At 70.3% G+C, this 54,429-nt stretch carries 33 protein-coding genes, 6 pseudogenes and 1 riboswitch (1 of these 40 running past the window's edge); of the genes and pseudogenes, 27 read left to right on the top strand and 12 right to left on the bottom strand.

Annotated features, from left to right (window positions below; translation table 11 throughout):
* Positions 1-891: UvrD-helicase domain-containing protein (locus KYY02_RS21485; protein WP_371240262.1), on the top strand; the 891-nt coding region annotated here is incomplete at its 5' end.
* Between the two features lie 93 nt (positions 892-984).
* Here KYY02_RS21485 and KYY02_RS21480 read toward each other — a convergent pair.
* The 5 genes and pseudogenes from KYY02_RS21480 to KYY02_RS21460 all read right to left on the bottom strand — a co-directional run.
* Positions 985-1,077: pseudogene (locus KYY02_RS21480) on the bottom strand (DNA-binding response regulator); the annotation flags it as partial.
* Between the two features lie 397 nt (positions 1,078-1,474).
* Positions 1,475-1,993 carry a hypothetical protein gene (locus KYY02_RS21475; protein ID WP_371240260.1) on the bottom strand — a complete coding sequence of 173 codons (519 nt, stop codon included), beginning with the start codon at positions 1,991-1,993 and terminating at the stop codon, positions 1,475-1,477.
* Positions 1,994-2,288: 295 nt separating this feature from the next.
* Positions 2,289-2,756 (bottom strand): hypothetical protein, encoded by a 468-nt coding sequence (locus KYY02_RS21470; protein ID WP_371240258.1) that lies wholly within the window; start codon positions 2,754-2,756, stop codon positions 2,289-2,291.
* 21 nt (positions 2,757-2,777) lie between these two features.
* On the bottom strand, positions 2,778-3,074 hold the full coding sequence (locus KYY02_RS21465; protein WP_371240256.1) for a hypothetical protein: 297 nt from the start codon (positions 3,072-3,074) through the stop codon (positions 2,778-2,780).
* Between the two features lie 41 nt (positions 3,075-3,115).
* Entirely contained in the window at positions 3,116-3,826 is a 711-nt protein-coding gene (locus tag KYY02_RS21460) for a hypothetical protein (RefSeq protein ID WP_371240254.1), read from the bottom strand.
* Between the two features lie 70 nt (positions 3,827-3,896).
* On the opposite strand from KYY02_RS21460, the pseudogene KYY02_RS21455 reads away from it, so the two are divergent.
* The 8 genes and pseudogenes from KYY02_RS21455 to KYY02_RS21420 all read left to right on the top strand — a co-directional run.
* Positions 3,897-4,004 (top strand): annotated as a pseudogene (locus KYY02_RS21455) (transposase); the annotation flags it as partial.
* A gap of 423 nt (positions 4,005-4,427) precedes the next feature.
* The gene (gene pglW / locus KYY02_RS21450; protein ID WP_371240252.1) at positions 4,428-9,134 is read left to right on the top strand and encodes a BREX system serine/threonine kinase PglW; all 4,707 of its coding nucleotides are present in this window, start codon (positions 4,428-4,430) and stop codon (positions 9,132-9,134) included.
* Positions 9,131-12,823 carry a BREX-2 system adenine-specific DNA-methyltransferase PglX gene (pglX, locus tag KYY02_RS21445; RefSeq protein WP_371240250.1) on the top strand — a complete coding sequence of 1,231 codons (3,693 nt, stop codon included), beginning with the start codon at positions 9,131-9,133 and terminating at the stop codon, positions 12,821-12,823. Before pglW ends, pglX (KYY02_RS21445) begins: the two co-directional genes overlap by 4 nt.
* A gap of 5 nt (positions 12,824-12,828) precedes the next feature.
* Positions 12,829-16,734, top strand: coding sequence for a BREX-2 system ATPase PglY (gene pglY / locus KYY02_RS21440; protein WP_371240248.1), 3,906 nt, complete (start codon positions 12,829-12,831; stop codon positions 16,732-16,734).
* Complete coding sequence (gene pglZ / locus KYY02_RS21435) at positions 16,731-19,595, top strand: BREX-2 system phosphatase PglZ (RefSeq protein ID WP_371240246.1); 2,865 nt, start codon at positions 16,731-16,733, stop codon at positions 19,593-19,595. Before pglY ends, pglZ begins: the two co-directional genes overlap by 4 nt.
* Positions 19,596-19,665: 70 nt before the next feature.
* Entirely contained in the window at positions 19,666-21,027 is a 1,362-nt protein-coding gene (gene brxD, locus KYY02_RS21430; protein ID WP_371240244.1) for a BREX system ATP-binding protein BrxD, read from the top strand.
* A gap of 2 nt (positions 21,028-21,029) precedes the next feature.
* Positions 21,030-23,186, top strand: coding sequence for a DEAD/DEAH box helicase (locus tag KYY02_RS21425; RefSeq protein WP_371240242.1), 2,157 nt, complete (start codon positions 21,030-21,032; stop codon positions 23,184-23,186).
* A gap of 118 nt (positions 23,187-23,304) precedes the next feature.
* Positions 23,305-24,308: pseudogene (locus tag KYY02_RS21420) on the top strand (beta family protein).
* Between the two features lie 61 nt (positions 24,309-24,369).
* On the opposite strand, the gene KYY02_RS21415 reads toward KYY02_RS21420, so the two are convergent.
* Positions 24,370-25,005 (bottom strand): hypothetical protein, encoded by a 636-nt coding sequence (locus KYY02_RS21415; RefSeq protein WP_371240240.1) that lies wholly within the window; start codon positions 25,003-25,005, stop codon positions 24,370-24,372.
* The gene (locus KYY02_RS21410) at positions 25,002-26,408 is read right to left on the bottom strand and encodes an AAA family ATPase (protein ID WP_371240238.1); all 1,407 of its coding nucleotides are present in this window, start codon (positions 26,406-26,408) and stop codon (positions 25,002-25,004) included. Before KYY02_RS21410 ends, KYY02_RS21415 begins: the two co-directional genes overlap by 4 nt.
* 166 nt (positions 26,409-26,574) lie before the next feature.
* Between KYY02_RS21410 and pglX (KYY02_RS21405) the strand changes: the two genes are divergently transcribed.
* Positions 26,575-30,198 carry a BREX-2 system adenine-specific DNA-methyltransferase PglX gene (gene pglX / locus KYY02_RS21405; RefSeq protein ID WP_371240236.1) on the top strand — a complete coding sequence of 1,208 codons (3,624 nt, stop codon included), beginning with the start codon at positions 26,575-26,577 and terminating at the stop codon, positions 30,196-30,198.
* Positions 30,199-30,590: 392 nt separating this feature from the next.
* Positions 30,591-31,529: a DUF4365 domain-containing protein gene (locus tag KYY02_RS21400; protein WP_371240234.1), complete on the top strand. Its 939-nt coding sequence runs from the start codon at positions 30,591-30,593 to the stop codon at positions 31,527-31,529.
* Between the two features lie 17 nt (positions 31,530-31,546).
* On the opposite strand, the pseudogene KYY02_RS21395 reads toward KYY02_RS21400, so the two are convergent.
* Positions 31,547-31,928: pseudogene (locus KYY02_RS21395) on the bottom strand (transposase); the annotation flags it as partial.
* Between KYY02_RS21395 and KYY02_RS21390 the strand changes: the two are divergent.
* Positions 31,918-32,187 carry a phosphotransferase-like protein gene (locus KYY02_RS21390; protein ID WP_371240272.1) on the top strand — a complete coding sequence of 90 codons (270 nt, stop codon included), beginning with the start codon at positions 31,918-31,920 and terminating at the stop codon, positions 32,185-32,187. The pseudogene KYY02_RS21395 and the gene KYY02_RS21390 overlap by 11 nt on opposite strands.
* A 212-nt stretch (positions 32,188-32,399) precedes the next feature.
* Here KYY02_RS21390 and KYY02_RS21385 read toward each other — a convergent pair.
* A pseudogene (locus KYY02_RS21385) lies at positions 32,400-32,717 on the bottom strand (MMPL family transporter); the annotation flags it as partial.
* A gap of 293 nt (positions 32,718-33,010) precedes the next feature.
* On the opposite strand from KYY02_RS21385, the gene rpe reads away from it, so the two are divergent.
* The 8 genes from rpe to KYY02_RS21345 all read left to right on the top strand — a co-directional run bounded on the left by rpe (position 33,011) and on the right by KYY02_RS21345 (position 44,271).
* Complete coding sequence (gene rpe / locus KYY02_RS21380) at positions 33,011-33,697, top strand: ribulose-phosphate 3-epimerase (RefSeq protein ID WP_371240232.1); 687 nt, start codon at positions 33,011-33,013, stop codon at positions 33,695-33,697.
* 78 nt (positions 33,698-33,775) lie between these two features.
* Complete coding sequence (locus KYY02_RS21375; RefSeq protein WP_371240230.1) at positions 33,776-34,819, top strand: sugar-binding transcriptional regulator; 1,044 nt, start codon at positions 33,776-33,778, stop codon at positions 34,817-34,819.
* A gap of 540 nt (positions 34,820-35,359) precedes the next feature.
* The gene (locus KYY02_RS21370) at positions 35,360-36,802 is read left to right on the top strand and encodes a GuaB1 family IMP dehydrogenase-related protein (RefSeq protein ID WP_371240270.1); all 1,443 of its coding nucleotides are present in this window, start codon (positions 35,360-35,362) and stop codon (positions 36,800-36,802) included.
* A gap of 285 nt (positions 36,803-37,087) precedes the next feature.
* Positions 37,088-38,566 (top strand): amino acid permease, encoded by a 1,479-nt coding sequence (locus tag KYY02_RS21365; RefSeq protein ID WP_371240228.1) that lies wholly within the window; start codon positions 37,088-37,090, stop codon positions 38,564-38,566.
* A 10-nt stretch (positions 38,567-38,576) separates the two neighbouring features.
* Positions 38,577-39,029, top strand: coding sequence for an Lrp/AsnC family transcriptional regulator (locus KYY02_RS21360; protein ID WP_030867804.1), 453 nt, complete (start codon positions 38,577-38,579; stop codon positions 39,027-39,029).
* Between the two features lie 1,045 nt (positions 39,030-40,074).
* Positions 40,075-41,265, top strand: coding sequence for an MFS transporter (locus KYY02_RS21355; RefSeq protein WP_371240226.1), 1,191 nt, complete (start codon positions 40,075-40,077; stop codon positions 41,263-41,265).
* Positions 41,266-41,735: 470 nt separating this feature from the next.
* Complete coding sequence (locus tag KYY02_RS21350) at positions 41,736-42,524, top strand: carbon-nitrogen hydrolase family protein (RefSeq protein ID WP_371240224.1); 789 nt, start codon at positions 41,736-41,738, stop codon at positions 42,522-42,524.
* Between the two features lie 49 nt (positions 42,525-42,573).
* Positions 42,574-44,271, top strand: coding sequence for a flavin monoamine oxidase family protein (locus KYY02_RS21345; protein ID WP_371240222.1), 1,698 nt, complete (start codon positions 42,574-42,576; stop codon positions 44,269-44,271).
* Positions 44,272-44,316: 45 nt separating this feature from the next.
* On the opposite strand, the gene KYY02_RS21340 is transcribed toward KYY02_RS21345, so the two are convergent.
* On the bottom strand, positions 44,317-45,003 hold the full coding sequence (locus tag KYY02_RS21340; RefSeq protein ID WP_371240220.1) for a DUF5995 family protein: 687 nt from the start codon (positions 45,001-45,003) through the stop codon (positions 44,317-44,319).
* Between the two features lie 173 nt (positions 45,004-45,176).
* Between KYY02_RS21340 and KYY02_RS21335 the strand changes: the two genes are divergently transcribed.
* On the top strand, positions 45,177-46,313 hold the full coding sequence (locus KYY02_RS21335) for a glycoside hydrolase family 6 protein (protein ID WP_371240268.1): 1,137 nt from the start codon (positions 45,177-45,179) through the stop codon (positions 46,311-46,313).
* Here the strand turns inward: KYY02_RS21335 and KYY02_RS21330 are convergent.
* Positions 46,295-47,698, bottom strand: a complete 1,404-nt coding sequence (locus KYY02_RS21330; protein ID WP_371240218.1) for a uracil-xanthine permease family protein — start codon at positions 47,696-47,698, stop codon at positions 46,295-46,297. The two genes, KYY02_RS21335 and KYY02_RS21330, sit on opposite strands and share 19 nt — an antisense overlap.
* 189 nt (positions 47,699-47,887) lie before the next feature.
* On the opposite strand from KYY02_RS21330, the pseudogene KYY02_RS21325 reads away from it, so the two are divergent.
* Positions 47,888-48,334, top strand: a pseudogene (locus KYY02_RS21325) (acyl-CoA thioesterase); the annotation flags it as partial.
* On the opposite strand, the gene KYY02_RS21320 reads toward KYY02_RS21325, so the two are convergent.
* Entirely contained in the window at positions 48,294-49,499 is a 1,206-nt protein-coding gene (locus tag KYY02_RS21320; protein ID WP_371240216.1) for an MFS transporter, read from the bottom strand. The pseudogene KYY02_RS21325 and the gene KYY02_RS21320 sit on opposite strands and share 41 nt — an antisense overlap.
* Before the next feature lie 132 nt (positions 49,500-49,631).
* On the opposite strand from KYY02_RS21320, the gene KYY02_RS21315 reads away from it, so the two are divergent.
* The 5 genes from KYY02_RS21315 to ribH form a co-directional block, all read left to right on the top strand.
* Positions 49,632-50,834 (top strand): ROK family transcriptional regulator, encoded by a 1,203-nt coding sequence (locus KYY02_RS21315; RefSeq protein ID WP_371240214.1) that lies wholly within the window; start codon positions 49,632-49,634, stop codon positions 50,832-50,834.
* Positions 50,835-51,170: 336 nt separating this feature from the next.
* Positions 51,171-51,301, top strand: a riboswitch (FMN riboswitch).
* 145 nt (positions 51,302-51,446) lie between these two features.
* Positions 51,447-52,061, top strand: coding sequence for a riboflavin synthase (locus KYY02_RS21310; protein WP_371240212.1), 615 nt, complete (start codon positions 51,447-51,449; stop codon positions 52,059-52,061).
* Complete coding sequence (locus KYY02_RS21305) at positions 52,058-52,699, top strand: nicotinamide mononucleotide transporter family protein (RefSeq protein ID WP_371240210.1); 642 nt, start codon at positions 52,058-52,060, stop codon at positions 52,697-52,699. The genes KYY02_RS21310 and KYY02_RS21305 overlap by 4 nt, the downstream gene beginning before the upstream one ends.
* Positions 52,696-53,985, top strand: coding sequence for a bifunctional 3,4-dihydroxy-2-butanone-4-phosphate synthase/GTP cyclohydrolase II (locus KYY02_RS21300; protein WP_371240208.1), 1,290 nt, complete (start codon positions 52,696-52,698; stop codon positions 53,983-53,985). The genes KYY02_RS21305 and KYY02_RS21300 overlap by 4 nt, the downstream gene beginning before the upstream one ends.
* A gap of 19 nt (positions 53,986-54,004) precedes the next feature.
* Positions 54,005-54,429, top strand: the 5' portion of a protein-coding gene (ribH, locus tag KYY02_RS21295) for a 6,7-dimethyl-8-ribityllumazine synthase (protein WP_371240206.1). Its footprint extends 61 nt past the window's final position; only the first 425 of its 486 coding nucleotides appear in the window; the start codon lies at positions 54,005-54,007; the stop codon falls past the right edge of the window.

Genomic DNA, 54,429 nt, shown 5'->3' with positions numbered 1-54,429 from the left:
GCCCTGACCGAACCGAAGCTCGAGGCAGACTTCCTTCTCCTCGACGAGGCCCAGGACACCAACCCCGTCCTTGAACAGGTGTTCGCCGCTCAACGTGGTCATGCTCAGCTGGTGATGGTTGGTGACTCTGCCCAGGCCATCTACGGGTGGCGCGGTGCCCGGGACGTGATGACGGGCTTCGATGCCACCCACCTCACTCTGACGCGTTCCTTCCGATTCGGTCCCCTCCTCGCCGAACAGGCCAACCAGTGGCTTGCGCTTACGGACGCGCCGATCCGGCTGACTGGTACCGACACAATCCCCACGAAAGTCGGTCTGGTCACTTCTCCGGATGCGGTGCTGTGCCGAACCAACATCGGCGCAATGACCGAAGTCATGCGGCAGCTGGGTGCCGGACGTCGGGTGGCTCTGAGCCGAGGCGGGCAGACGCTGAGCACACTGGCGCTCGCCGCCCGCGACCTTAAAGAGGGCCGACGGACGGGCCATCCTGAACTCGTGCTCTTTGCTTCCTGGGGTGAGCTGCAGGACTATGCCGAGCACGATCCCGCAGGACGAGACCTCCAGCCGTTCGTGGAACTTGTCGACACCCACGGTCCCGAAGCCATCATTGCCGCCGTCGACGCACTGATCGACGAGACCAAGGCCGAGGTCACCGTTTCCACAGCCCACAAGGCAAAAGGCAGGGAGTGGCCCAAGGTCAGAATCGCAGACGACTTCCCCCCACCGCCGGACAGCAACCAGCAGGACGACAGCGGTCGCCCGATTCCGGAACCCGTGAGCGATACGGACGCCCGGCTCGCCTATGTGGCCGTCACTCGCGCCCGGTGCCACCTGGACCTCGGCGGACTCGAATGGATCGAGACTTATCCGACCGCTGCAAATGGCGTGTGACCAGGCCGATCAGCTCGAGGCACGCGCGACCGACGATTTGATAATCGCTCTGCGTGCGGTGCGGGCGGCGAGCAGATTCTTGCTGCACGTGGGTCAGCCGTGAGGGTGCGGCTTGACCAGGCCGCTCCGGTACGCGATGACGACGAGCTGGGCGCAGTCGCGGGCGTTCAGTTTGGTCATGGCGTGGCGGGAAGCGCGCGAGTTCGCGGATTCTGGTGTGGGCCGAGCGCTGAACCCGCGCGTCCTCGCCGGGTTGAAGACAGGAACGAGGACGGGTTCGTCTATGCCTGCAGGGGATGATGCTGTGAGAGCCGTGGAGATTGGCGGCGTGCGGCGGCGGTGGCTGTTCAGGGTGCAATGCGCGCGGCGGCCACGGGGACGGTGACCAAGAGGGCGAAGAGTGGATGTTAACTGCCCGGCGGAACGTCGAACGGCGCGAGGGCTGCCACTGTGGGCGCGGGTGGATGGCCGGGATCGACATCGGGGGTTCTAACTAGTGCAGCGTAGCCTTAGTATCTGCTGGCCACGCCCAGTGACCACGGCGCGCCAACGACCCTCACACGTTGCCGGGCCGTCTGAAGCGCTACGCCTTATCCCCGAGGTCGTCCGGGTCGTCGTCGATGTCCTCGATAAGTCTGGGGCTGCGACCGTTGTTCTCATGCACACGGCGCTCCCAGGCGGCGCGGAAGGCAGGCAGGTGCTCCTCATCGAGGTAGTAGCCAGCCGTCTTCGACCAACCCTTCTGCGGGTCCGGCGTCGTCGGGCGCACCGGGTTCGGGATGTCCGGAGACCACCAACCCTCCTTCGCACCCCGCTTGATGGCCTTCGTCAGAGCAGCTGACGGCCCGCGAAGCGAGTTCTGCCCCCACTTCTCGCGATAGGCGTAGGCGTCCAGCCAGCCGTCTCCCTGCACCAGCTGGCTCATGAACAGCTGTACGCGGGTGTTGGTGTGGCGCAGCAGCCGGTATGCGCGGTCGGCCGTCCATGCGGTGTCCGGCGCTTCTTGCGTGGCGACCTTTACGCCCTCGGCTCCGGCGAACATCGCCAGCACCTCGCGGGCAAAGTCCTCGGTCGCGTCCTGCACGTGGATGGTCAGGTCCATCCGCCCCCCTCAGAGAAACAACCACAGAATGGCCTCGATTCGGCCTGACTGACAGGGTGGCACGTGGCGCCGTGTCAGACAATCTCGATTCTAAGGTTATTCAAGCTCAATCATCCGGGACCGGACGTCGAACGCACCGCCAGGCAGCCACAGAGCCGTATGTCTGGTCTGAGTCGTTCGGTTCGCTCCAGGAGCAGACCGATGCCGAAGCCCGCGCTCGGCGAGCGGACTGCGTCCGTTGGCGCCGCGGCCCGGGCAAGCAGCACGACAGGGGCCGGCCCTGACGACGCCGCGGTCAGCGGGCGCGGTTCCACCACTCGGCGGCATTCAGCACCAGTACCTTTTTCTCCAGAGCCTTGGCCGCCGTGCCGCTCTCGGTGACGGCCCAACTGACATGAAGATCCGCCCAAGCCAGCGTGGGCTTACCCCACTCGGTCGCCCGCCTGGGCCGCCCGCTCTCAACCTCCGCCAGCCGCTCGCGAAGCCACTGGGGGTCGGCCAGCGCCCGGTCGAAGACCGCCTCTCCGAGCCCGGAGGCCAGCGCCTTGCCGCTGGTGTAGCGCCGCAGCCGCCCGCGCAGACCTTCTCCCTGGCGTTCGCCTGCCATACCGACATAGACGAGCGGGCCAGCCGCGCCCTGCCTGGCGAGGTAGACGCCCGGCATCTGCGGCACTTCCGCGCCGGCCAAGGGAACCCACTCTGACCACGGGGCTAGGTCGAGAACTTCCTGGCTGATCCCCTCGACGTCCACGGGCTCGGGCATGAGCAGTCCTCTCGCAGACGTTCAGTGTTCGGCGCACATGCAGAACGAGCCGCCGCAGGTGTAGCAGTGCGGGCGCCCGACGCACCGGCATGACTGCCCGCAGTTCACGGGGTCGGTGTGCAACTTCACCTCGTCCGGGTTGCTGGGGTCGTACGCGGCGCGGCAGTCCCGGCAGGCAACCTGCCCCGGTGGGAGGTCCTCAGCAGCTGGTGTCCGGGGCGGCTCCGCGGCGGGCGACTGCCCGGGGTCTCGCAGCGCATCCGGGTCCTCGTCCTCGAAGAGGCGAAACACCTCGATGCGGCTCCACTCGTCGGACATGGTCACATCCTCCCAGACGGCGCGTGGCCGCCGCGGTGCCTTCAGTAGTCCATGGCGGACCGCATCTCGGCCTCGCACTCGGCGTCGTACTCGGCGTAGTACTCGGCTTGGTTCTCCGCATGCGCGTCGAGGACACCTGAGCAGCCGGCGTACAGCATCCAAGCGGCATCATGAAGACGCCGGACGTCCGCGTCGAAGTCGACTCTCTGCTGGTTCGGCCGCGCCCGCACCAACCCCTGTCCCTTGCCGCCCTTCACCGTGCTGTATCGGAAGGTCTGCCCGTTCTCGTCGAGCTGGTGCAGCCAGTCCAGGGTGTCTTGAGTGGGCGGGTCGATCCGGTCGTTCGGGGGCGGCATCAGCCGGCTGAGGTACTGGTTCAGGCGGTCCGCCAGGTGCGCGATCACGTGGGACCTCGCCAGGAAGTTGTCGAGCTCGCCGGGCGGCACCGACACTCCGTCGCGACGCAGGCAAGCCGCGGCCGACCGGATGTTCCACTTCAGGGAGAGTTCGATGGCGTGCCGGTACTGGTAGTAGATCGGCACGGGCAGAGCGTCGTTCGTGCCGGTGCGGATCCAGTGGCTCGCCAGGATGGCACCTGCCTCCAGGTAACCGAGAGCCAGGTCGAGATCGTCCTCGTGGGCACCTCCGAGGACAGCGATGCTGTTCCACTCTGACCGGCGGGGAGGCAGCCGGGTCATATCAAGCGGGTCATCCCCCGCGGCGTCCACGTCGTCCACAAGCGCATCGTCCATGGAGCCATGGTGGTGGTCCGGGCATCCGACACGCCCCGCATTTTCGACTCCTGTGTACTTCCCGCAGGGGTCTGACCACAAGGAGCAGGGCAGCATGATCCGCCGCTACATCGTCTGGCGAAACCGCCATGCCGACGATCAACGGCTACGAGCAGTGGTCGACAGGGCGAACGTTGCCAGGTGCGATACTAGTAAACCGCACCCGGAGCAAGGTCAAAAGGAGCGCCGTAAAAAGCGGTCTGCGTGGACGTTCAAGGGCTGCCCGCCCGAGTCCGCGGGTAGACCGCATGAGGCCGGCGGCAACGTCGGCCCAAGACGGATGGCCGTCTCCCCGGCTGCCGCGAGGCCACTGGCTGACAGAACCCGGCGTACAGCCTGACTCGTCTGTCCCTCAGACCCCCCGGACCAGGGAACGTGCGGGGCAGGTGGCTTTTGGTCGGAGCAGGGGGAGGCCCCCGCACCCAGTGGTCCGCGTTCGTCCAGTACGCGGTCTGCTACGTCAGGTAATGGCATCTCGCCGGAGTGTGCGTCAGGGATACGATGTCCCGCGGTCACCAGCGTGGTCGCACCGTTGACGGGGTGGCGAAGTTAGCGAGGAGCGATGGAGAAGGACCGGTGGACGACCGTCACCGAGTCTGAATACGGGCACGAGAAGCGTGGCCTGGAGTCGATTCGCAAACAGCTCCCTGACGGCAAGCCATGGCGAGCCTGGTCGAACTTCACCTTCACTGCCAATTCGGGTCATCCTCGCGAATGTGACCTCCTCGTTGTCGCTCCCGGCGGTGTATGGCTGGTCGAGCTCAAGGACTGGGTCGGACGCCTCTCGGCCCCGTACGGCACCTGGGTGCAGACGAAGGGCAACGGCGAAGAGGTCGACCACGGCAATCCGCTGCACCTGCTGAACAAGAAGGCTGCTCAGCTGTCGGGGCTGCTGGAGCGGGCGGCCGGGCCCAAGGCCCCCAAGGTGTGGATCCGGGAAGCCGTCTGCTTCACCAATCCCAAGCTGCGCGTGGAGCTGCCGCCGCACGAGCGGCAGAACGTGTTCACCATTGCCGAGCTGGTCAAGGAGCTGGGCCGACCGCCACGCGACGAACGGCTCAAGATCAACGAGGGCCGTTCGGACAACATCGCCAAGTGGCTCAAGAAGGCCGGTATCCGTCCGAGCGAGGCCGAGAAATGGGTCGGCGCCTACCGCCTGGACAAGGAGCTCACCTCGGGCCCGACCTGGGTGGACTACGTCGGCCACCACAAGGAGCTGCACGAGACTGTCCGAGTGCGCGTCTACCTGCGCGAGCGGGGCTCGACCGACGAGGCGCGCGAGTCCGTGGAGCGGGCGGCGCGCCGTGAGGCGGCCGTGCTCAGCCGCTTCAAGCACCCGGGAGCCGCGAAGTACAAGACCTTCGAACCGGCGGGCCACCCCGCCGGGCCCGCCCTGCTCTTCGAGCACGACATGCGGGCGATGCGCCTGGACGAGTACATCCGCCGCTACGGGGACGGACTCACCATCCAGGCCCGCCTGGGACTGCTGCGGCAGCTCGCCGAGACGATCCGCTCGGCGCACGCCGGCCTGCTCCACCACCGGGCCCTCGCCGCCCGCTCGATCGACGTGATCCCGGGCCCGCGCAAGCCCGGTGCGGAAGAGGCGTGGCTCCGCCCGCGTCTGGAGATCGCCGACTGGCAGGTGGCCAGCGCCCGCAGCTTCGGTTCGAGCAGCGGGGCGCGCGCTGCCGCGGCCCTTGCTCCGACGGCGCTGTCCGCCACGCACGTGGCCGAGGGAGCCGGGCCGTACCTTGCGCCGGAACTGACCGCCACCCGGCCCGACCCGGTGCTGCTGGACGTGTACGGCCTGGGCACGCTCGCCTATCTGCTGGTCACGGGCCGCCCTCCGGCATCCAGCCAGGCCGAGGTCCTGGCGATGCTGCGCGAAGGTGACGGTCTGACGCCGTCGGCCGTGGTCGACGGCCTGACGGACGACGTCGATCTGCTGGTGCACGCGGCCACGGCTTTCAACCCCTTCCACCGGATGTCCTCCGTCGACGAGTTCCTCGAACTCCTCGCCGACGCCGAGGAGTCGGTGGGCATCCGGCATGCGCCACCCGCCGAGCCCGCGGCCCCCGCGGCTGCGGCCGGACCTGCCGAGGCCCAGGCAGAACCCGAGCCGCAGGAAGAGCCCGATCCGCTGGAGGCCGAGCCCGGCGACGTACTGGGCGGCGGTCGCTGGCAGGTCCGCCGGCGCCTCGGCACGGGCTCCACCTCGCGGGCCTTCCTTGTCCGGGATCTGCGTGCCGAGGAGTTCCGGACCCGTCCGCTCGCCGTCCTCAAGGTGGCCGTCGCGGACCGGAGCGCCTCCATCCTGGAGGACGAGGCGCAGGTGATGCGCCGGATGCGCGCCGACTCCCGCGTGATCAACCTGGTTGTGGACGAGCCGCTGCGGCTGGGCGAGCGCACCGTGCTCGCCGTCGAGTACGTCGGCGACGAGAAGGCGGAACTCGCCGACGACGACGGCGCGAACGGCAAGATCCGCGCCCGCGAGGAGACCCTCGCCCGCTGGCTGCGCGAGCTCGGCGCCATGGGCACGGAGTCCTTGGAGAAGTACGGCGACCAGCTCTTCGGCGCCGTCGACTTCCTCCACGGCGAGGGTGTGTGGCACCGGGACATCAAGCCCGACAACATCGCCATCCGCAAGCGCCCCAACGGCACCCGCGAACTGGTCCTGATCGACTTCTCCCTCGCCTCCTACCCGGCCAGCGAGACCGGGGTCGGCACTCGGGGGTACATGGACCCCTTCGTCGGCGGCCCGGTGAACAGGCGGGCGGTCTACGACGACCAGGCCGAGTGGTACGCCCTCGCGGTCACCCTGCACCAGATGGCCTCCGGCGAGCTGCCCCGCTGGGGAGACGGCTCGGTCACGCCCGAGATGACCGACCCTGAGACGATGCCGCACCCGGAGATCGCCAAGGACGCGTTCGACGACCCGGTACGCAAGGGCCTGTGGCGGTTCTTCCGCAAGGCTCTGCACCGGGACGCCGGTAAGCGGTTCGCCACGCTCAAGGACATGCACGACGCGTGGAAGAAGGTCTTCCTTGACGCGTCCCAGCAGGCCGTGCCCTCGTCGCACGACAAGGGACACGGCCTCGACGAGGCGGTTGACTCCGAGGCCGTGCGCGACGAGCGGGCCGCCGCCGCCCAGCTCGACACCCACCTGTCCCTGTCGGGTCTGACCGCCGCCGCCGAGTCCTTCCTCTACGGCCTGGGGATCACCGAGGTCGGGCAGCTGCTGGACCGCAGCGAGCGCGATCTGATCAACAAGCCGGGCCTGGGCGCCAAGACCCTCGCCGACATCCAGCGCCGTGTCCGGGAATGGCGGCGCCGGCTGCGCGCCGCGGACCTCAACCCGCTCACCGGGGAGGGCCGCAAGGCGGCCAAGGCCGAACTGGACGCGGCAAAGGCCGAATCGGGCCTGGAACGCAAGCTCAGCGACCATCTGGGCCTGGCTTCGGGCGACCGCTCCGCCCTGCGGCGGGTCTCCCTCGACGCGCTCGCCACCCGTCTGGTGCCCGAGCTGGTGCCCGGCCAGCGGGGCCCGGTGGGCAGCAACGAGACCCGGGTCGCCGTGGCTCGCGCGCTGCTGCGCCTGCCTGACGACGACGGGCGGCTGCCGCACCTGCCCGGCTGGCCCACACAGACGGACGTGGCCAAGTTCCTCGACATGACCCAGGGTGGGGTCAACCCGCACATCCTGGGCCTGCGGGAGAAGTGGCGTGAGGAGCAGGTCCTGCGGGAGCTGCGCGTCGAGGTCCTGGAGATCCTGGAGCAGTCCGGCCGCCTGGCCTCCGCCGGCGAGATCGCCGATGCGCTGATCCTGCGCCGCGGCACCGACCTGCCCGAGCTCTACCAGCGCCGCGCCCTCGCCCTGGCCGCCGTACGAGCCGTCGTGGAGATGGAGGAACGCGCCGCCACCCCGGCCTTCCTGCACCGCATGAGCCGCCAGGCCACCGACGACGCCCTGCGCCCCGGGCTGCTCGCCCTGCATGCCCGGGAGGGCATCGACAGTCCTGACACCCCCTCGGCACCCGGACTCCTCGACTACGCGATCAGGCTGGGCAGGCGCGCCGACCGGCTCGTCCAGGCCGAGACCCTGCCGACGGCCGCGGCCGTACTGGCCGACCTGACCCGGGTGGAGCCGCCTGAGGGCACCCTGGACTGGGACGAGCGGAGGATGGTCGACATCGCCGCGGCGGCCTCACAGGATGCGGCGGTCTCCTCCCGCCTGGAGCTGTACCCGCGTGGCCTCGGCCTGGTGCGGGCACTGCGCCTCACGCAGGCCGGCATCGTCAAGATCATCCCCGGGTTGCCGGACGACGAGCAGCCGGGCCTGACGGTGGCCGCCGTACACGAGCGGGTCCGCTCCCGTTTCCCCGAACTGCGGACGGGGGAGGACGAGGACGGACACGGACTCCCCACGGACGCCCCCCTCACCGATGCTCTGCGAGAGGCGGGCTTCCCGCTCGTCCTGCGCACCCACAAGGACGGGCGGCATCAGCGCTACCTCCCCGAGGGCCTGGAGAACGCCAGCCACTTCCGCTCCGGGCTGGACGGCACGTCCACCGGAACCACCTCCGCCGCCGCCTGGTCGGAGGACGCCGACCTCGCGGCGAGGGCCCGCGCCGAGGACCGCCTGCTGGCCGCGGGACGGGGCGACGGCTACCGCGTGCTGACCGTCCGCAGTGGCCTGGCCGAGCGGGCGGTGCGTCACTTGACGGACACGCGGTTCGGTGGCGGAGCGGTCGCGGTCTCGGCCACCGCGCTGTTCCTGCGGCACCTTCACGACGAGCAGGAGACGAAGGCGGCCGCGAACCCGAAGGGGCTGCCGCGCTGGGGGACGCTCCTCAAGGCCGACGCTGCGGAGGCGGGGTCCACGGCAGCCGTGAACTTCGCCCGTTTCGCGCGGAATGCATGCGACCGCATGCGGGAGGAGGTCAGCGCGTTGCTGTGCCGGGGCGAGGATCCGCGCCCGCTGCTGCTGACGGACGCGGCTGTCTTCGCGCGCTACGAGTACGTCGGCGGGTTGGACGAACTCGCCCGGCAGGCACGGGAGGGCGAGGCCAAGCGGCCCTTGTGGCTGCTGGTTCCGCAGGCCGATCCTGGTCGCGCACCGGTCCTGGGCAGAGCAGTGGGACCCGATGGCGTACGGGACGTGTACGCCGCCTACCAGGAGCCGCTGGGGGAGTGGATCCCGTTGCCGGAGTCGTGGGTTCGGCAATCGCACCGCGCACAGACCGAAAGCACTGAGGAGAACGCCCGATGATCGACCGCAAGGCCCTGCTGGACGACCTCAAGCCGCAGGTCGCCGCAGCCAAGAAGGACCTTGAGCGGCAGGTCGACGAGCGTCCCGAGGTGCGTGAGCGGTACGAGATCGAGTACCAGCAGGCCCGTGAGCTCGGCCGTACGGCGGATTCGCCGAAGGCCTGGCTCGACGAGCAGCTCACGCAGGTGGCCGTGGCGTGGGTGCTGGCCACCGTGTTCGTACGGTTCTGTGAGGACAACAGGCTGATCAACGAGCCGTACCTGACGTCGCCGGACATCGACCGTCGGGAGCTGGCGCAGGCGCGGTACGACGAGTACAAGTCGACGGCGGCAGATCCCACCTGGCGGGGTTGGCTCCTCAAGGCGTTCGCGGAGATCGGGGACGGGCAGGCTGGACGGCTTCTCTTCGACGAGTGGCACAACCCGCTGTACCAGGTGCCGCTGTCTCATGAGGGCGCGGGTGCACTGGTCGCCTTCTGGGGGCGGCGGAGGGAGGACGGCACGCTCGTTCATGACTTCACGGATCCGTTGCACGAGGACGACGAGGACGGGCTTCAGGGGTGGGACACGCGCTTTCTCGGTGACCTGTACCAGGACCTGAGCGAGGACGCGCAGAAGCGGTACGCGCTGCTGCAGACGCCGGAATTCGTCGAGGAGTTCATCCTTGACCGGACGATGACGCCCGCGCTGCGCGAGTACGGCTTCAAGGACCTGAAGATGATCGACCCCACGTGTGGGTCGGGGCACTTCGTCCTGGGCGCGTTCAAGCGGCTGGTGGGGGAGTGGGCGAACAAGGCCCCGACGGTGGATGTTCACGAGCGGGTGCGGGCCGCGCTCGACTCGGTGCACGGCGTGGACATCAACCCGTTCGCGGTCGCCATCGCGCGGTTCCGGCTGCTGGTTGCGGCCATGGCTGCCGCGAATGTGCGGACGATGAAGCAGGCGGCGCGGTACGAGTGGCCGGTCCATCTGGCGGTGGGTGACTCGCTCATCAAGTCACGCCAGTTGGAACTGACGCTGGACGGGGAGGCAGCGGAGGACCCGCTGGCCTCGTTCGCGTATCGCACCGAGGACTGGCTGGAACACCCGGACATTCTGAAGCCGGGGCGGTATCACGTGGTGGTGGGGAATCCGCCGTACATCACTGTGAAGGACAAGGAGCTCAATCAGCGGTATCGGGAGATGTACAAGGAGGTGTGCCACAAGGAGTACGCGCTCACCGTGCCGTTTGCTCAGAGGTTCTTCGAGCTGTCCAAGAACGGCGACCCCGAGACTGGTCGTGGGTATGGGATGGTGGGGCAGATCACTTCGAACTCGTTTATCAAGCGCGAGTTCGGCGTGCATCTGATTCAGGGGTACTTCGGTCACCAGGTCGAGCTCACCGAGGTTATCGACGCATCTGGTGCCTACATCCCCGGCCATGGCACGCCTACCGTGATCCTCGTCGGGCGGCGGCGAGGTGGTCGGCACCGCACGTCGACGGTGCGTACGGTGCGGTCGGTGCAGGGCGAACCGGGAGTTCCCGACGATGCGGCCAAGGGGCAGGTGTGGTCAGCGATCATCGACCAAATCGATACGCCGGGCAGCGTGAGCAAGTGGGTGTCGGTCGACGATCTTGACCGGAATCGGTACTTCGCGAAGCAACCGTGGGTGCTCGCCGACGGGGGTCAGGAACTGATTGACGGGCTTGAAGCAGCTGGAGGCCCGAAGCTCCGGAATCGGGCAAAGCGCTTCCAGTACACGGGTCAGACCAATGCTGACAGCATCATGATCAGCACTCGTGCCGCCTGGACGCGTCGCGGGGGCGAGGAGCAGCTCGGGCGCACTCTCGTGCTCGGTGAAGAGCTACGCGACTGGTTCCACTCGGAGGGGACATTCACGTTCTTTCCTCATAAGGAGACTACGGACAAGTTCGAGTTGCTTCACCTGCCGGAGGACTCTGGCGCGCACAAGTGGATGTGGCCGGGCCGGACGGTGCTGGGTCATCGTGCGACCTTTTCGAAGGGCACCTATTTCTCTGACGGGAGATCCTGGTACGAGTGGCACCAGGTGACCCCTAGTCCTGGCTGCCATCCGTGGTCGATTGCGTTTGCGTTCGTGGCAACGCATAACCACTTCGTTCTGGATCGGGGTGGGAAGGTGTTCAACCGGTCCGCCCCGGTGATCAAGCTATGGGAGGGTGCCTCGGAGGAGAAGCACCTGCAGTTGCTCGGCGTCCTCAACAGCTCCACTGCCGGTTTCTGGCTGAAGATGGTGAGTCAGGGCAAGGGAGGTAGTGGTCTGGGCAGGGGCATTCAAAGTGAAGCCTGGGAGGAGCGCTACGAGTTCACTGGAACGAATCTCCAGGACCTTCCCCTGCCTTCGGCCTATCCCACGCCCCTCGCCACGCAACTCGACGCCCTCACCCAAGACTTGGCCGCCAACACCCCAGCCGCAGTAGCCTCCGAATCCACCCCCACCGCCCCCGCCCTCCGCGAAGCCCACTCCCGCTACACCCACCTCCGAGCCCGCATGATCGCCCTCCAAGAAGAACTGGACTGGCAGGTCTACGCCCTCTACAGCCTCCTCGACGACGACCTCCGCCCCGCCCCCCGCAACGGCGACGACTTCGCCGACGTCCCCGAACTCGCTCTCGGCCAGCGCGCGTTCGAGATCGTGTTGGCGCGCAAGGTCAAGGCCGGCGAGGCGTCCGACGAGTGGTTCCGGCGTCACGGCTCCACACCCATCATGGAGATCCCGGCCGAGTGGCCCGCCCCCTACCGGGAGATCGTCCAGAAGCGCATCGACGCGATCGAGTCGAACCGCCAGATCGGCATGGTGGAGCGGCCCGAGTACAAGCGGCGCTGGACCACCGAGGGCTGGGACGCGCTTCAGGAGAAAGCGTTGCGCTCCTGGTTGCTCAACCGCATGGAGGACCGCGCCCTCTGGTTCGACGCGGAGGGCAGCCCGCTGATCCGCACCCTCAACCAGCTGGTCCACGACCTCGAACAGGACGAGGACTTCGTCGCGGTCGCCGAGCTCTTGGCGCCGGGACAGGAGTTCGCGAAGACGGTCGCCGCTCTCCTCTCCACCGAGCACGTACCGGCCGTCGCCGCCCTCCGCTACAAGCCCTCCGGCCTGGACAAGCGCACCGACTGGGAGCGGGCCTGGGAGGAGCAGCGCAAGGAGGACGCCGAGCAGGACTTCATCGCCAAGAAGAAGCTCCGGGACGCGATCCCGGTGCCACGGCCCTACACCAGCGCGGACTTCCTCCGCAGCTCCTACTGGAGTCTGCGCGGCAAGCTGGACGTACCGAAGGAGCGCTTCGTCTCCTACGGCACCGAGAACGTCCAGTCCCCGCCCCTCTACGGCTGGGCCGGCTGGGACCACCTTCAGCAGGCCGAGGCGCTGATCGGTCACCTCCACGCCCATGGGCACGAGATGTCGGACGAGGAGTGGCCGCCGCTGCTCGCCGCCCTCCTCGAACTGCAGCTGTGGCTGGACCAGTGGCACGGCGAGATCGACCCGGCGTACGGCACCTCGCCCGCCGCCGACGCCCTTGCGCAGCGCCGCTCCCTTCAGGGTGACCGTCACCTCACCGACGAGGACCTGAAGGCGTGGCGGCCGCCCGCCGCCCGTCGCGGACGCGGGGCGAGCGCGAAGACAGCCAAGAGCACCAAGAGCACGACGAAGACCACGAAGGAGTCCTGACACCAATGGCCGCCCCTGCGCGACAGAGCACGGCACCGCTGCTCAAGGACCTGATGGACCTGCCGGTGTCCGTCTCCACGTCTTCCTACGTGCTCAAGCTGTCGGAGGCGGTCACCAAGGAAGGGGCCCGGAAGGCCCTGGACGACTACGTCGTCACCGGGGAGCTGCTGCGGAACTTCCGCGACGCCCTCAACATGATCTCGACCGCGCTGGAGACGCAGAGCTCCAAGGCGGCGTATCTGCACGGCTCGTTCGGTGCCGGTAAGTCGCACTTCATGGCCGTACTGCATGCGCTGCTGTCCAACAGCGAGGCGGCCCGGGCCCGGCAGGAGTTCGACCCGCTGTACCAGGATTTCGACTGGCTGCGGACGGGCGGCAAGAACTTCCTGCTCGTCCCGTACCACATGCTGAACGCCGAGAGCCTGGAGCATCGCGTACTCGGCGGCTACGTCGACTGGGTGGCCAAGGTCCGGCCCGGATGCTCCACCCCGCGCGTCTACCGCACCGACGCCCTCTTCGACCAACTCCGGGATATGAAGCGGGACTTCGGGGACGAGCAGTTCCTCGCCCAGCTCAACGCGGGCGCCTCGGAGGAGGTCGACGAGTGGGGCAACCCCGCCGCCTTCTGGACCTCCGAACGGGTCGACGCCGCCCTGAACGCTGCCGAGGCCCACGACAAGAACGTCCGGCTCGACGTGCACAACCCCACCACCCCGGCGGAACTACGCGCGCGTCTCACCCAGGACGCGATGAAGACCGTGGCCCGCAGATACGGCAGGATCGCGGCGCAGACGAACGGGTTCATCCCGCTCGACGAGGGCCTGACCGTGATCGCCGAGCACGCCAAGTCCCTCGGCTACGACGGGCTGGTGCTCTTCCTCGACGAGCTGATGCTGTGGCTCACGATGATGATGCAGGAGGAGAAGCAGGTTCTGCGCGAGTCCGCGAAGTTCACCAACTTCGTGGAGGGCGGCGACAGCCGGCGCGCCATCCCGATCATCTCCTTCATCGCCCGCCAGCGCGACCTGCGGGAGATCACCGGTGAGGAGATGCACGGCACTGGTGAGGCGGCCATGCAGCAGAACCTCAACTACGCCTCCGGCCGCTTCGACTCCATCAAGCTGGAGGACCGCAACCTGCCGGAGATCGCCCACGAGCGGCTGCTCAGGCCGCGCTCGGACGAGGCCCGGCAGGAGATCCAGGCTGGGCTCGACCGGCTGCTGGCCGCCAACCCCGGTGCAGTGCGCGACACCTGGCTCGGTGACGACAAGGCCCTGGTGGGTGCGGGCGAGGAGCCGCTGCGCAAGGCGTACCCGTTCACGCCCGCGTTCATGGACGCGCTGGTCAAGATCTCCTCGGCGCTGCAGCGCAACCGTACCGGTATGAAGCTGATGGGCGAGATCCTCGCCGACCAGCGCAACCGGCTGCGCCTGGGTGACCTGGTGTGCCTCGGTGACCTCTACCCCTACCTGGGCAAGGGCGGCAACAAGCCTTTCCAGGACGCGACCCGAGTGGTGTTCGAGTCGGCCGAGCGGCTCTACAACACCAAACTCCGGCCGTACCTGATGACCACCCATGACGTCAGCGAGGAGGAGATCGACGCCTACGCGCGCGACCCCGACTCCGTGCCTGCCGAGAGGCGGCCGTCGCTGGAGGCGTTCACCGGGGACGACCGAATCATGCGCACCCTCCTGCTGTCCGCGCTGGCTCCCGGGGCGGTGTCCTTGCAGAACCTCACCGTGGAGCGGCTCCTCGCACTGAACCACGGCTCGATCAAGAGCCGGTTCAAGGGGGGCGCGGTCCAGGCCCTGGACGGCAAGCTCCAGCAGTGGGCGGGCAAGTTCGCCGAGATCAAGGTCAGCGGTTCCGGCGCCCAGGCCTCCGTGCTGCTCGAACTGACCGACATCGACCTCGACTCGATCCTCGCCAACGCCAACACCTACACCCAGACCCGCTTCCAGCGTGACCTCGCCGAACGGATCCTCCGCCGGCTGCTCGGCACCACCCCGCGCACGGGCTACGACGAGCTTGCCCTCGTGTGGAAGGGATCGCCCCGCACGCTCGAGGTGAACTTCGCGAACGTCCGCGACAAGGACCGGGTCGGCGACGAGCAGCTCAAACCCGCCACCGACGGGCTGTGGCGGATCGTCGTCGACTACCCGTTCGACGACGGCAACTACGGGCCGCGCGAGGACGCCATGCGCATCGAGGGCCTGCGGGCGCAGGCCGGCCCCGACGGTCCCGCCCGTACCCTCGCCTGGCTGCCCACCCACCTGTCCCAGCAGGCGCGCGACAGCTTCCGGCGGCTTACCGTCATCGACAGCGTCCTCTCCGACGAGGACCGCTTCCACGGAACCTTCGCCAAGCACCTCAGCCAGGACAAGCGGGTACGCGCCTGGCAGCTGCTCGAAGCCCAGCGCGACACCCTGACGCGGGAGGCGGAGAAGGCGTTCAAGCAGGCGTACGGACTGGCCGACAAGAAGGAGACCGAGGTCCAGCTGGGTTTCGAGGACCACCTCGACCCCGTGCATCCGGTGCCCGGCCTGTCTCTTCCGATCGGCGCCTCCTTCGAGAAGGCCGTCCGGCTCATCGCCGCCCGTCTGCTGGAGTGCCAGTTCCCGGCCCACCCGCAGCTCGATCCGGAGAACACCGGCAGGGCGATCACCACGTCCGACGCGAAGAAGGTGTACGAGCTGGTGCGGCGGGCCGCGCTCGCCCGCGACCGGCGGGTGGAGGTGCCCTCCGGTGAGCGCAAACTGATGACGCGGCTGGCGCAGCCCCTGCTGCTGGGCACCATGGGTGAGGCGTACTTCGAACTGTCCTCGCACTGGACGGACTTCTTCGACGACCAGGCCCGCGCCGACGGACTGCCCGCGGGCGACGACCTGACGTACGTACGCCTGACGGACTGGCTCGACCGGCCCGAGCCGCGCGGGTTGCACGAGACGGCCCGGCAGCTCGTGATCGCCGGGTTCGCCGAGATCGCCGACCGGGTGTGGGTGCGGGGCGGTGCTGTCCAGGACGTCTCGCTCGCCTTCGCGGCTCGTGCCGGAGATGCCCTGCGCACCCAGCCCCGGCCCTCGGAGCCCGACTGGGAGGAGGCACTCGACCGCTACGAGTCCCTCTTCGGGGAGAAGCCCAAGTCCCGGCTCTACCGCGGGCAGATCATCAACCAGTTCGCCACGGCGGTGCGCGAGCAGGCGCGAGCGTGCGACGAGGCCGCCGGTGAGCTGGTGCGCCGCTTGGAGGACGCCCAGGGGAAGCTGGGCCTCGACGAGTCGGACCCGGCCGGGCGGCTCGCTCTCGCCCGCCGGTCCCTGGCTCTGGTCAAGCAGCTCATCGACACCGCGGAGGCCGGCTCGGCCGCAGCCCGCCGCACGGTCGAGACCCTCGCGGGATTCGACCTGCGGGGTGTCTCGCCCCTGCGCTACGGCACCTCGCTCGCGCAGGCCCGCAAGGTCGCCTCAGCGCTCGCCGAGGCCAACGCCGACTGGGACACCCTGGAGCTCGCCGAGGGCCTCGGCCCGGAGGGCCACTCCATCCTGGAGCGGCTGAAGGCCGCCGCCCGCAGCGACCAGCAGACGGCTGACCTGGCGGGAGCCCTGGAGAGGGCCCGACGCGAGGTGATCGCCCTGCTGAAGGCACGCCAGACACCGCCCACCCCGCCCGAACCGCAGCAGCCTCCCGGTCCCTCCGGCCCCGACGACATCTCCCTCAAGGGGGACGACGCCGAGCCGTCCGTGCCGTCCACCCACACGGCCACCCCGGGTTCCGGCGGTGTGCGGCGGGCCGGCGGCGGGCGTACCAAGGCCCGGGTCGCCGCGGCCCAGTTCGCCGCCGAGATCCAGGCCCTCGCCGAGGCACAGCCCGACGCCGAGATCGAGATCACCTGGCGGATGGTGGGCGAGTGACCACCGCGACCACAGCCGCCGGCCTGGCCCGGCTCACGCCCGCGCTGCTCGTCCAGTACCTGTCCGCCCGACCCGGACTGGACGGGCGTACCCGTGCCGTCGTCCTGCTCCGCGCCCAGCCCGAGTGGGACGGACCCGACACGCTCACCTACGGCGGCGGGCAGCGGGCCGCCATCGCCGCCGCTCCCTCGCCGCTCGCCGTGCACGAGCAGATCCTCGGCCATCTCCATAGTGCCGGGGACGGGTCCGGCCCCCGTGTCCTCGTCGTACTCACCGACTGCGAGGAGGCCACGCTCGACCCCGGTCTTCTCGCTCGCGTGTGGCACAACGGCGTCCGCAGCGTGGACAACTGGGAAGTCGTACGAACCTCCTTCGGGGCCGGTGCCGTGGACCACCGGCTGCAGGTCTCCGACGGAGGCTGGGCCGCCGAGGCCCTGCTGGAGGCGGCACCGCTCGACCGCTGGCCGAAGATCGCGGGCGGCACGCTCACCCGCGACCACGCCCTCGCCCAGCTCGCCCAGCGGCGCCTCGGCCTAGGCCGGTACGCGGACGCGATGGACGAGACACAAGACGTCGCGGACGACCGCATCGGCCTCACGGCTCTGCTGCGGTGGGCCGTGCGGCCCGGAGCCGCCGAACGGTTCCTCGCCCTGCGCGAAGCCGAACGCGACGGCCTGGCCGGGTTCCTCTACGAGAAGGGCCAGGCCGGACCGGCCGCCACCATCCTCTTCGGCCTCATCAGCGAGGGGCACGGCACCGACGCACTCGCCTACGGTCTGGTCGCCGCCGCGCTGTGGAGCCACACCGCTTCTCCCGGCCCCGAGGTCTACCGGGCCCGTGGCCGGGCCGAGCTGTGGGCGGGCGGCCAGGGCGTCCTCTCGCCCGAGGAGTCCGATGTGCGCTTCGCCCAGTACGGCACGGTGGCCGAAGCGACGGTGGACACGCTCGTCGCCCGCGAGGACCGGCGTGTGCTCACCCCGCTGCTGCAGCGCGCCGACGTTCTCGCCCGCCAGTTCGGGGCCGAACAGGCCGCGACCGTAAGTCTGTTCCTCCCCACCAGCTTCGAGGCTCGCGCGGCCGATGCCGGCGCCGCCCTGGCCACCGGTGATCCGGACCGCATCGCCCAGGCCGTGGGCGCGTGGGGCGAACACCAGCACGCGGGGCGCCCGGAGGGCCGCGCCCGCGTCGAGCGCGCCCGCATGGCACAGCGGCTCGCCGCCTGGCTGACCGGTCCGACAGAGCAGCCGCAGTCCGTGGAGGACTGGTTGAGGCTGCAGATCACCGACACCGCCTGGGCCGACCTCGCCCTCGACCGCATAGAGGCGGGAGGCGAGGACGTTCCCGCCCTGCGGGACGCGTACGACCGGCTCGGAGAGCAGGTCCGCGAACGCAGGCGCGAGATGGACCAGGCCTTCGCCCAGCGGCTCGCAGCCTTTACGGAGGGCGGTGGCGCACCCGGTGACCTGCTCACCGTCGAGGACTTCCTCGACCGCGTCGCCGCCCCCGCGGCCAGCGGCAAGGACCGGCGCCGCCTGCTGATCGTCGTCGTCGACGGCATGACCTCCGCCATCGCCGCCGAGATCGGGCAGGAGCTGCGCGAGCGCTTCAGCGAGTACGACCCGTTCCCGGAGGCGACAGGAGGCCCGCGGCGCCGTGCTGTGGCCGCCGCACTGCCCAGCGTCACCGCTGTCAGCCGCACTAGCCTGTTCGCCGGGCGGCTGCTGCGCGGCGCGCAGGCCGACGAGAAGCGGCTGTTCCGCCAGCACCCGTTCGCCGGTCCGGGGCGCGCGGCGGCCGTCTTCCACAAGGACGACCTGCGCGCCGAGCGCACCGGAAGCCCCTTCAGCGCACCACTGGAGGCCGCTCTGCACGACGGGCGCACCCACGTCGCGGTGGTCCTGAACACCATCGACGACCGGCTCGCCAAGGAACAGCGCCTGGGCGCGACCCGATGGTCCGTCGACGAGATCGGGTTCCTCGGCGAACTCCTCGACACCGCCGCCGCCGAGGGCATGGCCGTCCTGCTCCTCTCCGACCACGGGCACGTCGTCGACCGGCGCGACCGCCGGGTCTCCGTGCCCGAAGCGGCGGACCGCTACCGCCCGTACACCGAGGGAGAGCTGGACGAGCGGGAGATCCGGTTGCGCGGATCTCGTGTGGTCGCCCCCGAGCCCGGGGGAGCGGTCATCGCCCTGTGGGACGCCGACTCCCGCTACACCGGGCGCAAAGCCGGCTACCACGGCGGCGCGTCCCTCGCCGAGATCGCCATTCCGCTCCAGGCCTACCTGCCGTTCGGCGCCACGCCGCCCGAAGGATGGCGGGAACTCGGGGATCCCGCTCCCCAGTGGTGGTCGCTCGACCATGTGGCTGAAGAAGCCCCTGCTGCCCCGGCTCCTGTCTCGGGCCCGGCCGCGGCGCCCGCTTCGGCAAGTCGCCGTCCTTCGAAGTCGAAGCAGGTCACCCAGGAGGAGAGCCTGTTCGCCGAGCCCGCCGTTCAGGCCGTAACGGTCCCTGCCGTGCCCGCCCGGCAGGCCGAGCCTGCCGTGCCGTCCGATCCCCGTACCGCGCTCGTGGACGCGCTGATGTCGTCGGAGATCTTCGAGGCACAGCTGAAGCTCGTGGGCCGCACGGTGGACCTGGACAAGGTGCGCGCCGCCGTACAGGAACTGCTCGCGTCGAGGACGTTGCCGCTCACGGCTCTGGCACAGCGTGCCGGGGAGCGGCCCGTGCGCGCTGCCGGGTTCGCCGCGGTACTGCGGCAGCTCCTCAACCACGACGGCGAACAGGTGCTGGAGATCCTGCCGGACAACCGTACGCTTCGGCTCAACGAGCCGTTGCTGAAAGCCCAGTTCGGCCTGTGAGTGGGGGCGGTCGCGTCGTCCCGTTCGGAAGCGGAGCCGATCGGGACAGTGGCCGTGGGAAACTGGCGGGGTGAGTGAACAGCCCTCCTCCGCATCCTCCGCCTCTGGTGTCACGGTGTCGCCCGCGCGGCGGCGGGCCGTCGTCGACGCGCTGCGGCGCGGAGCCGTCCCCGACAGCGGTCTCGATCTCCTCGCCACGGGACTCGACCGGTTCGAGGCGGCCGTGGACGGCGAGCTGGACGCCGTGGCCGCGGGCGGATCCGCCTTCAAGGCCGTGCGTGGCGAGTACGGTAGCGGCAAGACCTTCTTCGCCCGCTGGCTCGGCGAACGAGCCAAGCGCCGCGGCTTCGCCGTCGCCGAGGTACAGGTGTCAGAGACCGAGACGCCCCTGCACCGGCTGGAGACCGTCTATCGCAGGGCCACCGAGCGCCTGGCCACCGCGAGCTTCCAACCGTCGGCCCTCCGGCCCATCGTCGACGCGTGGTTCTACGCGCTCGAGGAGGACGCCCTTGCCGCCGGCGCCGACGACTCCCGGCTGGAGCAGGCCGTCGCGAAGCTCCTCGACGACCGCCTCTCGGAGGTCTCCCGCGGCGCCCCCGGATTCGCTGCCGCACTGCGCGGCTACCACTCCGCGCTGGGCGCGGAAGACGAGGCCACCGCTGCGGCCGTTCTCGCGTGGCTCGGCGGCGAGCCGCATGTAGCGGCCGCCGCCAAGCGCGCTGCGGGGGTTCGCGGGGACCTCGACCACTTCGGCGCCCTCGGCTTCGTTCAAGGGCTGCTCGCCGTTCTGCGCGACAGCGGACATCCTGGGCTCCTCCTCGTCCTCGACGAGGTGGAAACCCTGCAGCGCGTGCGCTCCGACGCCCGGGACAAGGCGCTCAACGCCCTTCGGCAGCTGATCGACGAGGTCCACTCCGGTCGCTTCCCCGGCCTCTACCTGGTGATCACCGGCACCCCTGCGTTCTACGACGGCCCGCAGGGCGTACAGCGTCTCGCGCCCCTGGCCCAGCGCCTGGCCACCGACTTCTCCACGGACCCACGCTTCGACAACCCCAGGGCAGTGCAACTCCGTCTTCCCGGCTTCCAGCTGGAGACGCTGACTGAACTCGGCCGCAAGATCCGCGACCTGTATGCGACAGGCAGCACCTCCCCGGAGCGGGTCCGCTCCGTCGCCGACGACGCGTACGTGGCCGACCTGGCCCACGCCGTCGGGGGAGCCCTCGGTGGCAAGGTCGGAGTCGCCCCCCGCCTCTACTTGAAGAAGCTCGTCGGCGACGTCCTCGACCGCATCGACCAGTTCCCTGACTTCGACCCGCGTGCCGACTACCGCCTCACCGTCGACCGCACCGAACTCACCGACGCCGAGCGCCATGCCGCCACGCTCCCGGTTGCTCTGCCCGCCTCGGCCGGCGAGGTGGAGCTCGACCTGTGAGCGTGAGCGGAGCAGCGGACGCCGACCCTGTCGACCGGCTCGATCCAGTCCTCCTCCACCACATCGTCAACACCCTCGGCTGGCCCGGCCTCAGGCCCCTGCAGTCCTCGGCGATCGGACCGCTCCTCGATGGCGAGGACGCGGTACTGCTGGCGCCGACAGCAGGCGGCAAGACCGAGGCCGCCGCATTCCCCCTCCTCACTGCCATGGCCCGGAACGGCTGGTCCGGCACCTCGGTTCTCTACCTCACGCCTCTGCGCGCCCTGCTCAACAATCTCCAGCCACGCCTGCACGCCTACGCCCAGTGGCTGGGACGCGCGGCTGCGCTCTGGCACGGGGACACCGGCGAGTCCGAACGGCGGCGCCTGCGCCGCGAGCCACCGGACATCCTCCTCACCACACCGGAATCCCTCGAAGCACAGCTCATCAGTGTCAAGACCGACCACGCCCTGCTGCTCGGCGGGGTGCGGGCGGTCGTCGTGGACGAGGTGCACGCCTTCGCCGGGGACGACCGCGGCTGGCACCTGCTGGCGGTCCTGGAACGACTCCAGCGGCTGACCGGCCGGCGGTTGCAGCGCATCGGCCTGTCCGCCACGGTCGGCAACCCGAACGAACTCCTCGCTTGGCTTCAAGGCTCCACCCGTGGTCGAGCGCCCGGCCACGTCATTGCCCCCGGCGTCGCCACCGGCCCCGCGGCCACGACAGCGGAACCCGAGCCGCACACCGCTAAAACCCCGCCCGGGGACATCGAGTTGGACTACGTCGGCTCGCTTCCGAACGCCGCGACCGTCATCTCCGCCCTCCACCGGGGCGAGAAGCGCCTCGTCTTCTGCGAGTCCCGCCGGCAGGTCGAAGAGCTCGGGCAGGCGCTCCGAGCACGCGGCGTGACCGTGTTCCTCTCGCACTCGTCCCTGTCGGCGGCCGAGCGTCTGCGTTCCGAGGAAGCATTCGCGCAGGCACGCGACTGCGTGATCGTTGCCACCTCCACGCTCGAACTCGGCATCGACGTCGGCGACCTCGACCGGGTGATCCAGATTGACTCCCCCGCGACCGTCGCTTCCTTCCTGCAACGCCTGGGCCGTACCGGACGCCGGTCCGACAGCACGCGCAACTGTCTCTTCCTCGCCACCTCCCACGAGAGCCTCCTCCAGGCGGCCGGACTGCTGACCCTGTGGGGCAGACACTGGGTGGAGCCTGTCACCGCACCGCCGGGGCCGCAGCACCTCGTTGCCCAGCAGCTGCTGGCCGTCGCCCTCCAGCGCCACAAACTGCCCGCCGCGGACTGGCACGAGGAGTGGAACGGCCTTGCTCCCTTCGACGCGTCCGCCCGACCTGTTCTGGAGCACCTCCTCACCCAAGGTTTCCTGGAACAGGACAGCGGCATCTACTTCATCGGCGAACAGGCCGAGAAGCGTTTCGGCAGGCGGCACTTCATGGACCTCACCGCGTCGTTCACCGCACCGCCCCAGTTCGCAGTCCTGCACGGACGTACAGAGATCGGGCACACGGACCCGGCTCTGCTGGTCGAGGAACACGAGGGGCCCCTTCGGTTGCTGCTCGCCGGACGCAGCTGGCACGTGACGTATGTGGACTGGCGCCGGCATCGGGTCTTCGTCGAGGCCGCCGAGTCGGGCGGGGTCGCCAAGTGGCAGACCGGCACCGTCCGCGGCCTGTCGTACCGGCTTGCCCAGGCGATGCGCGAGGTGCTGCTCGGCGCCGACCCCGCGGTCGGTCTCACCCGGCGCGCACAGGCCGGTCTCGTGGAACTACGGGAAACCGAAGGCCGGTTCGCTCACCCGGAGGCGACCTTGATCACCCGCAGCGGACGCGACGTACGGTGGTGGACCTGGGCCGGTTTCCGCGCGAACGCGACCCTCACGGCGTGGCTGGCCAGCGCGGTCGACCCGCTGCAGCGGCCTGCGGACTCCTACGTCCGGCTCCGCCACGACCTGACCCGCGAGGAGTGGAACCAGGCGCGAAGCACGCCGCGGAGGGAGGAGCTCCCACAGGTCTCTGCGGCCGCCGTACGTGGCCTCAAGTTCTCCGCAGCGCTCCCCGATGACCTCGCCGCCAGCGTGCTGGCCGTTCGCCTTGCCGACACGGATGGGGCCGATGCTGTGCTGTCCCAACGTACGCGCTGGGAGAGTGAACCGGTCTGACAACGGCGCCGAACCTGGCACGCAGCACACCCGGTGACTGGATTGCGCCCTTTCGGTGCGCATCACCCCAGCTCACGCTGGTTCCACACCGTCGCGGGGCAGTGTGGAGGGGACCGCCATGTCCGGACCGCTGTACGTGCCAGTCCTTCCAGTGCGCGCCCATGCCGTGGCAGCGATCAAGGGCCTGGCCCCAGGGATCCGTGATCGGGTGGCCCCGGTGTGGACGCTGCCGATCATCGTGGGCGAGGGCGCCGGTCAGCTCGAAGTGGCGGTGGACAAGGAGCTGAGGCGCATCGCGAGTGTCCACAAGTACACGGCGGCATGGCTGGATGCGCCGTACGCTGCCCTCGACGAGGCCCCCTACGGACATCTGCTCCCTTTCTACTGGTCACACGCGGCGCTTCGACCCGTCACCGATCCGACCCTTCCCCCGTCCCACCAGGCTGTGGCCATGGAGTGTGCCGGTGAGGGCGGTGGCGGCCTCGGAATCCGCATACGCTTGCCCGGCGCCTGGAACGACGAACTCGCCGAGCGCACAAGGGCGCTGCTGGCGCGAGTGGATCCCGACGTGCCCGTGGATCTCCTCCTCGACCTTCACACCGTCCTGCCCGTCCACCCCGACGCGGCCAAGGAAGCACTGTGCGCAATCGACATGCTGGTTCCACTCGCCGTATGGCGCACGATCGCCCTATGGCGGGCGGCTTCCCGGACGAGGTCGACAGGGTGCTCGACAGAGACCGGGGCGAGGCCGAGCGGGCGGACTGGGACACCTGGCACGAGTTACGGGCGAGTCGGCGATCCTACGCGCAGTTCGTCCGCTACGGCGACTACGGCATCCTCGCCGCACGCAACCTGGCGCGATCGGCGGACGATACCGACCGGTCTCCCTACGGATTACTGCGGTACACGACGGAACGCACCTTCCTGGTCGCAAGGTTCTGGGCCGAGAAGCGGGGCGAGACAGGAGCCACCGGCGAGGCGGCTCGTTGGATCACCGGATTCCCCGACTTCCGTGGCTCGGGTGCGAGTACGGGCGACCGCTGGCACGAACAGTGCGCCCGCACCACGGACGCCAAGGGCACGGGCAACGGTGGAACACCATGGGGAACATCCAGCACATGACCTATGTGGTCCGTTGCTTGTCCCGGTTGGCTGACTGACCGCGACGCGACGCCGGGAGCTCTCAGAGGCCGCTCAGCGATTCCCGCAGATCGTGCGTGAACGACTGCCAGGATGCGAGCTGCTGGACCGGCCCTTCGCGATCCAGCATCTGCAGCAGTCGTGCTCGATTCTCTGGGAAGCGCCTTCGGAGCTTCTCCAAGCGGCGCCCTTTCTCCTCGCTGGCAGTAGCGATTGCCTGCTTGAGGAGTGCCTTGGGATCTGGCACCGACTCGACCCGGGCCGGCTTTGGGAGGTCGAGTGCCACCTTGCCATTGGGGTTCCCCGCCACTTCGCGGATAGCCGCCTGGTTCAGAAGCAGCCAGGCTTCCAGCATCCGTACCGGGATAACGGGCACGTGTGCCAGGCCAGGGCTCACCTCATTGACCGCTTCGGCGATCTCACTGCGCCGCCGCTCCGGGGGGTTGCCGTCGGAGTCGCGGTGGATGATGACGAGGTCGTACACCTGCCCCTCGTCGCTGAGCCACTGTGCGGCGCGCAGTTTGTCCCTGACAGAGTGGCCCGGCTTGTTCGGGAGGCGGTTCAGATCGGGAGGCGTCACAAGGATCTCGCGGCCCATTTCTGCCCCGATCTCCTCGATGTGATCGCGCAGGCCAATGTCGCTGGACCCTTCACAGAGATAGAGGGCGTGAATAATCACGAGGTGCTCCCCGCGAGAGTCAGCCGGGCTTCTGGCGGAGATGTGAGGTAAGCGAGGATGTCAGCCTTCGTCCCGTAGCCCTTCTCGGCACCGCCCGCCCGCCAGGTGCTGGCGAGGGGCCGCAACCGCAGACCGCGTGCGGCCTTGCCCATACCCCGGGGGATGCTCGCGGTATCGGCGATCAGCAGGTCGAAATCGTCCACGAGCTGGACGACACCCGGGGAGTGGGTGTTGATAAGGACTTGTCGGAAGGGGTTGTCCTCGTCCACCGGTACGGAAGGATCCACCGCCAAATCGCGCACCAGGTTCACCATGGCAGAGAGATTGGCCGGGTGAATGCCATTCTCCGGCTCCTCCATACACAGCAGCCCGTGCGCCTGTGGGTCCTCGAGCAGTACGCACAGGGCCAGGAAGCGCAGGGTTCCCTCCGACAGGCTGCGCGCCGGGAGTACCATTCCGTCGATCTCATGGAGCTTGATGGTCAGCAGCTCGCGTGTGTCGTCCGCTTCGACGTGCAGCGTCTTGACGTGCAGTCCGGACAGATCCGACAGGCGCCCCGCGACCCGGGAGTAGACCCGGGCGGGGTCGTCCGGGAACTTCTTCCGCGCGATCCGGTCCAGGCTCCGTGGCAGATGCAGGCCATCGGGCTGCATCTCGCTGGGATCGCGGTAGTTGTCGGACGTGCGCAGGGCTGAGGGTTCGAGGGCGAGCCGGCGCCACGACTGCATTTCCCGCCTGGCTGCCAGGATGGTTGGATCGTCGTTCAGATTGATGGTGGAGAGCAGGGTCTTGGCCGCCCGGCTTGCGGGTGCCGGACGTGGCTGCCCCTTGCGGCCGCCGTCGGCGTGAATGCGGATGACGGTGCCCGCCTCAAGAGACGTGGAGATGTAGGGGGTGGATCTGCGACCACGGACGACGGTGCTTCGGAAGTCTTTGGTGTGCGGGAACCGAAGATGTGAGGCGGCCTCACTTGACCTTATCTGATTGAGGTCCTCGCGGAGCAACGTCAGCCTGCCGCTCCGCTCACCGCCCTGAGGCGGCTGGTACCCGAGGTGAAGCTCGTAGCGGAGGAAAGTGGACGTCGGTTCGGCAAGGCGGCCGAAGTCGTCCTCGAGCTCGCCCGGGACGATCATCTCCGCGGCAAACTCCATCCGGTGTTCGTCGTCCGAGTAGCCGTTCCAGAACAGGTCGCGCGCATCGCCGTGCAGTGCGCCATGGGTCCCGCGTACGGCCTGGGCGGCCTCGATCATGGAGTGGTCGGCGAGCAGGCTCAGGAACTGGATGGCGTCAAAGATGTTGGACTTTCCGGTGCCGTTCTCCCCTGCGATGCAGGTGAAGGGGCCGAACTCCACCGTGAGGTCGAGCAGGTTCTTGAATCCACTGACTTCGAGTCTTGTCAGCATGTGTCCCCTCGGCGGTCTGGCGCGCACAGGAATCATAGAGCGCCGGGAAGTGACCACGGTACGCGTCAAGCCAGTGGCGGGCGACGGAATCGGGGTGGCGGCCCAAAGAGCTGGCAGGATGTGTCCGACAGGACAGTGGATCGTGAAATCACCGACGTAGGGAGGAGTGGTCGCCGCGGTGCCTCCGACTCGCGGAGCCGATACGGGGACGCCCTCGCTGGACAGGCAGGCGCTCCTTGTTGGTCTGCGCAAGCAGGTCCGGACCCTGGAGGCGGATCTTCGCGAGCGCAGCGACAATATCGATCAGTATCGCGACCGGCTGCGGGGCGCATACGAGCAGGAGAGAGCCGTCGGCCGTACCAGCGCCACGTATGGCGCCTGGCGTGACGAGCACATCATGCAGGCCGCGGTCGCCTGGGTGCTGGGCACGGTGTTCGTGCGCTACTGCGAGGACAACGACCTGATCGCCCGGCCGTTCATCGCGGGGCCGGGAGAGCGCCTGGCAGAGGCGGAGGAACGGCAGAGCACGTGCCTGGCGCAGCAGGAGGGGGCACAGGACCGGGACTGGCTGGGCGAGGCGTTCGTGCATCTTGCGCGTTCCCACCCGGTAATGGGCCGAATTTTCGCCCGCGAGCACAACCCCCTCTGGCAGCTGTCACCTTCTCCGCGGGCCGCGACCGGCCTGGTCGAGTTCTGGCGGCAGCGAGACGAGGACGGCTCCCTCCGATTCGATTTCAGTGACCCGCAGCTCGACACCCGCTTTCTCGGAGACTTGTACCAGGACATCAGCGAGGCGGCGCGCCAGGCCTACGCGCTCGTTCCGACTCCGGAATTCATCGAGGAATTCATCCTGGGCCGCACCGTGGATCCGGCTATCGCGGATTTCGGCCTCAAGGGTTTTCGAACGATCGACCCGGCCTGCGGCTCTGGAGCCTTCCTCCTCGGAATCTTCGGACGGCTGCTGAACGCCTGGCGGGCGGTTGAGCCCGGTACCCCGAACGATGAGCTGATCCGCCGCGCCCTGGAATCGGTCCACGGCTGCGATGTGAACGCGTTCGCCGTAAACATCGCGAGATTCAGGCTGCTGATGGCCGCCGCAAAGGCCAGCGGTCGACGGACGCTGGGCCAGGTGCCGGGTCAGGTGGTCAACGTCGCGGTGGGGGATGCACTGCTGGAAGGCCGCGGCGCGCCCGGCGGGCCGCCGCGTGTGATCGGAGACGTTGCCGACTTCTCTGTCTCCTGTGACCTCCTCGGGATGAATTCCTACCACGTCGTGGTGGGCGAACCTCCCTTCATTTTCGTGAGTGACGAAGCGAGAAGAGCCGAATACAGGAAGTCCTATAAAGTGGCTTCGGGGGTATTTCCGCTCTCACTTCTCTTTGTGGAGCGCATGTTCCAGCTGGCGGTGACCAAGAATGAAGGAACGTCCGGCGGGTATGTCGGGCAGTACACATCCAGCTCCTTCACGAACCGGGCCTTCGGTGAGAAGCTGATCGAAGATTTCCTGCCCCGCGTCGGACTGACGCACGTCATCGACACCTCGGGTGCCTATGTGCCGGGCCACGGAACACCGACCCTGATTCTTGTCGGCCGGAATGACCCGACCATGCGTGATGCCCCGGTGCGGGTGGTGTTCAGCGTGCACGGTGAGCCCAGGCAACCGGAGCACCCGGCCCAGGGAATCGTGTGGCGGTCGATCCTCGACCAGATTGACCTGCCCGGCAGCACCTCGGAATGGGTGAGTGTCGAGGACGAACCCCGTCACCGTTTTTCCCGCTTCCCGTGGACCATGGTGGGCGGCGGAGCAGCGGATCTCATGGATCAGCTCTCGGGATTTCCGCGGCGACTGGGCGATGTCCTTTCCGGACCGGTCGGAGTGGGCTCCGACCCGGGGGAGCGAGACGTTTTCAATCTCGGTCGTCCCTGGTTCAACCGGCACCCCGACGCGTCCGGGCTGGGCCTCGGCCTTGTCACGGGAGAAGTCGTGCGGAACTGGCGTGCCGAAGCTGCAACGGAAGTCCTGGCCCCTTATGACGGGGACGGTTCACCGCTTCTCCCGAACCTCAGCAGCTCGTGGGGGCGACACCTCTGGACAATGCGACAGGTACTCCGCACGGCCACCGGACAGCGGGGATCGTCGCAGCGCCGGCCGTGGTGGACCTGGCGGCGTTGGCTCCCCGAGCGTCATCGGAGTCCGCTTATTACGTTCGCCGCCGTAGCTACTCACAATCACTTCGCGCAAGTGGACGACGAAACGGCGTTCAACAGGACCGCACCTGTACTTCGACTGCAGGCCGACGCGAGCGAGGACACATACGTCGGTCTGCTCGGAGTCCTCAACTCGTCCACGGTCTGTTTCTGGCTCAAGCAGACCAGCCTCAGCAAGGGGACCGGTGGGGCGGCTCTCTCCGCTCCGGGCAATGAATGGGCACGTGCGTACAGCTTTGCGCCGAAATCTCTTCTCCAGCTTCCGCTTCCATCCGACGCTCCTCTTGCTCGAGCGCGGGAACTGACCAGGCGGACCAGGCTTCTTGATGCCGAAGAGCCGAGCACTATCCTTGCGGATCGCCGAGCGCCCAGCCGGAGAGTCTTGGACGCGGCAAGAGACGCATATACGCAGATCCGCCATGAGATGGTCGCTCTTCAGGAGGAATTGGACTGGGACGTCTACGGCTCGTATGGACTGCTGTTCGGCGATGAGCGAGCGCGTCTGACCACCTCGCCAGATTTCGAACTCCCTGCGCTGAGGCCAGGGGAGCGCGCGTTCGAGATCGTGTGGGCCCGCAAGGTCGCCGACGGTACGGCCTCGTCGTCCTGGTTTGAGGGGCAGGCATGGTTCGAGAGGCACGGAGTCAGCCCGGTCACCGATGTCCCGAATCACTGGCCGGCTGCCTACCGGGACGTCGTAGAGGCCAGGATCAATGCCATTGAGTCCCACCCGACAATCGCCCTCGTCGAGCGACCTGAGTACAAGCGGCGGTGGGCGACGGAGCCTTGGGAGAAGCGCGAGGAGCGAGCGCTGCGTGATTGGCTGCTCGATCGTTGCGAGCACGAACAACTGTGGTTCGAGGAGAAGAATGGCGATAAGCGTCCGCATCCCCGAACGATCCGTCAACTGGCCAGTGAACTCGGTGACGATGCCGGAGTCTGTTCCGCAGCCGCGCTCTACGTTGCCGACCACCTGGAGCGGCGTGAGGCCACGCTCGCAGATGTGCTGGCCACGATCCTGGAAGGTGAGCAGGTCCCGTATGCGGCAGCGTTGAGGTACAAGGAGTCGGGACTACGCAAGCGCGCGCAGTGGGAGCGGGTCTGGGAGCTTCAGCGCCGCGAGGACGAGACGGGCGAGTCACTGGGGATTCCGGTTCCGCCCAAGTACGTGAGCGCTGACTTTCAACGCGCGTCCTACTGGTCGATCCGAGGCAGGCTGGACATTCCCCGGGAACGTTTCATCTCCTACGCCGATGTCGTTGACGAAGAGGGTGGTCTGTTGCTCGGTTGGTCGGGTTGGAGCGAAACAGATCGTGTTCGCGTTCTGCTGGATTTGGTCAGTGCCGTTGGCCGGCAACCAGATCCGAGTATGAGTCGGCTCACCTCTCTCTTGGCCGGAGTGCAGGAACTTCTCCGCTCCATGCACCGATGGGAGACTCAGGAGGAATCGGCGGGCAAGGTAGGTCAAGTCGAGGCGTTCCAGCGTCACTTCGAAGACATGCTCAGCGCGTACGGGCTCAGCACCCACGACTTGACCTCCTGGAGACCGCGGCGCTCCACGCTGAAGCATCACTACCGGTGAGGTGGCAGTCGCCGGGCGGTACAGGTCGGCCGTGGCGGTTCGTGATGATCAGACCCTCGTCCGGCGGCCCGGCGCAGCCGCGTGCCTGGCGGTGGCGTTGTGCGGGAGGCGAGACGGGTTACGGCTCAGAAACCGTGATACGTGCTGTGCCAGCCGCTCGATCAGGAAGCAATCCACCGACAAGGTTGCGTAACTGTCTTGGTCTTGAGGCGGACGGCCCTTACCGCGCTGCCGTTGTTCTTCGATGTGAAGGGTGACTCTGCTCAGCAGCAGGCAGCTCGTCGTGAGGACGATGACGGCAGCTTCTGGTGCAAACGGCTGCCGGGCCCATTCCAGCAGAAGATGGAGCCGTGATGCGACGTAAATCATCCGCCAAGGTCGCCACTATCGGGGTGACCCGCACCAAACTCACCGTCGAGGACGAGCTGGAGTGGCTCTTCCGCGAGCAGCCCACCGAGGACTTCGGCATTGACGCGCATACCGAGGTTGTCGACGGCAAGGACGTCCGTGGCCGGCTGTTGGCCCTGCAGATCAAGAGTGGGATGAGCTGGTTCCGGGAGACGGCGCCAGGAGGTTGGTGGTTTCGGCCGGACGGCGAGCACGTGGCTTACTGGCTCAACCACTCACTGCCGGTGGCCGTGGTGCTGTACCACCCGGAGACCAAGCGCTGCCACTGGCAGCTGGTGAACCGCCAGACGCTCCAGGAGACGTCCACCGGCGGCTGGAAGCTCCTGGTGCCGGAGGCTCAGGTGCTGGATTCGAGCGCCCGAAAGGCCCTCCGGGAGGCTGCCGAGGGTGATCCGTACGAGCTGCGTATCCGTGAACTGCAACTGGCCAAGCCTTGGATGGAGCTGCTGGCCAGCGGCAAGCGGCTGGTGGTCGACATAGAGGAGTGGGTCAACAAGAGCACAGGACGAGGCGACATTCGTCTAGCCATAGACAAAGAGGACGGCGAGGAACCCGAGAAGCTGGCCAGTTGGGGCGTTTTCCTTGGCCTCGCCAGCTACGCCGAGGTGGTGCCGAAGCTGTTCGCGTGGGCTGACACCCGCGTGCACCCGGAGACGTACGACGGGACGGAGTATGACCAGTGCAGAGCAGATTGCTGTATCTGGGCCGACGAGTACGAGGTCTTCGCGGCGGTGCCGTTCGAGGAGTGGAAGCGCGGTCTGGATACAGAACGTATCCGGCCATACCGCAACGGCGGCGGCGAGGTCGACTTCTATCGGCTTGAGCTGACGCTTAACGAGCTGGGCAAGGCGTTCCTGGTGGTGGATAGGTTTGGGATGGAGGGCGGGAGGTTGCTGACGAGGGTAGATAACCCAGGAGACTGACGGCCCAGGGACACGAGTTCGTAGCGGGGGCTGAGCCGCCGGTAGCCGGACAGCCACGACATGGTGCGCTCGATGACCCAGCGGCGTCGCCCTAATCGCTCGCTGGACTCGATGCCCTTGCGGCGATGCGCACTCCGATGCGCTCTCCGCGCAGCCATCTACGCAGATCAGCGCGGTCATACGCTTTGTCCGTGTGCAGGCGCTGGGGCTTGAAGTAACGGCCGGGGTGAGGGGCGTGTCTCGTTTAGTGACCCTCCACCATCGGCTTCGGCCCCTCGCTGTCGTGGGTGTTGCCGGCGGAGACGCCGACGAGGAGGGGCAGGCCGTTCGCGTCCGACAGGACGTGCATCATGGAACCCGGCCTGCCCGGTCCACGGGGCTCGGACCTGTGCGTTTGCCACGTGTCCACTGCCCGTTGGACGAAGCTTGCCCGCTGCGAGCTGGCCCGGGGCGACCGCTCCCGGGCCTCGCGGCGCATCGATACGACTTGGTTCACGGCCACGGTGACTACGACCTGGAGTGCGACACCAGCGCGGCAAGCCCACGTGAATGCGCGCAGCGGATCAAGGAGTTTCTCCCGCACCGCCCCAGCCCCACCGCCTTCGCCCGCCTCCGCCGACGCCACCTGACTGGCGCCCGGGAACCGCTGACGGCGTGAGGCACGCCGACTCGGCCGTTGGTTCGCTCGTGGCCGGCACCTGAGCCCCGGGGCTGATTCTTACGACCAAGAGCCTGTTCATGAAGATCCACATCTAGGCTGGAGTACTAACCACTGAAGAAGGCGCCTCAGTGGCCAAGATCGTGAGACGAACTACTCATGGCCACTACTGAGACGCGACTGATCAGTGCAGGTAGGCGAGGTGCGATTGGTCAGCGGATTCGAGAACCTACATCGGGCTCCCTCACCTCGCCGCCGCGCTCACGGGCCGGCCGGCGGGGCCGCCACACCTTCGGGCCCACGTCCAGGAACAAGGACGTGACCAGCGCCGACCGCACGACGAAGGTGTCGATGAGCACGCCCGGGGCGACCGTGAAGCCGATCCCGGCGAACGCGGCCGTGGGCGGCGTGCCGAGGGCCGCGAAGGCGTCGGCGAGGACCGGGCCCGCCGAGGTGCCGCCCGGTCCCGTGACGTTCGCGGCGAGGCCCCGCTGCCCCGCCGGCGTCGTCCCGGATCGAGCCGACCGCTGGGCCGATCCGCCTCCGGCCCCGGGTGTCCATCGTGACCGGCACGAGGACCTGGGCGGGCCGGGGGACCGAGCACCGGCCACTTGGGACGCCGGCCGCGGACCAGCCGCGCGCCACCACGGCCAGCGCTTGCGGCCGCCTCCGCCGCAGCGCGGGAAGGGGGAGCGGGACGGCGACATCCGCGGCTTCGCCGTGCGGGCCGCGGCCCGCTGCGGACGGCCCGCGGCGTGTGCACAACCGTCGCCCGCACGGGACCGGTGCGGGCGACCCCCGGCGGGCATGGCAGTCTTGGGACATGGCCCCGCAGATCAGTCCCAGCATCCTGTCCGCCGACTTCGCCCGCCTCGCCGACGAGGCGAAGGCGGTGGCCGGCGCCGACTGGCTCCACGTCGACGTCATGGACAACCATTTCGTCCCGAACCTCACGCTCGGCGTGCCGGTCGTGGAGTCGCTCGCCCGTGCCACGGACACTCCGCTGGACTGCCATCTGATGATCGAGGCCCCCGATCGGTGGGCGCCCCAGTACGTGGAGGCGGGGGCCGGTTCGGTCACCTTCCACGTCGAAGCGGCCACCGCGCCCGTGCGGCTCGCCCGGGAGATCCGCGCCAAGGGGGCCCGTGCCTCCATGGCGCTGAGGCCGGCGACCCCCGTCGAGCCGTACGAAGACCTGCTCCCCGAACTCGACATGCTGCTGATCATGACGGTCGAGCCGGGATTCGGGGGCCAGGCCTTCCTCGACATCATGCTTCCGAAGATCCGCCGCACTCGCGAGTTGATCGACAGGCACGGTCTCGAGCTCTGGCTCCAGGTCGACGGCGGCGTCTCGGCGTCCACCATCGAGCGGTGCGCCGACGCCGGCGCCGATGTCTTCGTCGCGGGTTCCGCCGTGTACGGGGCGGCGGACCCGGCCGAGGCGGTGCGTGCGCTGCGCGACCAGGCGGAGGCCGCGACGGCCAAGGCGTCGTGGGCGTGCGACCACTGAGCGTCAGGAACGTGAACGGCGCCCGGCAGGGCTGATCGACCGCGCCGGATCTGCAAGGATGAACGGCGAATCCAGAGTGTGAGCAGCAGTGAGGAGATCGCCGTGTCGGGTATGTCGGCGGGCCGGTCAGCCATGCGGATGGGCCCCGCTGAGCTGGTGCAGGCGGCGGCCATGGCCCGCCGCTTCTACCTCGAGGGAAAATCCAAGATCCAGATCGCCGAGGAGTTCGGCGTCAGCCGCTTCAAGGTGGCCCGGGTCCTGGAGACCGCCCTCGAACGGGATCTCGTACGGATCGAGATCCGCGTGCCGGCCGAGCTGGACGCCGAGCGCTCCGACGCGCTCCGCGCCCGGTACGGCCTGAGGCACGCCGTCGTGGTCGAGTCCCCGGCCGAGGCCGAGGAGACGCCCGACCCCGAGAACCTGGGAGAGGTGGCCGCCGACCTGCTCGGCGAGCTGGTCGACGAGGGGGACGTGCTGGGCCTGGCCTGGGGCCGCTCCACCATCCACATGGCGGCGGCCCTGGACCGGCTGCCGCCCTGCACGGTCGTGCAGCTGACGGGTGTGTACGACGCCGGGACCGCCGAGCGCGGCTCGGTGGAGGCCGTGCGGCGCGCCGCGCAGGTGGCGGGCGGCGACGCCCACCCCATCTACGCGCCGATGCTGCTGCCGGACGCGGCCACCGCTGAGGCGCTGCGCCACCAGACCGGCATCGCGCGGGCCTTCGAGTACTTCGACAAGGTCACCGTCGCCTGCGTCTCCATCGGCTCCTGGGAGCCGGGCATCTCCACGGTGCACGACATGCTCAGCGACGAGGAACGGGCGCACTACGCCTCCCTCGGCGTCGCCGCGGAGATGTCCGCGCACCTCTTCGACACGGAGGGGCGCCGGGTCGGCCGGGACCTGGGGGAGCGGTGCATCACGGTCAAGACCGACCAGCTGCGCCGGGTTCCCGAGGTCGTGGCGATCGCGGGCGGCCAGCGCAAGGGGCCCGCGATCGACGCCGTGCTGCGCTCGGGCCTCGTCACCAGCCTGGTGACGGACACGTCGGCCGCGGACTACCTGATGACGGCGGGAACCACCCCGAGGTCCGCCCTGAACCGCACGGACCCGGACGGCCCCTGACGGCGAGGGAGGGCCAGGCGGGCGGCATCGGCCGCGCGGCGCCGGGACGGGACCTGCCCCCGCGTCCCGTCGTCCGCCCGCCCCTCCTGCCGCCTTGGTGCGGACACGGCCGCCGCCACGCGTGCACGCGGAGACCGCCGGCTCGCCCGGCCGCGGCGCCGTCACCGGACGGGACGGCGGGTCCCGCCGTCCCGAGGACCACGACGCCCCGTTCACGACGGCGCCGGGACGCCGTACGACCCGACGGACCGGCTCGTGGTCGCGCCGGTCCTCCGCGGGGTCACCGACGAGGCGGGCCCGGCGGAGCGCTGCGTCCGCGCCCGGTCCCCTCGTCGGCCTCCTCCCGGCCGCACCGTCCGGCCCGACGCCCTCGTCCACCGCGGCCCCGGCTCCTGGAGGATCCTCCGGGCAGGGCTCTGACCAGGCTGGACGATCCGCCCGGGGCCGGCGCTCCCATCGACATGGGACAATGAAGTACGTGCTCTTCCCCCTGGCTGACCTGTCCGGGGGCCACCTCTGATCGACTGGGATGTGCAGCACGTGCGTTTCCTCAACGACATCCAGCCCGCGTACGACCTGACGTACGACGACGTCTTCATGGTGCCGAACCGCTCCGCGGTCGGCTCGCGTCAGGACGTGGACCTCAGCTCCCCGGACGGCACGGGCACCACCATTCCGCTCGTCGTCGCCAACATGACCGCCATCGCCGGCCGCCGCATGGCCGAGACCGTGGCCCGTCGCGGGGGACTCGTCATCATCCCGCAGGACATCCCGATCGAGGTCGTCACCGAGGTCGTCTCCTGGGTGAAGGGCCGTCACCACGTCCTGGACACCCCGATCGTGCTGGCCCCGCACCAGACGGTCGCCGACGCGCTCGCCCTGCTGCCCAAGCGCGCGCACAACGCGGGCGTCGTCGTCGACGACGGACACCGGCCGGTCGGCGTGGTCACCGACACCGACCTGTCCGGAGTGGACCGCTTCACCCGGCTCGAGGAGGTCATGTCCAAGGACCTGATCCTCATCGACGCGGACATGGACCCGCGCGAGGCCTTCAACACCCTCGACGCCGCCAACCGCCGCTACGCGCCCGCCGTGGACGGGGACGGCCGTCTGGCGGGCATCCTGACCCGCAAGGGCGCCCTGCGCGCCACCCTGTACACCCCGGCCACCGACGCACGGGGCCGGCTCCGCATAGCCGCCGCCGTCGGCATCAACGGCGACGTGGCGGGCAAGGCCCGGCAGCTGCTGGACGCCGGTGTCGACACGCTCGTCATCGACACCGCGCACGGGCACCAGGAGTCGATGATCAGTGCGCTGAAGCTGGTCCGCGACCTCGACCCGCAGGTGCCGATCGTCGCCGGCAACGTCGTCGCCGCCGAGGGCGTCCGTGACCTGATCGAGGCCGGCGCCGACATCGTCAAGGTCGGCGTGGGACCCGGCGCCATGTGCACCACCCGCATGATGACCGGCGTCGGCCGGCCGCAGTTCTCCGCCGTCCTGGAGTGCGCCGCCGAGGCGAGGAAGTACGGCAAGCACGTGTGGGCCGACGGCGGTGTCCGGCACCCGCGCGACGTGGCGATGGCGCTCGCCGCCGGCGCGTCCAACGTGATGATCGGCTCCTGGTTCGCCGGGACCCACGAGTCCCCGGGCGACCTCCAGCACGACGCGAACGGCCGCCCCTACAAGGAATCCTTCGGCATGGCCTCCGCGCGTGCCGTGCGCAACCGCACCTCGGAGGAGTCGGCGTACGACCGGGCCCGCAAGGCGCTGTTCGAGGAGGGCATCTCCACCTCCCGCATGTTCCTCGACCCGGCCTGCCCCGGCGTCGAGGACCTGATCGACTCGATCGTCGCGGGCGTCCGCTCCTCCTGCACCTACGCCGGGGCCGGATCGCTCGAGGAGTTCGCAGAGAAGGCCGTCGTCGGCATCCAGAGCGCCGCCGGCTACGCCGAGGGCAAGCCGCTGCACGCCAGCTGGAACTGACCTCTCCTCGCTCCCGCCCGGCCCCCGCCGATCCCGCCCCGGGACCGGCGGGGGCCGGTGCGCAACGGTCGAAAGCCCCCGCGCAACGAACACCCGCCTCTCTGCCGGTAACGCAATGATCTTGCGGGGATGCGCAAGGTTGCTGCATTTCAGGAGCAACGGAGAACCTCGTAGGGTTACGCGCTGTACGTAGTGCGGCGAGGACCCCGCTCGACGGGTCCCGGCTGTCGCGGGACGTCGTCGGTCCCTGCCGCGGAAGATCGGCAGCGACGAAGGAGTCAGCGCGTGCTCGACCAAGGCGCACCCCCGCACAACGGCAGTCCCGCCGCCCCGCCCTCCCCGGGCCTCGGCGCACGTCTGATGCGCCGCAAGCCGGTGGAACGCCTGGTCGCGGAGGGTGGCCAGGGTGAGGGCGGCTCCCTGCGGCGGTCCCTCGGGCTGTGGCAGCTGACCATGATCAGCATCGGCGCCACCCTCGGCACCGGCATCTTCGTCGTCCTCGGCGAGGCCGTCCCCAAGGCCGGTCCGGCCGTCACGCTGTCCTTCGTCATCGCCGGTCTGACGGCTCTCTTCTCCGCCCTCTCCTACGCCGAGCTGGCGGGTGCCATCCCGGTCTCCGGTTCCTCCTACTCGTATGCGTACGCAACGATGGGCGAGCTGGTCGCCTGGGTCTGCGGCTGGTGCCTGATGCTGGAGTACGGAGTCTCGGTCGCCGCTGTCGCCGTCGGCTGGGGCGAGTACCTGAACGAGCTGCTCGACGGCACCATCGGCGTCACCATCCCGGCCGCGCTGTCCGCCCCGCCCGGCGACGGCGGCGTCTTCAACCTGCCCGCGCTGATCGTCGTCCTGCTCGCCATGGCGTTCCTGATGGGCGGCGCCCGCGAGTCGGCCCGCGCCAACACGGTCATGGTCGTCGTGAAGATCGGCGCGCTGGTGCTGTTCTGCGCCATCGGCGCCCAGGGCTTCAGTTCCGGCAACTACGAGAACTTCATGCCGCTCGGCATGGCCGGCGTCAGCGCCGCCGGGGCGACGCTGTTCTTCTCGTACATCGGCTTCGACGCCGCCTCCACCGCCGGGGAGGAGGCGAGGAACGCCCAGCGCGACCTGCCCCGCGCGATCCTGCTGTCGCTCGCCGTCATCACCGCGCTGTACGTCCTGGTCGCCGCCGTCGCCGTGGGCGCCAAGCCCTGGCGGCACTTCACCGACTCCGAGGCCGCGCTCGCCCAGATCATGCGCGAGGTCACCGGCCAGAGCTTCTGGGGCACCCTGCTGGCGTTCTGTGCCGTCATCGCCATCGCGAGCGTCGTCCTGACCGTGCTCTACGGCCAGACCCGCATCCTGTTCGCCATGGCCCGGGACGGACTCGTGCCCAAGGTGTTCGCCAAGGTCAGCCCGAAGACCGGCACGCCCCGCACCAACACCCTGATCGTCTCCCTCTTCTGCGGCGTGCTGGCCGCCGCCGTCCCGCTCGGCCAGCTCGCCGACGCCACCAGCATCGGCACCCTGTTCGCCTTCGCGCTGGTCAACGTCGCCGTCGTGGTGCTGCGCCGGACCCGCCCCGACATGCCCCGCACCTTCCGGGTGCCGCTGTCGCCGGTGCTGCCCGTCGTCGGCCTCGCGTTCTGCCTGTGGATGATGGGCAGCCTGTCCGCCGTCACCTGGGTGGTCTTCGGTGCCTGGATGGCCGCCGGGCTCGTGTTCTACTTCCTGTACGGCCACCGCCGTTCCCGGCTCGCCGTCCCCGCCGCACCAGAAGCGAAGTGAACCACCCGCAGTGCTGAACGATCTCGACGAACGCATCGTGCACGCCCTCGCCGAGGACGCCCGCCGCTCATACGCGGACATCGGCCAGCTCGTCGGCCTGTCCGCGCCCGCCGTGAAACGGCGCGTGGACCGGCTGCGCGCCACCGGGGCCATCACCGGGTTCACCGTACGGGTGGACCCGGCCGCCCTCGGCTGGGAGACGGAGGGGTTCGTCGAGATCTACTGCCGGAGCAACACCTCCCCGGAGACCATCCAGCGGGGCCTGGAGCGCTACCAGGAGGTCGTGGCCGCCTCCACCGTCACCGGTGACGCGGACGCGGTCGCCCAGGTCTTCGCCTCCGACATGCGCCACTTCGAACGGGTCCTGGAACGCATCGCGGGCGAGCCGTTCGTCGAGCGGACCAAGTCCGTGCTGGTGCTGTCCCCGCTGCTGCGGCGGTTCTCGTCGGGATCGCCCGCGTAGGCAGGCCCGTTCCGGCGTACGCCGGCCCCATGCGGAGTCGGGATGATTCCGGGCCTGCGCGGACCGTCTCACCGGCTGATCCGCGCTTCCCCGTGCTCGTCGACTCCACCGGCAGGCGCGCGCGGGTGCTCCGACGCACCGGATACGCCGTGGCCGGACCGGCGGCCGCGTACCTGGCGGTGCCGGCACCGAGCCGCACGGGGGCGACCCCGTGCGCACCGGGCGTCCTGCTGCCGGTCCGTATCGGAGGGGGAACGGATGACGGCCCCGACCGCCCGGCGGTGTGCTCGACCCGGGGCGGAGCGACTTCGGCGACGCCGGCACGGCGGGGCCCGGGCTCCTTGCCGGTTCCCCGCTCCCGTCGCCTCGCGGTCCGCTCGTCCCCGGTGGACCGGTGCCCCTGGTCCCGGCCGAACCGGATTCTTCCGCGACGGGCGTTCCTCAGGAGCCCGTCGCCCCCGCCCCGGCGACCCGTCCGCACCCGGCCCCGGCACCGGAAGCGAACCCGCCCCCGAGCCGCCCCCGGGCGATCCGCCCGCGGGGACGGGCCCGGCTGCCCCGCAGTCCCCGCCGGTCACGCCCCGGTCCACCCCGCCCCCGGTCCGTCCGAGCCGCCGCAGGCACCGTCCGACGCCCCGGTCCAGGCCCGGAGCCACCGCTTCACCACGATCGCCGGCCTCGTCGGCACCGGCGGTCCCACCAGCCCCGTCGACACGGGAACCCGGTGGAAGGGCCGGGTGTCCGTGGCCGCGGTGACCGTGTCGGGCACGGCGGTGTCGGTCGTGGGCTCACCGCGGTCGACGGGTACCGGCTGCCCTGGCAACGCCTCGAGCGCGACGGCGGCGTCGTGCTGCCGCCCCGGCTCCCCGCCCGGGAACGGCGGGCACCGGCCGGGGAAAACGCAGGGCGGGACCCCTCACGGCCGCTCTAGCATGGGGGTCATGACCTGGCGACATTGATCCACCGGCCGCGCCTCCCGAGGGCCGCCTCCGGCGCCGTTCGTCCTCCACGTCCGGTGTCCGAACCGCCCCCACGGGAAGGCCTCATGACTCTCACGCCCACGCGTGCCACCGACGTCCGCGTGCGACGGCTGACGACCACGCTGTACGGCTACGCGTTCCTCGAAGACTTCATCCTGCTCTACCCGGTGTACGCCCTGCTGTTCAGCGACGCCGGTCTGTCCGTCGGGCAGATCTCCTCCCTGTTCGCCCTGTGGTCGGTGACCGGTGTGCTGCTGGAGGTTCCCTCCGGCGCCTGGGCCGACGCCGTGTCCCGCCGGCTGCTGCTGTGGCTCGGCCCGCTGCTCACCGCCGCCGGCTTCGCCCTGTGGGTGCTCCTTCCGTCGTACGGCGCCTTCGCCCTCGGCTTCGTGCTGTGGGGTGCCGGCGGCGCGCTCGGCTCCGGTGCGCTCGAGGCCCTCGTCTACGACGAACTGGAACGGCTCGACGCGGCCGACCGCTACGCCCGGGTCATGGGCCGGGCCCGCGCGGCCGGACTGGTCGCCGTGATGGCGGCGATGGGACTGGCCGGCCCCGTGCTCGCCGGGGGCGGCCACGCCGCCGTCGGGGCCGCCAGCGTGCTGGTGTGCCTGCTGGCGGCGGCCACGGCGCTCCGGTTCCCCGAGCACCGCTCGCCGAAGACCGGGCACGAGAGCTGGACGGCGACCCTGCGCGCCGGACTCGCCGGGGCCCGCGCCGGCCGGTCCGTACGCGGGGCGCTGCTGCTCGTCCCGGCCGTCGGTGCGGTATGGGGCGCCCTCGACGAGTACACGCCCCTGCTGGTGCGGGAGACCGGGGTCGCCGACGGGACCGTCCCCTACCTGCTCCTGCTGATCTGGGCCGGCGCCACCGCCGGAAGCCTGCTGGCCGGTGAGGGCGAGCGGCTCGGCACGGCCGGTCTCGCCACGCTGCTGGCCGGCGCCGGTCTCGCCCTGGCCGTCGGCGCGGCCGAGGGCACCCCCTGGGGGCTGGGTCTCGTCGCCCTCGCCTTCGGTGGCTTCCAGGCGGCGACGGTGCTGGCCGACGCCCGTCTCCAGCGGCGCATCGAGGACACCGGCCGGGCCACCCTCACCTCGGTGGCGGGCCTGGGCACGGAACTGGCGACGGTCGCGGTCTACGGCGGCTACGCGCTGATCGCCTCGGGCGGCGCCCACAGCACCGCCTTCGCGGTGCTCGCGGTGCCGTACCTGGCGACGGCGGTCCTGCTGTTCGCCGGGGCCGCCAGGGCACGACCGTGAGCGAGGGCTCGCCGCGGCGCCCACGACCGGTGGGCGGGTCGGGGCCGCGTCGGGGGTGCCCGTCCTCGGACCGGCGCGCATCACGTCTCCCGGCGGGGCCGGGGGCACGGACGCGCCGGTCACTGCGGGCCGCCGCCCCCGCCCCCGGCCCCTCCGCGGCCGCCTGCCGCCGTGCCCGGGGGCAGGCGTGCCCCCCGCAGGGCCCGAAGGCAGGGGCCACTCCGCGGGCGTCGGGCCGCGCGAACACTCCCCGGCCCGCACCCGCGCAGGGCATCCCGTAGGCCGCCGGGCCGACCGGGTTCGCCGCGCGGCGCACGGGAACGGGCGCCGCGCAACGAATCGCCGCCGCCCCCGCCCCGGACGCAACGAACCGCTCACCGACCGCAACGGCTCCGCCTTGTCCGCCCGAGCCGGCCGACCGTACCTTCTATCTGGCCCCCCGAACCCTCGCGTACCGATGAGGAACACGCATGCGCACCGCCCTGCTCCAGAGCTCCGGACGGCCCGGATCCGTCGCCGAGAACCTCAAGGTCCTCGACGAGGCGGCCGGCCGTGCCGCCGCCGCGGGCGCCGGGCTGCTCGTCACCTCGGAGCTGTTCCTCACGGGGTACGCGATCGGCGACGCCGTCGGCAGGCTCGCCGAGCCCGCCGACGGCGACGCGGCCGACGCGATCGCGGAGAGCGCCACCCGGTACGGCCTGGCGATCGCCTACGGCTACCCCGAGCGGGACGGCGGGCGCGTCTTCAACTCCGTGCAGCTGATCTCCGCCGACGGCACCCGCCTCGCGAACCACCGCAAGACCCACCTCTTCGGCTGCTTCGAACGCGACCACTTCACCCCGGGCGAGCGGCCCGTCGCCCAGGCCGAGCTGAACGGCCTCACCGTCGGCCTGATGATCTGCTACGAGGTCGAGTTCCCGGAGAACGTGCGCGCCCACGCCCTCGCCGGCACCGACCTCCTGCTGGTGCCGACCGCGCAGATGCACCCGTTCCAGTTCGTCGCCGAGCACATGGTGCCGGTGCGGGCCTTCGAGAACCAGATGTACGTGGCGTACGTCAACCGGGTCGGCCGCGAGGGCGAGTTCGAGTTCGTCGGGCTGTCCACGCTCGCCGGACCCGACGGGGTGACCCGCACCCGCGCCGGCCGTCAGGAGGAACTGGTCCTCGCCGACACCGACCCGGTGTTCCTCGCCGCCTCCCGCGAGGCGAACCCGTATCTGGCCGACCGCCGCCCCGGCCTCTACGGGTCCCTCGTCTGAACACCCGCGCCCCCGCATCCGTTTCACCCGTGCAAGGAGTCCGTACCCCATGACGTCCACCGTGCCCAACGCGATCGAGCACGCCGACGAGCAGCAGCCGCCGATCACCATGTTCGGCCCGGACTTCCCGTACGCGTACGACGACTTCCTCGCCCACCCGGCGGGCCTCGGGCAGGTGCCGGCGACCGAGCACGGCACCGAGGTCGCGGTGATCGGCGGCGGCCTGTCCGGAATCGTCGCCGCGTACGAGCTGATGAAGATGGGCCTCAAGCCCGTCGTCTACGAGGCCGACAGGATCGGCGGCCGGCTGCGGACCGTCGGCTTCGAAGGGTGCGACCCCTCGCTGACCGCCGAGATGGGCGCGATGCGCTTCCCGCCGTCCTCCACGGCCCTGCAGCACTACATCGACCTGGTGGGCCTCGAGACCCGTCCCTTCCCCAACCCCCTCGCCGAGGCGACGCCGTCCACCGTCGTCGACCTGAAGGGCGAGTCGCACTACGCCGAGACCCTCGACGACCTGCCCCAGGTCTACCGGGACGTGGCCGAAGCCTGGGCCAGGTGCCTCGAGGAGGGCGCCGACTTCTCCGACATGAACCGGGCCCTGCGCGAGCGCGACGTCCCGCGCATCCGCGAGATCTGGGCGAAGCTGGTGGAGAAGCTCGACAACCAGACCTTCTACGGCTTCCTCTGCGACTCCGAGGCCTTCAAGTCCTTCCGTCACCGCGAGATCTTCGGTCAGGTCGGCTTCGGCACCGGAGGCTGGGACACCGACTTCCCCAACTCCATCCTGGAGATCCTCCGCGTCGTCTACACCGAGGCCGACGACCACCACCGCGGCATCGTCGGCGGCTCCCAGCAGCTGCCCCTGCGCCTGTGGGAGCGCGAACCGGAGAAGATCGTCCACTGGCCGTACGGCACCTCGCTGAAGTCCCTGCACCCGGACGGCGAGCCCCGCCCGGCGGTCACACGGCTCAACCGCACCGCGGGCAACCGCATCACGGTGACGGACGCCGGCGGCGACATCCGTACGTACCGGGCGGCGATCTTCACCGCCCAGTCCTGGATGCTGCTCTCCAAGATCGCCTGCGACGACTCGCTCTTCCCGATCGACCACTGGACCGCCATCGAGCGCACCCACTACATGGAGAGCTCCAAGCTCTTCGTGCCCGTGGACCGGCCGTTCTGGCTCGACAAGGACGAGGAGACGGGCCGGGACGTCATGTCGATGACGCTCACCGACCGGATGACCCGCGGGACGTACCTCCTGGACGACGGTCCCGACAAGCCCGCCGTCATCTGCCTCTCCTACACCTGGTGCGACGACAGCCTGAAGTGGCTGCCGCTGTCCGCGAACGAGCGGATGGAGGTCATGCTGAAGTCGCTCGGCGAGATCTACCCCAAGGTCGACATCCGGAAGCACGTCATCGGCAACCCGGTGACCGTCTCCTGGGAGAACGAGCCCTACTTCATGGGCGCGTTCAAGGCCAACCTGCCCGGCCACTACCGCTACCAGCGCCGCCTGTTCACCCACTTCATGCAGGAGGCGCTGCCGGAGGACAAGCGGGGTGTCTTCCTCGCCGGCGACGACATCTCCTGGACGGCCGGCTGGGCGGAGGGCGCAGTCCAGACCGCGCTGAACGCGGTCTGGGGCGTCATGCACCACTTCGGAGGCGAGACCGACCCGGCCAACCCGGGCCCCGGAGACCTCTACGACGAGATCGCCCCGGTCGAACTCCCCGAGGACTGAGCCCGCCGGGCACGGCCCGTCACGGGCCGTGCCGCCCGCTCCGGATCAGTCCGGCAGCGGGGTGAGCAGCATGCGGCCTGCGAACCCCACCGCCGTGTCCAGGCGTTCGGTGAACTCCCCGGCGACGTCCGGCAGTCCGCGCAGCGCCCACAGGGCGCGGGCCGCCGTCCAGGCCGCGTCCCGGGCGCGTTCCAGGCTCCACGCGGCCAGCAGATGGGTCAGTGGGTCGGCGATCCGCAGCAGCTCGGGGTCCGGGACCAGCTCCTCGCGGATCCGGTCCTCCAGCGAGAGGAGGAGATCGCCCACCTGGTCGAACTCGTCCTCCAGTTCGAGGGGTTCGCAGGCGAGCGTACGACAGGTGTCGACGACGGCGAGCGCGAGATCGTGGCCGATGTGCGCGTTGATGCCCGCGAGCGCGAACTGCAGCGGACGTACGCCGGGGTGCCGGCGGAACTGGAACAGCGGACGCCAGCAGGCCGGTGGCCGCCGCTCCCGCGACACCGCGTCCACCGCCGCCAGATAGCGCTCCGCGAACCGCACGTCCAGCGTGATCGCCGCCCGCGCGTCCGGGAACCGGCCGGCGTCGATCCGCCGGTCCACGGCCTCCGTGACGGTGAGGTAGACACGGTTGAACACCGCGACCCCGTCCCGAGCGGGCAGGGCCGCGTCGAGGGCGCGCATACGGGAGACGACCCCGTCCACGGCGGTGAGGACTTGTTCGCATCGCACCATGAGCGCAGAGTCGCACCTCTAGGGTGGCTCCAGTGGCGACGGGCCCGACGCTTCCCCGGAACGGGGGAACGCGCCCGTCGTGGGGGAGGGGGAACAGCACTGTGTCAGGCTCGCGTGCCCAGCGCCTGTCCGTGCGAAGGGCCGAGCGCCGGCGTGCCGCCCGGCGCGGCGCGATGGTCGCGGCGGCCTCCGTGGTGGTCGCGGTCGGCACCGCCGCCGGGTTGATGTCGGCGGTCGGCGACGGAGGCGGCGCGGACGGGGCCCGCCCCGCGGTGACCTCCTCGCCCCGCCTGGAACCACTGCCCGCCGTGCCCTCGTCCTCGTCCTCGCTCTGGTCCTCGCCGTCGGCGACGAAGTCCGCCTCTCCCACGGCCGGTCCGAAGGAGAAGACGAGTCCGAAGGCGTCCGCGTCCGGGGACGGGACGGAGCGGCGGGCCGCCCCCGTGTCCACCCGTCTCTACCGCCATCCCGACTCCCGGGTCCTGGACTGGGTGCGGGCCCACCCCGACGATCCGCGCCGTGCGGTCATCGAGTCCCGGATAGCCGGCCGGCCGGCGGCCGTGTGGTTCGCGGACCACTCCCCGGACACGATCACCTCCCGGGTGCGTGCGGTGGCGTCGGGCGGTGCGGCGCAGGGCCGGGTGCCCGTGCTCGTGCCGTACACGATCCCCGACCGCGACTGCGGTGGGCACTCCCAGGGCGGGGCGCCCGATCTGGCCGCCTACGACGCCTGGATCGACCGGTTCGCCGCCGGGCTGGGCGACGGCGAGGTCATCGTGATCCTGGAGCCCGACGCGATCGCCCAGTCCGAGTGCCTCTCCGCCGGGCAGCGCGCCGCCCGCTTCGCCTCACTGGCCCGCGCCGGCCGGGTGCTGAAGGAGGCCGGTCCCCGAGCACGGGTCTACTACGACGCCGGGCACTCCGGCTGGAGGACCCCGGCCGAGCAGGCCGCCCTGCTGCGGCAGGCCGGGGCCGCCTCGGCCGCCTCCTCCGACGGCGTCTTCAGCAACGTCTCCAACTTCCACGCGACCGCCGACGAGATCGCCTACGACCGTGCCGTGCTCGACGCCCTCGGCGGTCCGTCGAGCCTCGGCGCGGTGATCGACACCAGCCGCAACGGCAACGGCGCCCCGCCGGACGGCGCATGGTGTGACCCGGCCGGCCGCAAGCTGGGCCGGCCCCCGACGCTGAGCACCGGGGAGGCCGGCATCGACGCCTACCTGTGGGTGAAGCTGCCGGGGGAGTCCGACGGCTGCACGGGGGCGCCGGGCACCTTCACCCCGTCGTACGCCTACGACTTGGCGCGCTGATCGCCCTCGGTGCCGTCGGTGTCGTAGGAGGACGTGCCCTCGTCGAGCAGTGGCTCCTGTGTCTTGAGGTGGGCGGGCGCGAAGGCGCGCAGCGCGTGGTAGCCGGTGATGACGACCAGCGTGCCGAGCGCGATGCCGCTGAGCGAGAAGGTGTCGGTGAACTCCATCGAGACGTTGCCGACGCCGATGACGATGCCCGCCGCGGCCGGCACCAGGTTCAGCGGATTGCGCAGGTCCACCTTGGCGTTGATCCAGATCTGCGCGCCGAGCAGGCCGATCATGCCGTACAGGATGACGGTGATCCCGCCGAGCACACCGCCCGGGACGGCGGCCACGACCGCGCCGAACTTCGGGCACAGGCCGAACAGCAGGGCGAAGCCGGCGGCGGCCCAGTAGGCGGCGGTCGAGTAGACGCGGGTCGCGGCCATCACGCCGATGTTCTCGGAGTAGGTGGTGTTGGGCGGGCCGCCGACCGCGGTGGACAGCATGGAGCCGACACCGTCGGCGGAGATGGCCGTGCCGAGCCTGTCGTCGAGGTTGTCGCCGGTCATCTCGCCGACCGCCTTGACGTGCCCGGCGTTCTCGGCGATGAGCGCGATGACCACCGGCAGGGCGACCAGGATCGCCGACCACTCGAAGGACGGGCCGTGCAGGGTCGGCAGACCGATCCAGTCGGCCCGGCCCACTCCGGACAGGTCCAGACGCCAGTGGTCGGTGACCTGGCCGCTCGCGTCCGCCGAGTGGATCCTGCCGAAGATCCGGTCGAGCGCCCAGGACAGGACGTAGCCGAAGACCAGCCCGAGGAAGATCGCGATCCGGGACCAGAAACCGCGCAGGCAGACCACGGCCAGACCGGTGAACAGCATCACGAACAGCGCGGTCCACTGGTCCTGCGGCCAGTAGGTGGAGGCGGTCACCGGCGCCAGGTTGAAGCCGATCAGCATCACCACCGCTCCGGTGACGACCGGCGGCATCGCGGCGTGGATGACCCGCGCCCCGAAGCGCCGTACCGCGAGGCCCACCAGGAACAGCGCCGCCCCGACCACGAACACCGCGCCGGTCACGGTGGCGCTGGAGCCGCCCTGGGCCCGGATGACCGCGGCGACGCCGACGAAGGAGAGCGAGCAGCCGAGGTAACTCGGCACCCGGCCGCGCGTGGCGAGCAGGAAGACGACGGTCGCGACACCCGACATCATGATCGCCAGGTTGGGGTCCAGGCCCATGAGCACCGGGGCGACGAAGGACGCCCCGAACATCGCCACGACGTGCTGGGCGCCCAGACCCGCCGTGCGCGGCCAGGAGAGCCGTTCGTCGGGGCGGACCACCGCGCCGGGGGCCGGGGTGCGTCCGTCGCCGTGCAGTGTCCAGCGGACGCCGAGATCCATGGGATGTCGCTTTCGTCGTACGTGCAGCGTGTCCGGACCATTGTGCGGGCTGGGCAGCGGTGCTTCGTACAGGTGGGCGGGTGCGGCCGACCCGGCTGAGCGCCCGCTCAGGACGGGGGTGTGCCGCTGTTCGGCGGAGGCGGCACTCGTTCCGTACGTCCCGGAAGCCTCACCCGTGACCGACGACACCCCGACCGCCCCGCCCCGTCGTACGGCCGGCCGGTACCCGCGACCGTCCACCTCGACGACCTCGACGCGCTGGGGCCGCCGCACCACGCCGGTTGTCCGCCGCCCGTCGAGCGGGCGTGGACCGGGCTGTGGCAGGAGCGGCGTCCGCTTCGACGGCGACGGGGCGGCGGCCGGCGACGCCGGCCACCGCCTGCGACGCGGTCCGGGAACTGCGCATCGGCTACGAGGCCCCGGTGGCCCGCGCAGGTGCGTACGCGGTCCACCTGCGGCCGGAGCGGCGCGGCCGGACTCCCGTACGGTTTCCGCGTCTGCTCGGCGAACGGGGCGGTGACCCACGCGCGGGGCAGCCGGGTGCCGGTGCGGCTGGACGCCGCGACCCTGCGCCCGGCGTCCTGGAGCGAGGCGTTCAGGGACGGGGCTCGGAAACTGCCGCGTCCGCACGCGTGACCTTCGTACGGTCCCCCGCGCGCAGCACGCCCGCGAAGCCCGCGATGCCGCACGACAGCACCGTCACCAGCACGAACGACACCATCAGGCTGGTCGCCTGCGCCAGCAGGCCGATAGCGCTCGGGGCGATCAGCCCCGAGGTGTAGGTGATGGTCGCGACGCCCGCGATGGCCAGGCTCGGGTTGGAGCCGCTGCGGCCGGCGGCGGCGAAGCACAGCGGCACGACCACCGCGATGCCGAGCCCCATCAGCGCGAACCCGCCCATCGCCGCCGCGGGATGCTCGGCGAGCACGATCAGCAGCCCGCCCAGCAGGGCGACGGCACCGCTCGCGCGGACCGTGCGCACGGCGCCGTAGCGGTCCACCACGCGGTCCCCGGCGATCCGGGCGATCGCCATGGTGAGCGTGAAACCGGTGGTGCAGGCCGCCGCGAGGCCGGCCGAGGTCCCCAGCTGGTCGCGCAGGTAGACCGCCGACCAGTCCAGGCTCGCGCCCTCCGCGAACACCGCACAGAAACCGATCGCGCCGATGAGCAGCGCGGAGCGGGGCGGCAGCGCGAACCGCGGCGGCGGCTCCTCGTCCTCGGCGGGCTGCAGATCGAGCACCCAGGCGCAGGCGGTCACGCCTGCCACCGTCAAGGCGGCGGCCGCGAGCGCGTGGTGCAGCCGGGCGTCCGTGCCCAGGTGGGCGGCGAGCGTGCCGGCCGCCGAGCCGACCAGGGCACCGGCGCTCCACATGCCGTGCAGCCCCGACATGATCGACTTGTCGAGGCGGTTCTCCACCTCCACGCCCAGCGCGTTCATCGCCACGTCGGACATGCCGGCCGTGGCGCCGTAGACGAACAGGGCCAGACAGAGGGTCAGCAGGTTCGGGGCGGCCGACGGCAGGACCAGCGCGAGCGTCCACAGCGCGATCAGACCGCGCAGCGCCGTGCGCGCGCCGAAGCGGTGGCTGACGCTCCCCGCGAGCGGCATCGCGACGGACGCCCCGAGCGCGGGGAAGGCGAGCGCGAGGCCCAACTGCCCGGCGCTCACCCCGGCGTGGTCCTGGATCCAGGGGACGCGGGTGGCGAACGAGCCGGTGACGGCGCCGTGCACGGCGAACACGGCGGCCACGGCGTACCGCGCCCGCCTCACATCGCGCTGTCGATGGACCACTGCGCTCATCGTCCCGCCCCTCCCGGCCTTCGGTTCCCGTACGCGCCGCCGTAAACTATCAGGTACCTTGCCTGAAAGATATGGGGCACCCGGAGGCGGAGCGTGCGCCGATCGGCCCCGCCGATCTGGGAGGATCCCGGCATGGCCGCATCCCCGAGCACCGCCAGAGCCATCAACGACCGGCTCGCCCTGCGCCTGCTCCAGCAGGAAGGCCCACTGACCGCAGGGCAGTTGAAGCAGCTGACCGGGCTGTCCCGGCCGACCGTCGCCGACCTCGTCGAGCGGCTCACCGCCGCCGGGTTCATCGCGGTGGCCGGCGAGGCGGGGGAGCAGCGGCGCGGCCCCAACGCCAAGCTGTACGGCATCGTCGCGGACCGGGCGCACCTGGCCGCGCTGGACGTCCGCACCGAGGGTGTCACCGTGGTCGTGTCGGACCTCGTCGGCGGCGTACTGGCCGAGGCCGCCCTGCCCATCGCCGGGGACGAGGGGACCGGACCGGCGGTCGAGCGGGCGGTCGCGCTGGTCGAGCGGACGGTGAGGGAGGCGGGCGCCGACCGGCTGCACACCGTCGGGATCGGCGCACCCGGGCTGATCGACCCCGCGAGCGGCGAGCTGCGCGACTCCACGGGCCTGCCCGAGTGGCACCGGTGCCTGGTCGCCGCGCTCCAGGAACGGTTCCCCGAGGCCGGGGTCAGCGTGGAGAACGAGACCAACCTCGCCGCGCTGGCCGAGCAGCGCGACGGAGCGGCCCGCGACCGGGACACCTTCGTCCTGCTGTGGCTGGGGCACGGCACCGGCGCCGCCGTGGTCCTCGACGGCGCCCTGCGCAGGGGTGCCTCCGGCGGTACGGGCGAGATCGGCTTCCTCCCGGTCCCGGGCACGAGTGGTCTGCCGTCGGCCACCGACTGCGCGGGCGGCTTCCACTCCCTGGTGGGGGCGACGGCGATCGCCCGGCTGGCGGAGGAGCACGGCGTCGTGGCGGAGCCGGGTACCGATCCGCCGGCGGCGGGCGCGGTACGGGCCGCGGTACGGACGGCCGTCACGACGGCCGGCCCCGCCTCCCCGGAGGCGCGCTTCCTCGACGACCTGGCCGACCGGATCGCCGTGGGTGTCGCCTCGGTGGTCGCGCTGCTCGACCCCGGCCACGTGGTCCTGGGCGGCGAGATCGGCCAGGCCGGCGGCGAGGGGCTCGCCGCGCGGGTGCGGGACCGCCTGGCCGCCATGTCACCCCTGCCCGCCGACGTACGGCCCAGCGCCCTGGGCGGCGGCGCGGTGCTCCGCGGAGCCCTCCTGACCGCCCGCGACCAGGCCCAGGACGAACTGTTCGGCGCGCCCGAGCGCTGACCTCGGCACACCTCGCGTCCGGGCCGGCCGTCGGGCGCGTCCGCGTGCGGTGAGGCCCGGCGGCGGGCAAGGGCCGTCGTCACCGCCGCCGGGCCGGTCCTGCGAGGGGCGGCCGGCTCCCCGGTCCCGCCGTGGAAGGTGGTTCGGACCCTAAGAGGACTAGACCACTTCGTCAATAGGTGTGGACCAATCCGGCAACAGTCGAGGGGCGCGGCGGAGGGGGAGTCGCCCTCGTGCGACCCTCGACGGCCTCCGTGCCGCTCCCTGTGAGCCACCCCACACTCCCCGCCCGCATGGAGGGCGGCCGGGCGTGGCAGACTGGCTCTGTATCAGTAGCAGCGCACTCCGGGGTCGGTGAAAGTCCGAACCGGCGGTTACAGTCCGCGACCCGGTCGCCTCCAGCGGCCGGTTGACCAGGTGGAATTCCTGGACCGACGGTTAAAGTCCGGATGGGAGGCAGTGCGCGGCGGGCGGGCATCCATGCGCGCCGCCGTACCGGTTCGCCGTCGAGGCGTTCCCTGTCCGGCGTCGCTCCTGACGTCCTCGCCCGTATCTTCTGTCGTCATCGGCAGCCCCGGAGTCCGTGCCCGAAGAGGCAGGAGGACCCGGGAAGTGTTCACCGGAATCGTCGAAGAGCTGGGCGAGATCACCGCCGTCGAGACCCTCGACGACGCCTGTCGCTTCCGGCTGCGCGGCCCCGTCGTCACCGAAGGCGCGCAGCACGGCGACTCCATCGCCGTCAACGGTGTCTGCCTCACGGTCGTCGAGCACGAGGGCGACGAGTTCACCGCCGACGTCATGGCGGAGACCCTGAAGCGCTCCAGCCTCGGCGTCCTCGCCGTCGGCTCCCGCGTCAACCTCGAACGCCCCACGGCCGTCGGCTCCCGTCTCGGCGGCCACATCGTGCAGGGGCACGTCGATGGCACCGGCGAGATCCTCGGACGCGAACCGTCGGAGAACTGGGAGATCGTGAGGATCTCCCTTCCCGCCGGCCTCTCCCGCTACGTCGTGGAGAAGGGCTCCATCACCGTCGACGGCATCAGCCTCACCGTCGTCGACGCCGGGCCCGACTTCTTCACCGTCAGCCTGATCCCCACGACGCTCGCCCTGACCACGCTCGGCATCAAGCAGCCCGGCGACCCGGTCAACCTCGAGGTGGACGTCATCGCCAAGTACGTCGAGCGGATGCTCGGCGACCGCGCCACCGGTGAGGGGGTGTCCCGGTGAACTGGCTCAACTCCGAGGCCTTCACCCTCTTCGACCAGCACATCATGTGGTCGGACATGATCGGCAACGTGGTCGGTCTGATCGCCCTCGCCCTGGGCTGGCGCCGCTCCATCTGGACCTGGCCCGCCCAGTTCGTCTCCGGCCTGATCCTCTTCACGGCCTTCGCCGCCGCCCACCTCTCGGGCAGCGCCGGCAAACAGGTCGTCGTCATGCTGGTCGCCTCCTGGGGCTTCTGGCAGTGGAACCGCGGCCGGCGGCAGGCACAGGACGGGTCCGTCGCCGTACGGTTCGCCACCAATCCCGAACGGCTCCTCCTCGTGGGCGCCGCGGCAGTCGGGACCCTCGCCGTCGGCGGACTGTTCACCCTCTACCCGTCCCTGTCCTGGGACCCCTGGCCGGACGCCTACATCTTCGTCGGCACGATCGTCGCCATGTACGCGCAGGCCCGCGGCATGGTCGAGTTCTGGTTCGCCTGGCTGCTCGTCGACCTCGTCGGCGTTCCCCTGAACTTCGCCAACGGCTTCGCCTTCTCCGGCTTCGTCTACGTCATCTACGGCGCACTGGTCCTCTGGGGCCTGCGCGACTGGTGGCTGCGCTCCCGTGACGCGCGGCCCGCCCTGGAAGGAGCGCCAGCATGAGCGCGACACCCGTTCTGTACCGCACCGACGGTTTCGAGGACCTCACGCTCGACCCGGTGGAGCAGGCCGTCGCCGACATCGCGGCCGGCCGGCCGGTCGTGGTCGTCGACGACGAGGACCGTGAGAACGAGGGCGACCTCGTGATCGCCGCCGAGAAGGCCACCCCCGAGATCGTCGCCTTCATGATGAGCGAGTGCCGCGGTCTGATCTGCGCCCCCATGGAGGGCGACGAACTGGACCGGCTGCGCCTCCCGCAGATGGTGGACGACAACACCGAGTCGATGAAGACCGCGTTCACCGTCTCCGTCGACGCCGGTGCCGCCCACGGGGTGAGCACCGGCGTCTCCGCCGCCGACCGCGCCACCACGCTCCGGCTGCTGGCGAGCGGCACCGCCGAACCGGCCGACCTCGTCCGCCCCGGCCACGTCTTCCCGCTGCGCGCCCGGCCCGGCGGCGTCCTCGTGCGCAACGGCCACACCGAGGCCGCCGTCGACCTCGCCCGCCTCGCCGGCCTGCGCCCGGCCGGCGCCATCGTCGAGATCGCAGGCGAGGACGGCACCATGCTCCGGCTGCCCGAACTGATCCCGTTCGCCCGCAAGCACGGTCTGACGATCATCTCCATCGAGGACCTGATCGCCTACCGCCGCTCCGCCGAACCCACCGTCCGCCGTGAGGCCGAGGTCCGTCTGCCCACCTCCCACGGCACCTTCACCGCGTACGGCTACCGCTCCACCGTCGACGGAGTCGAACACGTCGCCCTCGTCCACGGCGACATCGGCGACGGCGAGGACATCCTCGTCCGTCTCCACTCCGAATGCCTCACCGGCGACGTCTTCGGCTCCCGGCGCTGCGACTGCGGTCCCCAGCTCGACGCCTCCCTGGACCGCATCCAGGCCGAGGGCCGGGGCGTGGTCGTCTACCTGCGCGGCCACGAGGGGCGCGGCATCGGCCTGATGTCCAAGCTGCGCGCCTACGAACTCCAGGAGCGCGGCCGGGACACCCTCGACGCCAACCTCGAACTCGGCCTGCCCGCCGACGCCCGCGACTACGGCGCCGGCGCACAGATCCTCGCCGACCTCGGCGTGCGCGGCGTCCGCCTGATGACCAACAACCCCGACAAGTCCGACGCGCTCGCCCGCCACGGCATCGAGGTGACCGGACGCGAACCGATGCCCGTCACCGCGAGCGAGCACAACCTCCGCTACCTGCGCACCAAGCGGGACCGGATGGGCCACGACCTGCCCTGGCTGGACACGCCGACCGTGCCCGCCTGCGGCAACCAGTAAGAGAACACCGAGGAGAGACGTGAGCGGCAAGGGTGCACCGGAGTTGTCCGTACGCGACGTGGGGGACCTGCGGGTCGCCGTCGTCGCCGCGCAGTGGCACGAGAAGGTGATGAAAGGACTGGTGGACGGCGCCCTGCGCGCCCTGCACGACCTCGGCATCGACGAGCCGACCCTGCTCCGGGTCCCCGGCAGCTGGGAACTCCCGGTCGTCGCCAAGGTCCTGGCCGGACGCGGGTACGACGCGGTCGTTGCCCTCGGCGTCGTCATCCGGGGCGGCACGCCCCACTTCGACTACGTGTGCCAGGGCGTCACCCAGGGCCTCACCCAGGTCTCGGTCGACACCGGCGTCCCCGTCGGCTTCGGTCTGCTCACCTGTGACGACGAGGAGCAGGCCCTGGACCGCGCCGGACTGCCCGGCTCCAGCGAGGACAAGGGGCACGAGGC

This window comes from Streptomyces pimonensis (assembly GCF_041380215.1).
In the GTDB taxonomy this organism is placed as follows: Bacteria; Actinomycetota; Actinomycetes; order Streptomycetales; family Streptomycetaceae; genus Streptomyces; species Streptomyces pimonensis.
Note: the sequence above shows the minus strand (reverse complement) of the source record. Positions and strands in the feature narration are given on the sequence as shown.

What these genes read in the sequence shown, in the direction of transcription:
- pglY (WP_371240248.1), top strand. Translation starts at nt 12,829, where the DNA reads ATGGCCGCCCCTGCGCGACAGAGCACGGCACCGCTGCTCAAGGACCTG.
- KYY02_RS21475 (WP_371240260.1), bottom strand. Translation starts at nt 1,993, where the DNA reads ATGGACCTGACCATCCACGTGCAGGACGCGACCGAGGACTTTGCCCGC.
- KYY02_RS21330 (WP_371240218.1), bottom strand. Translation starts at nt 47,698, where the DNA reads ATGGATCTCGGCGTCCGCTGGACACTGCACGGCGACGGACGCACCCCG.
- KYY02_RS21465 (WP_371240256.1), bottom strand. Translation starts at nt 3,074, where the DNA reads ATGTCCGACGAGTGGAGCCGCATCGAGGTGTTTCGCCTCTTCGAGGAC.
- KYY02_RS21410 (WP_371240238.1), bottom strand. Translation starts at nt 26,408, where the DNA reads ATGCTGACAAGACTCGAAGTCAGTGGATTCAAGAACCTGCTCGACCTC.
- KYY02_RS21355 (WP_371240226.1), top strand. Translation starts at nt 40,075, where the DNA reads ATGACTCTCACGCCCACGCGTGCCACCGACGTCCGCGTGCGACGGCTG.
- pglW (WP_371240252.1), top strand. Translation starts at nt 4,428, where the DNA reads ATGGAGAAGGACCGGTGGACGACCGTCACCGAGTCTGAATACGGGCAC.
- KYY02_RS21340 (WP_371240220.1), bottom strand. Translation starts at nt 45,003, where the DNA reads ATGGTGCGATGCGAACAAGTCCTCACCGCCGTGGACGGGGTCGTCTCC.
- rpe (WP_371240232.1), top strand. Translation starts at nt 33,011, where the DNA reads ATGGCCCCGCAGATCAGTCCCAGCATCCTGTCCGCCGACTTCGCCCGC.
- KYY02_RS21320 (WP_371240216.1), bottom strand. Translation starts at nt 49,499, where the DNA reads ATGAGCGCAGTGGTCCATCGACAGCGCGATGTGAGGCGGGCGCGGTAC.
- KYY02_RS21315 (WP_371240214.1), top strand. Translation starts at nt 49,632, where the DNA reads ATGGCCGCATCCCCGAGCACCGCCAGAGCCATCAACGACCGGCTCGCC.
- KYY02_RS21460 (WP_371240254.1), bottom strand. Translation starts at nt 3,826, where the DNA reads ATGGACGATGCGCTTGTGGACGACGTGGACGCCGCGGGGGATGACCCG.
- KYY02_RS21335 (WP_371240268.1), top strand. Translation starts at nt 45,177, where the DNA reads ATGGTCGCGGCGGCCTCCGTGGTGGTCGCGGTCGGCACCGCCGCCGGG.
- KYY02_RS21470 (WP_371240258.1), bottom strand. Translation starts at nt 2,756, where the DNA reads ATGCCCGAGCCCGTGGACGTCGAGGGGATCAGCCAGGAAGTTCTCGAC.
- pglX (WP_371240250.1), top strand. Translation starts at nt 9,131, where the DNA reads ATGATCGACCGCAAGGCCCTGCTGGACGACCTCAAGCCGCAGGTCGCC.
- KYY02_RS21300 (WP_371240208.1), top strand. Translation starts at nt 52,696, where the DNA reads ATGAGCGCGACACCCGTTCTGTACCGCACCGACGGTTTCGAGGACCTC.
- KYY02_RS21350 (WP_371240224.1), top strand. Translation starts at nt 41,736, where the DNA reads ATGCGCACCGCCCTGCTCCAGAGCTCCGGACGGCCCGGATCCGTCGCC.
- KYY02_RS21345 (WP_371240222.1), top strand. Translation starts at nt 42,574, where the DNA reads ATGACGTCCACCGTGCCCAACGCGATCGAGCACGCCGACGAGCAGCAG.